The organism is Deltaproteobacteria bacterium (genome assembly GCA_016874755.1).
In the GTDB taxonomy this organism is placed as follows: domain Bacteria; phylum Desulfobacterota; class Binatia; order UBA9968; family UBA9968; genus DP-20.
Genome location: VGTH01000014.1, coordinates 57,672 through 114,869, shown reverse-complemented (window position 1 = coordinate 114,869; position 57,198 = coordinate 57,672). Strand labels below are relative to the sequence as shown.

The 57,198-nt window shown below is 57.0% G+C and carries 53 protein-coding genes, 2 tRNA genes and 1 pseudogene (2 of these 56 running past the window's edge); 36 read left to right on the top strand and 20 right to left on the bottom strand.

Features of this window, described 5'->3' with window-relative positions; genetic code table 11:
* Positions 1-670: the 5' portion of a polysaccharide deacetylase gene (locus tag FJ145_10990; GenBank protein MBM4261941.1), read on the bottom strand. Its footprint begins 146 nt before the window's first position; the window shows 670 of its 816 coding nt (coding positions 1-670); the start codon lies at positions 668-670; the stop codon falls past the left edge of the window.
* Between the two features lie 207 nt (positions 671-877).
* Between FJ145_10990 and FJ145_10985 the strand changes: the two are divergent.
* A pseudogene (locus tag FJ145_10985) lies at positions 878-1,111 on the top strand (tetratricopeptide repeat protein).
* A gap of 118 nt (positions 1,112-1,229) precedes the next feature.
* On the opposite strand, the gene FJ145_10980 reads toward FJ145_10985, so the two are convergent.
* A complete protein-coding gene (locus FJ145_10980; GenBank protein MBM4261940.1) occupies positions 1,230-1,574 on the bottom strand; it encodes a tetratricopeptide repeat protein in 345 nt (114 codons plus the stop codon).
* Between FJ145_10980 and FJ145_10975 the strand changes: the two genes are divergently transcribed.
* The 4 genes from FJ145_10975 (at position 1,356) to FJ145_10960 (ending at position 4,524) form a co-directional block, all read left to right on the top strand.
* A complete protein-coding gene (locus tag FJ145_10975) occupies positions 1,356-2,120 on the top strand; it encodes a sigma-70 family RNA polymerase sigma factor (GenBank protein ID MBM4261939.1) in 765 nt (254 codons plus the stop codon). The genes FJ145_10980 and FJ145_10975 overlap by 219 nt on opposite strands.
* A 6-nt stretch (positions 2,121-2,126) precedes the next feature.
* Positions 2,127-2,930 carry a hypothetical protein gene (locus FJ145_10970; GenBank protein ID MBM4261938.1) on the top strand — a complete coding sequence of 268 codons (804 nt, stop codon included), beginning with the start codon at positions 2,127-2,129 and terminating at the stop codon, positions 2,928-2,930.
* Positions 2,931-3,137: 207 nt separating this feature from the next.
* Positions 3,138-3,212 (top strand) — tRNA-Gly (locus FJ145_10965).
* Between the two features lie 142 nt (positions 3,213-3,354).
* Positions 3,355-4,524 (top strand): Rieske 2Fe-2S domain-containing protein, encoded by a 1,170-nt coding sequence (locus tag FJ145_10960; GenBank protein MBM4261937.1) that lies wholly within the window; start codon positions 3,355-3,357, stop codon positions 4,522-4,524.
* 17 nt (positions 4,525-4,541) lie between these two features.
* Here the strand turns inward: FJ145_10960 and FJ145_10955 are convergent, their stop codons facing one another.
* From FJ145_10955 to FJ145_10935, 5 genes are all read right to left on the bottom strand, one after another.
* Positions 4,542-5,516 (bottom strand): D-2-hydroxyacid dehydrogenase family protein, encoded by a 975-nt coding sequence (locus FJ145_10955; protein MBM4261936.1) that lies wholly within the window; start codon positions 5,514-5,516, stop codon positions 4,542-4,544.
* Positions 5,517-5,648: 132 nt separating this feature from the next.
* Positions 5,649-5,734 (bottom strand) — tRNA-Leu (locus FJ145_10950).
* Between the two features lie 84 nt (positions 5,735-5,818).
* A complete protein-coding gene (radA, locus tag FJ145_10945) occupies positions 5,819-7,180 on the bottom strand; it encodes a DNA repair protein RadA (GenBank protein ID MBM4261935.1) in 1,362 nt (453 codons plus the stop codon).
* Between the two features lie 7 nt (positions 7,181-7,187).
* Entirely contained in the window at positions 7,188-8,621 is a 1,434-nt protein-coding gene (locus tag FJ145_10940) for a transcriptional regulator (GenBank protein MBM4261934.1), read from the bottom strand.
* A gap of 35 nt (positions 8,622-8,656) precedes the next feature.
* Positions 8,657-9,235: a hypothetical protein gene (locus FJ145_10935; protein ID MBM4261933.1), complete on the bottom strand. Its 579-nt coding sequence runs from the start codon at positions 9,233-9,235 to the stop codon at positions 8,657-8,659.
* A 332-nt stretch (positions 9,236-9,567) separates the two neighbouring features.
* Here FJ145_10935 and FJ145_10930 point away from each other — a divergent pair, with 332 nt between their 5' ends.
* Positions 9,568-9,687, top strand: a complete 120-nt coding sequence (locus FJ145_10930) for a hypothetical protein (protein MBM4261932.1) — start codon at positions 9,568-9,570, stop codon at positions 9,685-9,687.
* 208 nt (positions 9,688-9,895) lie between these two features.
* Here the strand turns inward: FJ145_10930 and FJ145_10925 are convergent, their stop codons facing one another.
* The gene (locus tag FJ145_10925; GenBank protein ID MBM4261931.1) at positions 9,896-10,099 is read right to left on the bottom strand and encodes a DUF1016 domain-containing protein; all 204 of its coding nucleotides are present in this window, start codon (positions 10,097-10,099) and stop codon (positions 9,896-9,898) included.
* 187 nt (positions 10,100-10,286) lie between these two features.
* On the opposite strand from FJ145_10925, the gene bioF reads away from it, so the two are divergent.
* The 5 genes from bioF (at position 10,287) to FJ145_10900 (ending at position 15,098) form a co-directional block, all read left to right on the top strand.
* On the top strand, positions 10,287-11,441 hold the full coding sequence (bioF, locus tag FJ145_10920) for an 8-amino-7-oxononanoate synthase (protein ID MBM4261930.1): 1,155 nt from the start codon (positions 10,287-10,289) through the stop codon (positions 11,439-11,441).
* Positions 11,442-11,478: 37 nt separating this feature from the next.
* Positions 11,479-12,843, top strand: coding sequence for an adenosylmethionine--8-amino-7-oxononanoate transaminase (gene bioA / locus FJ145_10915; GenBank protein MBM4261929.1), 1,365 nt, complete (start codon positions 11,479-11,481; stop codon positions 12,841-12,843).
* On the top strand, positions 12,843-13,556 hold the full coding sequence (gene bioD, locus FJ145_10910; protein MBM4261928.1) for a dethiobiotin synthase: 714 nt from the start codon (positions 12,843-12,845) through the stop codon (positions 13,554-13,556). Before bioA ends, bioD begins: the two co-directional genes overlap by 1 nt.
* A gap of 4 nt (positions 13,557-13,560) precedes the next feature.
* On the top strand, positions 13,561-14,523 hold the full coding sequence (locus FJ145_10905; protein ID MBM4261927.1) for an ABC transporter substrate-binding protein: 963 nt from the start codon (positions 13,561-13,563) through the stop codon (positions 14,521-14,523).
* 125 nt (positions 14,524-14,648) lie between these two features.
* Positions 14,649-15,098: a cytochrome c gene (locus FJ145_10900; protein ID MBM4261926.1), complete on the top strand. Its 450-nt coding sequence runs from the start codon at positions 14,649-14,651 to the stop codon at positions 15,096-15,098.
* An 83-nt stretch (positions 15,099-15,181) separates the two neighbouring features.
* Here FJ145_10900 and FJ145_10895 read toward each other — a convergent pair whose 3' ends face one another.
* The 4 genes from FJ145_10895 to FJ145_10880 form a co-directional block, all read right to left on the bottom strand.
* The gene (locus tag FJ145_10895) at positions 15,182-16,429 is read right to left on the bottom strand and encodes an MFS transporter (protein ID MBM4261925.1); all 1,248 of its coding nucleotides are present in this window, start codon (positions 16,427-16,429) and stop codon (positions 15,182-15,184) included.
* Positions 16,430-16,433: 4 nt separating this feature from the next.
* Entirely contained in the window at positions 16,434-17,597 is a 1,164-nt protein-coding gene (larC, locus tag FJ145_10890; GenBank protein ID MBM4261924.1) for a nickel pincer cofactor biosynthesis protein LarC, read from the bottom strand.
* 80 nt (positions 17,598-17,677) lie between these two features.
* Positions 17,678-18,889 carry an alpha/beta hydrolase gene (locus FJ145_10885; GenBank protein ID MBM4261923.1) on the bottom strand — a complete coding sequence of 404 codons (1,212 nt, stop codon included), beginning with the start codon at positions 18,887-18,889 and terminating at the stop codon, positions 17,678-17,680.
* 11 nt (positions 18,890-18,900) lie between these two features.
* The gene (locus tag FJ145_10880; protein ID MBM4261922.1) at positions 18,901-19,383 is read right to left on the bottom strand and encodes a hypothetical protein; all 483 of its coding nucleotides are present in this window, start codon (positions 19,381-19,383) and stop codon (positions 18,901-18,903) included.
* A 175-nt stretch (positions 19,384-19,558) separates the two neighbouring features.
* Here FJ145_10880 and FJ145_10875 point away from each other — a divergent pair, with 175 nt between their 5' ends.
* The 13 genes from FJ145_10875 (at position 19,559) to FJ145_10815 (ending at position 31,843) form a co-directional block, all read left to right on the top strand.
* Positions 19,559-19,945, top strand: coding sequence for an NADH-quinone oxidoreductase subunit A (locus FJ145_10875; GenBank protein ID MBM4261921.1), 387 nt, complete (start codon positions 19,559-19,561; stop codon positions 19,943-19,945).
* Positions 19,946-19,969: 24 nt separating this feature from the next.
* Positions 19,970-20,488, top strand: a complete 519-nt coding sequence (locus FJ145_10870) for an NADH-quinone oxidoreductase subunit B (protein MBM4261920.1) — start codon at positions 19,970-19,972, stop codon at positions 20,486-20,488.
* Positions 20,489-20,491: 3 nt separating this feature from the next.
* Positions 20,492-20,998 carry an NADH-quinone oxidoreductase subunit C gene (locus tag FJ145_10865; GenBank protein MBM4261919.1) on the top strand — a complete coding sequence of 169 codons (507 nt, stop codon included), beginning with the start codon at positions 20,492-20,494 and terminating at the stop codon, positions 20,996-20,998.
* Between the two features lie 7 nt (positions 20,999-21,005).
* Entirely contained in the window at positions 21,006-22,145 is a 1,140-nt protein-coding gene (locus FJ145_10860; protein ID MBM4261918.1) for an NADH-quinone oxidoreductase subunit D, read from the top strand.
* A 14-nt stretch (positions 22,146-22,159) separates the two neighbouring features.
* On the top strand, positions 22,160-23,356 hold the full coding sequence (nuoH, locus tag FJ145_10855) for an NADH-quinone oxidoreductase subunit NuoH (protein ID MBM4261917.1): 1,197 nt from the start codon (positions 22,160-22,162) through the stop codon (positions 23,354-23,356).
* 12 nt (positions 23,357-23,368) lie between these two features.
* Positions 23,369-23,926 carry a 4Fe-4S dicluster domain-containing protein gene (locus FJ145_10850; GenBank protein ID MBM4261916.1) on the top strand — a complete coding sequence of 186 codons (558 nt, stop codon included), beginning with the start codon at positions 23,369-23,371 and terminating at the stop codon, positions 23,924-23,926.
* A gap of 108 nt (positions 23,927-24,034) precedes the next feature.
* Positions 24,035-24,535, top strand: coding sequence for an NADH-quinone oxidoreductase subunit J (locus FJ145_10845; GenBank protein ID MBM4261915.1), 501 nt, complete (start codon positions 24,035-24,037; stop codon positions 24,533-24,535).
* A gap of 2 nt (positions 24,536-24,537) precedes the next feature.
* The gene (gene nuoK / locus FJ145_10840; protein ID MBM4261914.1) at positions 24,538-24,855 is read left to right on the top strand and encodes an NADH-quinone oxidoreductase subunit NuoK; all 318 of its coding nucleotides are present in this window, start codon (positions 24,538-24,540) and stop codon (positions 24,853-24,855) included.
* A 149-nt stretch (positions 24,856-25,004) separates the two neighbouring features.
* Positions 25,005-27,038 (top strand): NADH-quinone oxidoreductase subunit L, encoded by a 2,034-nt coding sequence (gene nuoL / locus FJ145_10835; protein ID MBM4261913.1) that lies wholly within the window; start codon positions 25,005-25,007, stop codon positions 27,036-27,038.
* Between the two features lie 21 nt (positions 27,039-27,059).
* Positions 27,060-28,580, top strand: a complete 1,521-nt coding sequence (locus FJ145_10830) for an NADH-quinone oxidoreductase subunit M (GenBank protein MBM4261912.1) — start codon at positions 27,060-27,062, stop codon at positions 28,578-28,580.
* A gap of 11 nt (positions 28,581-28,591) precedes the next feature.
* Complete coding sequence (locus FJ145_10825) at positions 28,592-30,079, top strand: NADH-quinone oxidoreductase subunit N (GenBank protein MBM4261911.1); 1,488 nt, start codon at positions 28,592-28,594, stop codon at positions 30,077-30,079.
* A gap of 122 nt (positions 30,080-30,201) precedes the next feature.
* Positions 30,202-31,200, top strand: a complete 999-nt coding sequence (locus FJ145_10820; GenBank protein ID MBM4261910.1) for an ABC transporter substrate-binding protein — start codon at positions 30,202-30,204, stop codon at positions 31,198-31,200.
* A 7-nt stretch (positions 31,201-31,207) separates the two neighbouring features.
* On the top strand, positions 31,208-31,843 hold the full coding sequence (locus FJ145_10815) for a cysteine hydrolase (GenBank protein ID MBM4261909.1): 636 nt from the start codon (positions 31,208-31,210) through the stop codon (positions 31,841-31,843).
* Here FJ145_10815 and FJ145_10810 read toward each other — a convergent pair.
* The 3 genes from FJ145_10810 to FJ145_10800 all read right to left on the bottom strand — a co-directional run bounded on the left by FJ145_10810 (position 31,840) and on the right by FJ145_10800 (position 34,457).
* Positions 31,840-32,505, bottom strand: a complete 666-nt coding sequence (locus FJ145_10810) for a class I SAM-dependent methyltransferase (GenBank protein ID MBM4261908.1) — start codon at positions 32,503-32,505, stop codon at positions 31,840-31,842. The two genes, FJ145_10815 and FJ145_10810, sit on opposite strands and share 4 nt — an antisense overlap.
* Positions 32,506-32,558: 53 nt before the next feature.
* Positions 32,559-33,440 (bottom strand): hypothetical protein, encoded by an 882-nt coding sequence (locus FJ145_10805; GenBank protein ID MBM4261907.1) that lies wholly within the window; start codon positions 33,438-33,440, stop codon positions 32,559-32,561.
* Positions 33,441-33,611: 171 nt separating this feature from the next.
* Positions 33,612-34,457, bottom strand: a complete 846-nt coding sequence (locus tag FJ145_10800; GenBank protein ID MBM4261906.1) for an alpha/beta fold hydrolase — start codon at positions 34,455-34,457, stop codon at positions 33,612-33,614.
* A 53-nt stretch (positions 34,458-34,510) separates the two neighbouring features.
* On the opposite strand from FJ145_10800, the gene FJ145_10795 reads away from it, so the two are divergent.
* Complete coding sequence (locus FJ145_10795; protein ID MBM4261905.1) at positions 34,511-36,322, top strand: thiamine pyrophosphate-binding protein; 1,812 nt, start codon at positions 34,511-34,513, stop codon at positions 36,320-36,322.
* 59 nt (positions 36,323-36,381) lie between these two features.
* Here the strand turns inward: FJ145_10795 and FJ145_10790 are convergent, their stop codons facing one another.
* The 3 genes from FJ145_10790 to FJ145_10780 all read right to left on the bottom strand — a co-directional run bounded on the left by FJ145_10790 (position 36,382) and on the right by FJ145_10780 (position 39,921).
* A complete protein-coding gene (locus FJ145_10790) occupies positions 36,382-37,365 on the bottom strand; it encodes a hypothetical protein (GenBank protein ID MBM4261904.1) in 984 nt (327 codons plus the stop codon).
* A gap of 284 nt (positions 37,366-37,649) precedes the next feature.
* Complete coding sequence (locus FJ145_10785; protein MBM4261903.1) at positions 37,650-38,441, bottom strand: SDR family NAD(P)-dependent oxidoreductase; 792 nt, start codon at positions 38,439-38,441, stop codon at positions 37,650-37,652.
* A gap of 205 nt (positions 38,442-38,646) precedes the next feature.
* Complete coding sequence (locus FJ145_10780) at positions 38,647-39,921, bottom strand: Rieske 2Fe-2S domain-containing protein (protein ID MBM4261902.1); 1,275 nt, start codon at positions 39,919-39,921, stop codon at positions 38,647-38,649.
* Positions 39,922-40,043: 122 nt separating this feature from the next.
* Here FJ145_10780 and FJ145_10775 point away from each other — a divergent pair, with 122 nt between their 5' ends.
* The 3 genes from FJ145_10775 (at position 40,044) to FJ145_10765 (ending at position 43,384) form a co-directional block, all read left to right on the top strand.
* Positions 40,044-41,462 carry an MmgE/PrpD family protein gene (locus FJ145_10775; protein MBM4261901.1) on the top strand — a complete coding sequence of 473 codons (1,419 nt, stop codon included), beginning with the start codon at positions 40,044-40,046 and terminating at the stop codon, positions 41,460-41,462.
* A gap of 32 nt (positions 41,463-41,494) precedes the next feature.
* Positions 41,495-42,598, top strand: a complete 1,104-nt coding sequence (locus FJ145_10770; GenBank protein ID MBM4261900.1) for a hypothetical protein — start codon at positions 41,495-41,497, stop codon at positions 42,596-42,598.
* Between the two features lie 381 nt (positions 42,599-42,979).
* The gene (locus FJ145_10765; GenBank protein MBM4261899.1) at positions 42,980-43,384 is read left to right on the top strand and encodes a hypothetical protein; all 405 of its coding nucleotides are present in this window, start codon (positions 42,980-42,982) and stop codon (positions 43,382-43,384) included.
* 151 nt (positions 43,385-43,535) lie between these two features.
* Here FJ145_10765 and FJ145_10760 read toward each other — a convergent pair whose 3' ends face one another.
* Positions 43,536-44,696 (bottom strand): Rieske 2Fe-2S domain-containing protein, encoded by a 1,161-nt coding sequence (locus tag FJ145_10760; GenBank protein ID MBM4261898.1) that lies wholly within the window; start codon positions 44,694-44,696, stop codon positions 43,536-43,538.
* A gap of 106 nt (positions 44,697-44,802) precedes the next feature.
* On the opposite strand from FJ145_10760, the gene FJ145_10755 reads away from it, so the two are divergent.
* From FJ145_10755 to FJ145_10730, 6 genes are all read left to right on the top strand, one after another.
* Entirely contained in the window at positions 44,803-46,926 is a 2,124-nt protein-coding gene (locus FJ145_10755; protein ID MBM4261897.1) for a hydantoinase/oxoprolinase family protein, read from the top strand.
* On the top strand, positions 46,923-48,746 hold the full coding sequence (locus FJ145_10750) for a hydantoinase B/oxoprolinase family protein (GenBank protein MBM4261896.1): 1,824 nt from the start codon (positions 46,923-46,925) through the stop codon (positions 48,744-48,746). The genes FJ145_10755 and FJ145_10750 overlap by 4 nt, the downstream gene beginning before the upstream one ends.
* 328 nt (positions 48,747-49,074) lie before the next feature.
* Positions 49,075-49,392 (top strand): XRE family transcriptional regulator, encoded by a 318-nt coding sequence (locus FJ145_10745; GenBank protein MBM4261895.1) that lies wholly within the window; start codon positions 49,075-49,077, stop codon positions 49,390-49,392.
* 43 nt (positions 49,393-49,435) lie between these two features.
* Complete coding sequence (locus FJ145_10740) at positions 49,436-50,416, top strand: thiamine pyrophosphate-dependent dehydrogenase E1 component subunit alpha (GenBank protein ID MBM4261894.1); 981 nt, start codon at positions 49,436-49,438, stop codon at positions 50,414-50,416.
* A 25-nt stretch (positions 50,417-50,441) separates the two neighbouring features.
* A complete protein-coding gene (locus tag FJ145_10735; GenBank protein MBM4261893.1) occupies positions 50,442-51,422 on the top strand; it encodes an alpha-ketoacid dehydrogenase subunit beta in 981 nt (326 codons plus the stop codon).
* A gap of 742 nt (positions 51,423-52,164) precedes the next feature.
* Positions 52,165-52,539 carry a hypothetical protein gene (locus tag FJ145_10730; protein ID MBM4261892.1) on the top strand — a complete coding sequence of 125 codons (375 nt, stop codon included), beginning with the start codon at positions 52,165-52,167 and terminating at the stop codon, positions 52,537-52,539.
* Between the two features lie 2 nt (positions 52,540-52,541).
* Here the strand turns inward: FJ145_10730 and FJ145_10725 are convergent, their stop codons facing one another.
* Entirely contained in the window at positions 52,542-53,963 is a 1,422-nt protein-coding gene (locus FJ145_10725) for a tetratricopeptide repeat protein (protein ID MBM4261891.1), read from the bottom strand.
* A 209-nt stretch (positions 53,964-54,172) separates the two neighbouring features.
* Between FJ145_10725 and FJ145_10720 the strand changes: the two genes are divergently transcribed.
* The gene (locus FJ145_10720; GenBank protein ID MBM4261890.1) at positions 54,173-56,632 is read left to right on the top strand and encodes a hypothetical protein; all 2,460 of its coding nucleotides are present in this window, start codon (positions 54,173-54,175) and stop codon (positions 56,630-56,632) included.
* 30 nt (positions 56,633-56,662) lie between these two features.
* A protein-coding gene (locus FJ145_10715; protein ID MBM4261889.1) for an SDR family oxidoreductase crosses the window boundary here: on the top strand, positions 56,663-57,198 show its 5' portion. It continues 244 nt past the right edge of the window; only the first 536 of its 780 coding nucleotides appear in the window; it begins with the start codon at positions 56,663-56,665; its stop codon lies beyond the right edge, outside the window.

Here is a 57,198-nt window from a genome sequence, read left to right as displayed (position 1 = left end):
ACGATGGTGTTTCGCTGTGGTAGAGAAAATCGAAGGTGTCTTTGTAAACGTCATGAAAAATCCGCGGGCTTGAGCGCAGGGTGCGGTTGTCGGTGAAGTCGCTATGGGCGAGGGCGACTAATTTTCCCTTCCCAGTTTCGAGGACATAGGGCAAGTCGGTGTCGTTGTAATCGCCGTGCCAGATAAAGCCCTGCTCGGCGAGAAAGCCGGCGGTGTTAACCGTGGGCGCGGCGACGGGGCTGAACCAGCCGACGGGGCGCACGCCGACCGTTTTTTCGATGATTCCCGCGCAGCGCGCGATCACTTCCTTCTCTTCTGCGGGCTCGAGATAAGGCAGAATCAAATCCTGCGTGTACGAGTGGCCAGCGATTTCATGACCGCGCTTGTGCAATGCTTTCACCGCATCCGGATAGAGTTCGGCACCTTTGGCGTTCAGGCAAACCGTTGCTTTAATTTCGGTTTGATCGAGGATGCGCATGAAGCGCCAGATGCCGGTCTTGCCGCCGTACTCGGACCAGGAGATCGCCAGTAGATCCGGCGTGCCGGGTTTCAACGATGTCGTCATCGGCGAATAGGGCGGCGCTTTTCCTTCCGACCAGACTTCGAACATGATGGTGACTAGCACGGCGATCTTTTTGTTGTCGGGCCAAGCGGAAATGGTGGGTTGCATGAAATTGCTCCGTGACGTGGATTGTGACAAATTTCAAAGCATAGCTCGGTCTGTATATGGAACTCCTGCCAATCGCAATTGATCGACCTAGTTTCGCTGTGCTCCGCCGGGCTGACAGGACAATTCTACTTGATTGTTTGGACCCAGCGACCGTCTTGGTAAGCGAAACGTCCCATCGCGCTGCCGTCGGGGCGCAGGCCGAACTGATTGGTGAAAACCGGTTTATTCAAAGACAAGCGCAAAGCATATTCGCACACGAAGCCCGGGGCTCAGGACCAACATGCCAAGGCGGAGCCGCTGTACCGGCGGGCGCTGGCGATTCGCGAGAAAATCCTGGGGCCGGCGAGTTTAAGCGCGCTGAGGATTTACGAGAAGACATTGGGCCCAAACCACATGCAAGTCGCAAAAGGGCTCAACAATCACGCAGAACTCTATCGATCGCTTGCGTTTTATAGAGTCGCGCCAGATTGCCAAGGGTCGTCGCGAAGCTTGGGTGATTTAACCCGTAGGCCTTTTCTTCAATCCCAAGTGATCTGTGATAAAGCCGCGCCGCCTCGCTCTAGCGTTGTTGCTTCTCATAGACATCGGCCAAATCGTTGAGGCTGGTGGCGACGCTGGCATGAAAGGGCCCTAAAGTTTTCTCGAAGATAACTAGCGCTTCGCGATACAACGGCTCGGCCTTGGCATGGAGATCCTGGGACTGATAGAGCAGCGCCAGATTATTGAGCGCGGCCGCCACGTTGGCATGATTGGCGCTAGATTTTCCGGAAGGGTTACTAACTTTCCCTATGTGAATAGCCCGGGCTTGGGAACTTTCGCCGCCGCCCAACCGTTGTGCCAATTGATGGACACGGTCCTTGCCCTTCGCTACTATGACCGGGTGCTTTTCCGGGATCGCAACCAGTCGAAGGAATCAGAGAGTTTTGCCGCTGAGCTGCTCGGCCACCTCGATCACTTGTACCGGGTGGCGTCTCATCTGGCGAAGGACCGCGACCGAGCGAATGAGTGCGTACAAGAGACGGTTTTAAGGGCGCTCAACGCGCGCCAGCAGTTCGAGCCGGGCACCAATATGAAAGCCTGGCTGACCAAGATCCTGCATAATTTTTTCATCGACTCGTACAACCGGGTTAAGAACATAATCCCCATCGAGCCTCATAAGGCCGCGATTGAAAGCGGCGCCGAGTACTGGGATAACCTCGCAACACATGAGCCGGGGCCTGACTCGCATTTTCTCCAAGCTGAGCTGAGGGACGAGATTCGCACAGCCCTGCAAAAGATTCCGGAGGAATTTCGCGCGCCGATTGTGCTCGTCGATATGGGCGATTTTTCCTATGTTGAAGCGGCGGAGATCCTGTCCTGCCCGGTGGGCACGATTCGTTCACGGTTGTCGCGCGGGCGGCGCCTGCTTTACAGGCACCTAAAAAACTATGTGTCGGCTGATGGGAAGTAGACCGCTATGCGATGCGACGAAGCCCAAGAATTGATCACCGCCCTTGCCGACGGCGAGCTAGCGGCTGCCGAAGAGACGGAACTGGCCAATCACCTGCGCGAATGTCGCAACTGCGAGACCGCGCGCGCCATCGAATTCAGATTGAAAGAGCAAACCCGCAGTGCAGCCGAAGGACTCACGGCACCGAGGGATTTGCAGCAACGGCTCTCGGCGCTGGTGCAATACGCGACCACGCAAACAGCGACGCAGCCGCCCGTGCATTGGTGGAACTCAACCCGTTGGCGAGTTGCCTTCGCGACCGCCGCCGTGGTTTTGGGCATTCTGCCGTTTCTCTACTACGGCCCTAAGCAAGAGAACCTAGTTGCACCCACCGTCATGAACACTTATCGCAAAGCACTGGGCAACCAGATCGCGTTCGTACAAGCGCAGGATGGCGATGAGGTCGTCAAGCAACTGGTGCAAGCCGTTGGCGGCAAGTTCAAACCAATGGGTTACGATCTGACGATGCTAAAGTTAAAACCCGCCAGGGGTGCGATCGTCACGATGGCAACCCGTCCCATCCAGGTCGTTGTTTACAGCGGCGAGGGCCCGGAGATTCTATGCTTTACCTTCCTGGGGGACGAACATGACGCGCCGCGCGAGGCCAACCTATTCTTCGATCCGGAAAAGAAAATGAACTTCCACATGTTCTCACAGGACGGGGTTAACGCCGTGTTGCACCGAGAAGGCGGCGTGATTTGCATCTTTGCATCAAAGCGCCCGATGGAAGAATTGCTTAACGTCGCGCGCGCGAAAGCGCGGCATGCCTAGCGGCACGGCCGCTGTTTCGGGTTTCGGGTTCACAGTTTCGGGTTAGGATTCCCCAAACACTTCCTACTTGCTTAACCCGACTTATGGCACCGACGACAACCCGAAACTCGCAACTCGCAACCCGAAACAGCAGCCGCCTATGCGGCTGCAGCGGCTGCAATTGACAACCCACCCGCCATCCCATACATTTCCCACGTCCACCTCTGAGCGGGCGTAATTCAGCGGTAGAATGCCAGCTTCCCAAGCTGGACGTCACGGGTTCGATCCCCGTCGCCCGCTCCAATTTTTCTCATCACTCTAAATTCGACCGTTTCAGCGGGACGATTTTCGAACTTGCTTCGTTCTATGGTTAGGCGATAGAAGAGCTCAGCGGTCATTTGAATCTGCGATCGAACGTGCGCCTAAGTTGTGTGAGGAAGTCATCATGTTAACCAGCGCGGAGAATGATTTGTTAACCAAAGTTGGACCGGGAGAGCCGGCGGGCGAGTTGTTGCGCCGCTATTGGCTGCCGGTTGGCGTGGCTAGCGAGCTGACGGCGGAGAAACCGACACAGATTGTGCGCATCTTGGGCGAAACCTTGGTGTTGTTTCGCACGCGCAACGGCGCAGTCGGTTTGATCGAGGACCGTTGCGCGCATCGCGGCGCGTCGCTCTGTTATGGGCGGGTGGAAGAGCGCGGCATCGCCTGCGCCTATCACGGCTGGCTGTATAATCTAAAAGGCAACTGTCTGGAAACGCCCGCGGAGCCGGCCGAGAGCAAGTTTCATCTCACGGTCAAGCAGAAAGCCTATCCCGTGCAAAAAGTCTGCGGCTTGTATTGGGCCTATCTCGGCCCGGCGCCGGCGCCGCTGCTACCCAACTTTGACATTTGGTTTCGCCAAGACGGGCGACGAAAAATATTCATTCAGCCGCAGCTCGACTGCAACTGGGTTCAGGCGATGGAAAATTCCATGGACCCGGCGCACCTGATGATTCTCCATCAAGAAACCGCCGAGCCGGACCGCCACCCGGAAAACAGCACCCGCGGGTTTACCGACGAGGTCGATCGTTTCGATTTCTTTGAAATACCCTATGGCTTAATGAAGCGGCGCACTTACAAAAACGGCATGATCGACGAGCATCCGGTGATTTTTCCGAACATCTTGCGCCAGGGCAACGCCGGTCAGATACGCGTGCCGATCGACGATACTCACACGAAGATCTTTTTCGTGCGGTTTTTCCCCTCGCCAGATGGCACGATCGTTGAAGGTGACGAGCCGCCGGTGATTTACATTCCGCCCTACAAAAACCCACCGGACCAGCTGCATCCATTCACGCGCTTTCGCATGGACGCTGTGCAGTCGCAGGATCATATGGCCTGGGAGACCCAGGGACCGATCGCCGACCGCACCCATGAGCGGCTCACCTCATCGGACCGCGGTGTCGTCATGCTGCGCGAAGTGATGCTGCGCGAGATACAACGCATGCAAGCGGGGCATGATCCGAAGGGTGTCATACGGGACGCGCAGCAGAATGCGGCGATGGTTGATACCCATCTCACCAAGACCATCGAACAATTCGGTCAGGTTGGCGCCGACGCAGCGGTCAATGCCTAGGCCGTGAGCACGCAATTTTATGACCTTGTGAGAACTTCGGGGTTGACGACATGGATTGGGCTGCCCGCGAGATAGGTGAGAATCTGTTGAACTACAAGTTCATAGTGCACTTCGTAGGTTGCCGCCGTGACGAAGCCCAAATGCGGCGTACAAATGGCGTTGGGCAGCCGCACTAACGGATGGTTTGCGTCGAGTAGCGGTTCGTCATCGTAGACGTCGACCGCCGCCATGCCCGGCCGCCCGGCGCGCAACGCTGAGACCAAAGCACCATCTTCGATCAGCTTTGAGCGGCTGGTGTTGACGAGTAGCGCGCTTGGCTTCATGCGCCCGAGATCGGCGGCGGTGATGATGCCGCGGGTTTCACGCACCACCGGCAGATGCAGACTGACGATGTCCGACTCGGGAAAAAACATAGCGCGGCCGGGCGCGACTTCATAACCCGCAGCCCGCGCGCGCTCAAGCGACGCGCCGCGGCCCCAACACAGAATGCGCGCGCCAAAGGCCTGGCCAATATTCGCGACGATCGAGCCGATACCGCCGAGGGCATAAATGCCCAGGGTCTTGCCATAGACATCGGCGCCCAGGGTCGACTGCCAACGCCCGGCGCGGACGTTGTTCACCTCCTCCGGAATGTGGCGCAACGCCGCCAAGATCAAGGCCCAAGCAAGCTCGGCCGTCGAGTGCGGCCGCCCCTTGCCGCCAGCGCAGACAAGAATGCCGCGCTCGGTACAAGCCTTGAGATCGATATGCGCCGTGACCCGGCCGGTCTGACTGATGAGCCGTAAACGTGGCAAGCAATCAAGCAGATCGCGCTTGATCCACGAACGCTGCTGCGTCAGCACCAAACATTCGGCGTCGCCGATGCGTGCCGCAAGCCGCACCGGATCTTTCTCGGTGTCGGTAAACACGATGACTGCATGGCCGGCCAACTTGTCGTAACAAGACATGCGCCGCAAGGCGTCCTGATAGTCATCGATAACAACGATTTTCATCCGGCAATGATAACGGAATGCGCCGCGTCGGCAAACTGAGGTTGCCAACGCCGGATCAAGTCAACGCCAACGCTGCGGCAAACAAGAGTTGGTTATCGACAAAGAGGGAGTAACGTAGTTTGAGTGATTTGTTGGTGCCGGAGGCGGGACTTGAACCCGCACAGGGTTGCCCCTACCGGATTTTGAGTCCGGCGCGTCTGCCATTCCACCACTCCGGCACTTGCGGGCGGAGACGAAAAATTAACTTGTTTTCTTGTTTTGCGCAAGCAAGGAAAAGGGTTTCGACTGAGTCTCGGCAAAGACTAGAAAAGAATTTTCCAGCATTCCTGTAAAGAGCTGACCGCCAGCAACTGCGGGTGTTTGATTTGCTTGAGCTGGGCGGCATTGCTCGCCGGTAATACGCAGCGCTCGAAGCCGAGCTTGCCGGCTTCTTTGACGCGGGCTTCAGCCTGGGAGATGGCGCGAATCTCGCCTGCGAGACCGACTTCACCAAAGAAAACTGTCCGCCCATCGAGCACTTCCTCCTTCGCGCTCGATGCGATGGCCGCGATGATACCTAGATCGACAGCGGGCTCTTCGACGTGCACGCCACCGGCGACGTTGACGAAAATATCTTGATCGAAGAGTTTTGCACCCATTTTCTTTTCCAACACCGCGACCAGCAGTGCCACGCGATTGTGGTCGACGCCAATGGTCGTGCGCCGCGGCACGGCGAGAAACGATCTCGTGACCAGCGCTTGCAATTCGATCAAGATCGGCCGCGTGCCTTCCATGCTGCAGACGACGGCGGAGCCGGGCACTTGCAGCGGCCGCTCCATGAGAAAGATTTCGGATGGGTTGTTGACCTCGGCCAGGCCGGTTTCTTTCATTTCAAAAACACCGATTTCGTTAGTTGATCCGAAGCGGTTTTTGACGGCGCGAAGAATTCTGAAGCTATGGCCGCGGTCGCCTTCGAAGTAGAGTACGGTATCGACCATGTGTTCGAGCAATCGCGGGCCGGCAATGGCGCCGTCTTTGGTCACATGGCCGATCAGAAACGTCGTCAAGCCGGTTTTTTTTGCGAGCACGATGATCGAACCGGAAGTTTCGCGCACCTGGGCGATACTCCCGGGGGCGGACGGTATCGTTGTCGAGAAAATCGTCTGCACGGAATCGATAACGAGCAGACCTGGCTTGATCTTCTTGATGTGTTCGAGGATGCGCTCCAGTGAGGTCTCGCTGACGACGAGGAGATTGGGCGCGTCGATGCCGAGCCGCTCGGCGCGCATCTTGATTTGCCGCTGCGACTCTTCGCCGGAGACGTAGAGACAGGTAATACTTTTGCGGCTGACGGCGGCGAAAGCTTGCAGCAGAAGAGTCGACTTGCCGATGCCAGGATCACCGCCAATCAAAATTACCGAGCCCGGCACCAACCCGCCGCCGAGCACACGATCGAACTCGCCGATGCCCGAGAGCACGCGGCCTTCTTCGGATGTATCGATATCACCGATCGCCGCCGGCGCTTCTTTGGTGCCGAGACTTAGCTCAGCACGAGGCGTGGCGGCTTTTTCGAAATGCTCCTCGGCAAACGTGTTCCACTGATTGCAGTCGGGACATTTGCCGAGCCACTTGGGCGACTGAAACCCGCAGCTTTGGCAGGCGAAGATGGTTTTGGCTTTGGCCATTTTGCGATTATTCTGAGGGCCGCCCCATCCTGCGGCGGGGCGACTTTTTCAACAACGCTATACCTTTAGTCGTTATGCGATAACGTTGATTAATACTACGTGGTTTGTTTGGACTGGTCATTTCTACAAAACCCAAGGCAATCAGGTGTGCGAGAGCTTTTTTGAAGTTGCCGGTTCGTGTCGAGTATCCTAAGCGTCGTAGGAGCTCCGGCGGCCGTTGAGGCTCGCCCGCGCAAGCAGCGAGCATTTTTGCTTCCAATCTTGTTAGGGGAACATGGGCCTCAACATGGGCCTCAACATGGGCCTTAGGGTATTGACCTACGGATTTCGGAAAAAAAGTGACGGTGAAGAAACCTGTTGTCTTGAATTGCGGGTCCGGAGAACCATGTTTTTTGGCCTCGTCGCGCATGCGCTTGATGCCTGTACCGGCCTTCTCGATAAATTCGATTCTATGCAACAAGTCGGCAAGCAGCGGATTGCGCCGCACGCTGCGGTGGCCCAAGTCGGAGGCCAACATCCCATTAGGAAGACCGCCAGGGTTCGACACCTCAATGCGGTCGCTATAAATTTCCACGAAAACGTTGGCACCCTCGTTGAACCAGTCGCGATGCATCACCGCATTAGTAACAGCTTCGCGCAGCGCAGCCATCGGATATTCGGGTATCTCTTCGCGGCGCAACCGTTCTATGCGATAGGCGACCCGCGTATTGCGTTCGACAAAACGCAGAGCGTCTTCAATATCGGCAACGATACCTCCATCAAAGTCCTTGCGGTCAAGAATATCTACTTTGTCTGAACCCCGCGCGAGTAAACAAGTGATGTAGGCTTGAGAGAAAAACCGCCGCACATTCTTGGCAAACATAAGAACACCGGCGTTGCGAAATAGAAGCTTGCCAGCCGAGCGCTCTGCCGCTTCGATGTTTACCAAAACGTCTTCTGTGCGCGGTCGGCCGCTGATGCCGCTCATCTTTAGCCACGTATTGTACTTCTGGCGGTCGAAGTCCGCTGGATAGCGAAACCGCGTGCAGGGCGAAAGGTCAAATCGGACCGAGCCTTGGACGCGAAAAAAATCCCGAATCTCGTCGCGTGCAAGCTTCTGCGTAACCGCGCCCTGTCGCCAGAAGAAGCCTTCACTACACTGAACGGGCTTGGCCTCTCTTTCTCGTAAGCGGATCACGATCACCTTGCCAACGGGCTCCACGGTCACTTGCAGAGGCGGGTCGCAATTGCGCGCGAGGTCGTGAACCCGCGCTCGCAGTCCATTGGAGTCTTTCATCCCGACGATGCTACCGTCGTCGCGCACGCCAAGCAGAACCTTGCCTCCAACGGTGTTGGCGAAGGCCACCAGCTCGCGAGTCAAGGATGGTGAAAGGCTCTCCTTGAACTCTAACGTGGTGCCTTCGCCTTCTTGGACGAGAATGTTGAGATCGGCGGTTTTCATCGAAAGATTGAGCGGGTGTCATCCTCCGGGCTAATTTAGCTCCTTCCTTGATTTTGTTCGACAGGCCCCGTTTCGGCTGACGGTATACCCCAGCCACGCGCCATTTCGGCAATCCGTTCTACGCTGCCACCGGGCTTGGCGTGAATGATGAGGATTTCGTCCGATAGCGCGGCGACAAACTCGTTGCGCTTGCGCGCCGTTTCTCTGTCAGGACGGCGCGGCTTTTCGAAACAAGACACGAGCAAAAGCCGGCCAGAGTCTAGTGCCGTCTGCCAATCGGCTGGAATGCGCGTGGTCTGAGTCAGCGCCCGCAACAGACACACGACAATCGGTTGCGTTCCACCCAGCAGAATTCGCAAACATTCCTTCTCGACCGGGGAGTGAAAGCCGCTGATGACGGTTACACTGTCGTCCACGAGCTTTTGCGCCAGAAGGCGCGCTCGCGACAAAGTTTCGTCCGGGCAGCTCGTTGAACAGAACAAAGCGGTCTTGGGCCGCGCGAGCAGCGCCGCGTCGCCCATCAGTGAGAGCATGTTGGGAGCGCGCTCACCCAGACGTTGGCGCAGAATTGGCGGATAAGAACTATCAGGGGACTTGATAATCACTGAATTCATTTACGTAACCGCGCGTCCATGGATTTACAGCGAAAAGTGCAATGGCCCTGTGCTGCTGTCGTCGCGCGCCCCGCGAGCGTTTCAATCCGTCTCATTCTATCTTCCTAAAACACCCAAACTTTGCCGCTTTTACAAGGACAACGCATAGGGGTCAACACTTTTGGCCTATTGCCGAGACATAGAGCTCGGCATGGCGAGTAAACTGACGAACGGCGCCATGTCATGAGCTGGGCTGAATCCTTTTCGCTTCTACTCAACGATGTGACAATTGCGTAGTTGCGCAATTGCGCAACAATGTCGGAGCACATCGACGTGGTTGAGGGCAATCGGTCATTGCCTGTAAGCCGTGGCTCGATGCCGAACTGGCGGCGTTAAAGTCGAAGATTGTCGTTTGTATGGGCTCTACCGCGACGAGCTGGAGCGGGAGTATCTGCGATTTGCCAAGGAGATGAAGCTTGTTAGTAGGAAGCTGCGGAGCTTATGAGCTCAGCGCGGCCACCGTCTATCTAAAGTGGCTCCACGCCAATTGTCTCGACAGCGTCGAGACAATGGTTTTTCAGGAACGGCGAATCGCAACATGTGACGGAGCGACTTCTCGGAAAAACCACGCCCAAATTCGGGTGCTAATTGTCTCGACAGTGCCGAGACAATCTCGCTGCCTTACTCGGCGCGCTTCTCTTTGAGAATCTCACGTTTAATACGATTGCCTACCTCCCAATAAAGCAGGGTTAATCCTACGTTGACGGCCTGAGCTGTTCGCTCACGCCTTCTGGCAATCAACTGGCGCAATTCTGCAACTAACTCTTTCGAATCGCCTGTTGCGACTCGCAGAGATCGCGCACGAGAAACTTCGCGCTTGCTCAAACTCTATTCCTCTTTCTATCCAGACGCTTATCACCTGGTTTGGATCAATTGCACCTATTTTGATTGATAACCACCGTGTTAATTTTCGCCGATTCTATGGACATGACGCCGAGAGAGCAAGGTGCCGAAGGGATTTTCATGACCCTTCGACAAGCTCGCCGCGAACGGTTAGATTGTACACGCTCCAATGGAAACGGGTTTTCTTCAGACCGAGCTGCAAAAGCTGCGTGACGCGGGCCTCTACCGTTCGCTGCGTCGCGTCGACGGCGATCAGGGGCCGACCCTTGTCCTCGACGGGCGCGAGGTCATCAACTTTTCTTCGAATAACTATCTTGGCATTGCCAATCATCCGACGCTTTGTGCTGCGGCGAAGGAAGCGATCGATCGCTATGGCTGCGGCTCGGGTGCTTCGCGTTTGATCTCCGGCAACATGACTTTGCACGAGGAGCTGGAGGCGAAGCTCGCGGCTTTCAAAGGCACGGAAGCAGCCCTGGTGTTTAACTCCGGCTTTCAAGCCAACACCGGGATGCTTTCGACTCTTGCGGGTGATGGCGACGTGATTTTCAGCGACTCGCTCAATCACGCTAGCATCATCGATGGTTGCCGGCTTTCGCGGGCCAAGACCACAGTCTATGGTCATTGCGATCTGGACCAACTGGAGTCCGGGCTCAAACAAGCAAATGGCGCAAGACGCAAACTGATCATCACGGAATCGATCTTCAGTATGGATGGCGATGAAGCTCCGCTTGTCGGTATCGTCGAACTAGCGGAGAAGCACGGGGCGGCGGTGATGGTCGATGAGGCCCATGGCACCGGTGTTTTCGGCAGCAACGGCGCAGGGGTTGTGGCGAAACTAGGATTGGGCTCTCGCGTTCTCGTGCAGATGGGCACGCTCGGTAAAGCGTTGGGTGGTTTCGGTGCTTATGTGGCGGGTTCAAAGGCGCTGCGCGAATTATTAATCAATCGTTGCCGTAGTTTCATATTCACGACTTCGCTGCCGCCGGCGGTGATGGCGATGGCGCTCGCTGCGCTCGACGTCGTGCAGCGGGAGCCGGAGCGGCGCGCAGTGCTCCTGCGCAACTGCCAAAAGTTGAAACAGGGCTTGGCTCAACTGGGCTTTCAATTGGGAGAGAGTGAGAGTTCCATCTTGCCATTGATCGTCGGGGATGCCTCGCGCTGCATGGACTTCTCAGCGGCGCTGCTCGCGCAGGGCGTATTCGCGCAGGGGATTCGGCCGCCGACGGTGCCGGCGGGAACTTCACGTTTGCGCATTACTTGTATGGCGACCCATACGGACGAGCAGGTCGATCGCGCGCTTAGCGCATTCAAAAACGCAAAATAAACGACGCTTGTTACGGATCAAAGGATTTGACCAACGGATGGCGACGGCTACTTATCGCGACAAGTTAAAACAACTGGATCACCAGTATCTTTGGCATCCTTTCACCCAGATGCAGGAGTGGATGGGCGAGGAGCCGGTTATCGTCAGTCAGGGCGAAGGCCATTTTTTGTTCGACGTCGAAGGACGGAAGTATCTCGATGGCGTGTCGTCCCTCTGGTGCAACGTTCACGGGCACAAGAAAAAAGAAATCGATGACGCGATCAGAGCGCAGCTCGACCGCATCGCCCATTCGACGTTTCTCGGTTTGAGCCACGTGCCGGGCATCCAGCTGGCGCAGAAGTTGGTCGAGCTGGCGCCAAAAGGATTGCAGCGGGTGTTTTACTCCGACAGCGGCGCCACCGCCGTCGAGATTGGGCTCAAGATGGCGGTGCAGTATTGGCAGTTGAAAGGCCAACCGCAGCGCACGCAGATTGCCACGCTCGCAGAGTCGTATCATGGCGACACCGTCGGCTCGATGAGTCTCGGCTACTCGGAGACGTTTCATCGGCATCACAAAAGTTTGCTTTTCCCTGTGACACGCTTAACGCCGCCCCATGTGTTTCGCTACTACGAAGGCATGGATGAAGCTACGGCCCTCGAAGCGGCGATCGCGGACGCCAAGGACAAACTCTACGCGCAAGCACAAAACTTCGCGGCGCTGATCATGGAGCCGCTGATGCAAGGCGCCGCCGGCATGTGGGCGCAGCCGGTGGGCTACGTCCGAGCGATGGCTGATTTGTCTCGGGAGCACGGCTTTCTCTTGATTCTCGACGAAGTCGCGACCGGCTTTGGCCGCACTGGGGAAATGTTTGCTTGCGAGCACGCGGGCGTCACGCCGGATATTCTCTGCATGGCCAAGGGCATTACCGGGGGCTACTTGCCGCTGGCTGCGACGCTGAGCAGCGAAGAAATCTTTTCGGCTTTTCTCGGCGAGTACAAAGATTTCAAAACATTTTCCCATGGCCATACTTACACGGGCAATCCGCTCGGCTGCGCGGCGGCGCTGGCGAATTTGGAATTGTTCGAGCGCGATTCCGTGTTGGACCAGATGCGGCCGCGTATTTCCATGATCGGCCAACGGTTAGAAACTGAGTTTGCAAAGATGGCGCATGTCAGCGACGTGCGGCAGTGGGGCTACATGGCCGGCATCGAGCTGGTTGAAGACAAAGCATACCGCAAAACTTACCTGCCGGAAAAAAGAATCGGCCACAAAGTCATCCTCGAAGCGCGCAAACGCGGCGTGATCGTGCGGCCGCTCGGTGATATCATTATTCTCATGCCGCCGTTGTCGATGGCCGACAACGAATTAACCATGCTGCTCGACGCGGTGCACGACTCGATCGGCGCGGTAACTGGAAGCTAATGGGCGGCGCACTTTTTATCACGGGCACCGACACCGGGGTCGGGAAAACGTTTTTTACTTGCGCCCTGGCGGCGTATCTCAAAGCGAGCGGTTACAAAGTCGGCGTGATGAAGCCGGCGGAGACCGGCTGCATCGATCAAGGCGGCCAGTTGTACGCCGAAGATGCTGAATTCCTCCAGCAGGCTTCAGGCAGCGAGCAACCGATCGAGCAAGTTTGCCCGTACCGTTTGCCGGAGCCATTGGCGCCGAGCATTGCCGCCGAGCGCGCCGGCGTGGAGATTAGCATCGACCATTTGCTCAACTGTCTTGATGACATCAAATCGGCGCATGACATTACCTTGGTCGAGGGTGCGGGTGGGCTGCTGGTGCCGCTGCTGCCGAGCTACACGTTTGCCGACTTCGCGGGCGTTGCGAAGCTACCGTTGATCGTAGTCGCGGCGAACAAGTTGGGTGCGATCAATCATTTGCTGCTGACGCTCGAACAGGCGAGCTACAAAGGGTTGTTGACGGTTGGCTATGTGTTGAATCAGCTTGAAAGCGAGCCGTCGCTGGCAGCGCAGACCAATCGCGAGGTGTTGGCGGGCTTGACCGGCGTGCGCTGTTTGGGGGAGGTGCCTTTTGTTTCGCCGGTTGGTTCCGATGAAGCGCAAATCCTCGAGCTTTTTGAAAGGGAGCTCGATCTCCGGGCCATCGATTCGGTGCTGAAAAAGTAACGCTATGGAGAAGATGTTTCGAGCTATCATTGCAGCGGTTTTTTTTGTCCTGTCGGCAAATGTGCTCCTCGCCGCTGACAAAGTGATTATTTCCTACAGTAGCCGGAGCTACGCGTTTTTACCGGCCCAAGTCGCTATTGCTAAGGGCTACTTCAAAGATGAGAACCTCGATCCGTTGCTCATTCAGATGCGCAGCCAGGTCACCGTGCCAGCGTTGTTGAGTGGCGAGGTCCATTACACGTTGAGTTTCGGCAACATCATCGGCAGTGCTATGGCTGGGCTGCCGTTCAAGATACTCGCGGTGCTGACGGACAAACCCTTGCATAGTATTGTCGCGCGGCCGGAGATCAAGACGCTGGCCGACTTGCGCGGCAAACGCATCGGCTCACAGCGCATCGGCGGCTCGGATCAATTGGCGGCGGAAGCGATTCTGCAAGCGAAAGGCTTCGATCTGAAGGATGTGCAGTTCGTGACGCTGGGCGGAGATGAGCCGGTGCGCGTCGAAATGTTGCGCAAGGGGCTGGTCGATGCCATTTGCACAGTGCCGCCGGGGCCGGTACGGTTGACGCGCGAAGGCTACAACCTACTGGGTGGGCCGAAGGATTTAAAAGTGGGCAGCCCGATCTCTGCTGTGGCGCTGACCGACACGCGGCTCAAGAATCACCGCGATGAGACGCGCAAGGTGCTGCGCGCAGTGTTGCGCGGTCTGCGGGCCATGCACGAGCGGCGCGACGACACGATTGCGATCATGGCGAGCTGGTTGAGCCAGAGCGCCGATGTTGCGCGCGATTCCTACGACTCGATCATGCCCTCTTTCAGTCTCGATGGCACCACGGTCGACAAGACCTACGAGTTTGCCATCGAGTCGCGCAAGGCATCGCTCAAAATCGACAAGCCGGTGCCGCTGTCCGCGGTGCGTGACTTGTCTTTGCTGCGCGAAGTGCAGAAGGACCTGCGGGTCAAATAGCGCAATCGGGTGATCCACAAAATCCCCCGGTCGAGTCTGTCCATTGATTGCAAAACCAATTGGCTATGCTACCTTGAGCCGCAGTTTGGTTCGGCAAGTAACAGAGGCTTTTAAAAGGAGACGATATGGTTAAGGCACTTACCGCGGTACTATTTTTCGGGTTGGTTTGGGCGAGCGGTTCGGCTGCATTCGCTCAAGATGATTACTTGGCGCGGCGCCAAAACTTCATGAAAAATTTCAGCGCCGAGAGCAAAGCCGTCAAGGCCGCGGTGGAGAAGAAGGATTATGCGACGATCGGCGTGAAAGCCAAAGACATCGCCGGCGGCTTGGAATTGGCGAGCTTCGCTAAACATTGGCCGCATGGCACCGCCGACGTCGGCTCCAAAGCCAAGCCAGAAATTTGGACCAACTGGAATGATTTCATGGCATCGGCTTTGGATGGCCAGAAGAAAGCATTGGCTCTGGCGAGCGCGGCCAATTCCAAGAATGAAGTCCAAGTCGATGACGCCTATAAGGCTTTCGGGCAGATCTGCGGCAACTGCCATAAACCCTATCGCGCGGAAAAAGCCCGGTAGTCTCGGTTCGAAACTATTTGCGTAATAAGCGGGAGGTCTGCTCGTCGAGTGGACCTCCCGCTGTCGTTTGAGATCCTAGAAGTTTAGCCGGTGCCGAACTTGCGCAGCCCCGGCATGCCCGCCCAACATCCTAAGGTAACCAGTCCGCCCACAGCAGAGCCGACTAGCAACGCTCCCGGCGCACCGAGCAGTGCGGCCATAAAACCGACTTCGGTGGCGCCAACGCCATTGGCGCCCTGCGAGAACATATTGAAAACGGAAAAAGCCCGGCCGCGCACCGGCTCGGGGGTGAGCAAGTGGAAAGAAGTCTGACGCATCACGGCCTGCAGGGAATTGGACAGACCCATCGAGCCGAGCAGCAACATCGAGAGGATGAAATTGGTTGAGACTGCGAAAATGCCCAGCGCGACGGCGTAGGAAAGAAACGACCAGAGCGCAAGCAATCCCTTGCTCTTAACGTCGCCGACGATGAGCAGAACCACGGTGCCAAGAATGCCGCCGATGGCCGGAGCCGACGACAAAACGCCGAAGCCCGCCGGGCCGACGTGAAGAATGTCTTTGGCGAACACTGGCAGCAGCGGCCGATAGTAGCCGACCCCGACGATGATGAAGTCGAGCATCACCATGGCAAGCACGATGGGCTCGGAGAACAAGAACTTCACACCGCCAAGGATGCTGGCCAAAGAAAAACGCTCGCGCGATTGACCATCCACCGCCGGCACGCGCAGCCGCAGGATCGCCAGCGCCGCTGGAAGATAAAACAGCGCGTTGAAAAGATAAGCGTTACCAGTGCTCATCCAAGCGATGCTCAAGCCGCCCAGCATGGGGCCGATGAAATGGGAGCCCTGGGAAATCGCCGAATTCAACGACACGGCATTGGTTAGATGGGAGCGCGGCACGAGATAGGAGATCAGCGCCATGCGCGTTGGGTTGAGCACGATGTTGAGCGCCGAGGTCAGCGCGGTGCCGACCTGGATATGCCAGACTTGGATCAGGCCAGTGAGAGTAAGCACACCCAAAACAACAGCGATCAAAAGATTGCCGAACGTGGTTACCAACAGGAGCTTCTTGCGATCGAGAAAATCTGCCAGTGTTCCGCCGAATAACCCCAGGGCGAAAATTGGCAGGCCTTGCGCTAGGCCCGTCATGCCCAATTGAAACGCCGAACCGGAAAGCTCGTAGACCTGATAAAAGTTCTGGGTCTGGCGCATCTGCTGCGCCGTGACGGCAAACAGCGCTAACTGAAAGAGTAAATTGTAGTCGCGAAAGCGCAGCGATGCCCACGGTGTGAGCCGAGCTGGCTTCTCATGGTTATTTTGAGCATCCGTCATGCGGCTAATTCTTGAAGCTCCGCATGACTTCGTTGGCGATGGTTTGAATCGGGATTTTTTTTGCGGTGGCCAGTTTCTTCAGATCGTCGTATTCCGGCGCAACTCTTTCGCTACCATTGGGTTGAGTGACGGCTTTTACGCGGACACTGCCGTAACGAGTGCTGACCGTCTTTGATTGTCTTTTCAGGATTAAACGTCTTACGGGATAGTAGCGAATGCCGATGGTTGTGGTTTCCTGCAGAAGCAGTTGCGATAGCTTGTCGAGTTCGTTTGGCGCGCAAATCACGCTCAGGAGCGTCGCCGGGCGATTTTTTTTCATCTGGATCGGCGCGAGAAAAACATCGCGCGCACCGGCGGCAAAGAGGCGATCCATGACGTGATCGTAGAGCTGCGGGTTCATGTCGTCGATATTGGTTTCGATGACGAGCATCTCTTCATGCTCGACGGTTTCGTTCTGTTGGCCAATCTGTAAACGAAAAAGATTCGGCCGCGCGGTGAATTCTTTAGTGCCGGTGCCGTAGCCAATCTTCTCAATCGTCATGGCCGGCTGCGGGCCGAAGATTTTACCGAGCGTTTTGATGATCGCCGCGCCTGTGGGTGTGACCGTCTCGGCTTCGACGTCGACGCCGAAGGTTGGCAGGCCTTGCAAGAGTTTCAGTGTCGCGGGCCCCGGCACCGGCAGTGGTCCGTGCATGGATCGCGTCACGCCGCGTCCCAGCGGGATTGGGGAAAAGCAGAGACTGTCAATCTTCAGTTCACGTATGCCAATGGCCGCCGCCATGATGTCGACGACGGAATCGGTGGCGCCGACTTCGTGAAAATGCACGTCGTCGATTGCAACGCCGTGAATTTTCGCTTCGGCCCGGGCGAGGTTGGCGAAGATTTCCAGTCCGGTTTCTTTGGCTCGGCTATCGAGCTTGCTGCGGCGGACCAGCTCGCGGATTTGTTTCCACGAGCGCGGCTTTTCGTCTTGCGCGCAGAGAACCTTGAAATGAGTGGCGCGGATCGAATGCACAAGCTTGCGTGTGGCGCGCAGCTCAAAGCGGAGGGTCGGGATTTTTTTGAGTTCCGTCTTTAGTCGCGCCAGAGGCAGGCCGAGATCGAGCAGAGCGGCGACGAACATGTCGCCGCTGATGCCGCCGATGAGGTCTCCGTAGGCTATTCCCATGGTTCGTGTTCTTGGCTCGTGGCTCGTGCTTATGTTCTAGTGGTGGCGGCGAGCACGATCACGAGCCACGAACAACGATTTTACCATTCTCGATGCGTTTCCTTGCCGCCGGTCTCGATGCGAATGATCTCTGCCTTAAATGGTTTGCCGGAGAGCGTGTCGATTAGCCAATTCACTGCGAGTGGGCGGGTGCGTGGGTTGCGGATCGAGTGGCGCTCGCCCTCGAAGACGTAGAGCAGTTTCGGCGCCGGTATCTCGCCCATTAACTTATAGACAAATTTCATATCGCAGTGCTCGTCGTCTTCGCCGGCGAGGACCATATAGGGACAGGTGATTTTTGCGGTGACGCCTTCGAGGCTGAGAGTTTTGGCGAATTCGTCAAAGGCCGCTTCGTCGTCGTAGCCGGACATGTACATGTAATTTAGCTTGAAGGTCGGCGAGGACATGTTGAAAATGGCGTATTGCCCGGGCTCCATGCAGACCCCCTGCACGGCGCAGGCTCTGAAGCGTTTTTCTTCGGCGACCACACGGGGCGCCCAATAGGATCCCATGCTCGATGCCATCACGCCAAGTCGGTTCGCGTCGATCTCGGGCCGGTTGACGAGATAATCAGCGGCGAGTTTGCCGGCGTCGGCGTAGTTCGACGCCGTGCAGCAGATGCCGCCTTCGCGGGTTTCGCCTTGACCTGGGCCGTCCATGGCAAATACGGCAAAGCCGCGCTCAAGAAACGGATCGCCGGTCGCCGGGTTGTCTTCTTTGACGCCGTCCATGCCGGGGATGTACATGATGCAGGGCACTTTTTCGTTGGCTTTGCGCTCAGGCGGCAGATGTAAAATTGCCTGGATTTTCTTGCCTTGGTAGGGCAGCTCGACGCGTTCAATTGGCCTGCCGGCATATTTGATAAACTTATCGTAGCAGTGGCGCTTTTTTTCTTGCCACGAGATGCGCTGCGGGTTGCCGTCTTCGTAGATCGCCCACATGGCGTTGGTGTAGAAGCACGAGGCGATATAATAGTGCTCGCGCGCTTCGGTGTAGTGGCCGAGTTCTTCGGCGGCGCGGGCTTGCTCTTCTTTGCGCGCCGCGGCGCGGGAAAATTCGCGTGAGATATCGAAGAATTTTTGAATGCGCCGGCAAACCTCCTGCAGATCGCTCTGCACCGCGGGGCCGCAGTTGCGCAGGATTTTTCCAGTGCGCCCCTGATCCCAATCGATGCCGCGGGTCTGAATGACTTGATCTAAAATCCAGCGCTGTTCGCGCCAGCGTTTTACTTTACGTTCGGTTTCGATGCGCATAAAACCTCCGTTCAAGGTTCAACGTTCAAGGTCGATTCTGCTGAAAAACCCATCCGGAGTCCTTCGACAAGCTCAGGACGAACGGATTCGGAGTTAAATTCGTTCATGAAAAAACCGTTCATGGTGAGCTTGTCGAAGCATTCTTTTGGTTCTTCAGCAGAATCAAAGTTCAAGGTCGGGTTCCTGAGCATCGGTGCCGGTGACAGGTGGGCAAACTGAATCTCCCCGGCCAAGAGCGCTTGCACCGCGGTGGTGCCGCCGCGGATGTAGATCAAGTTCGAATCCAAACCATGTTTCTTGAATAGGCTATCCTCTTGGGTCAACCAAAGCGTGCCGATGCCGGCGGAAAGCGCGCTATAAGCGGTGCGGACCGTAAGATTTTTGCTTTGCCCGGCGGCGGCCGAAGCGAACATGAGAATGGCCCCTACCAGCAAGACAAGTCTCAGCGTCGTTTTGCGGCCCAAAGTCGGACCCAAATAAAAGGGGTTTGTCATTAGAAAATCGTATCGCAAGCGCGGAGTTGACAGGGAACGTCGCTGACTCTAGTCAAAAACTCCTGTCAGCGCAAATCCGCAGGCGCGCTAACGCGGCAATGCAGTTGATTCCGTGGTGCTTTTGTGTGTATATGTGCCCTTGGCCGCGCTTCGAGTCTAACTACGGAAATTTTATATGTTATTCGATTTCGCGAATGTGCTCGTGTTCACCGCACTGGGCCTGGGGTTTGTCGGTGTCAACCTGTTGATAGGCAAGCTATTGCGGCCGGCCAATCCGCAAACGCGCAAGCTTTCGACCTATGAATGCGGTGAGCCGTCCACCGGCAGCGCCTGGGTTAATTTCAACATCCGGTTCTATCTCGTGGCGCTTATTTTCATTATCTTTGAGGTCGAAATTGCGTTTATCGTCCCCGTGGCGGTGGTTTTCAAGGATGCGATCGCGGCCGGCGAAGGCGTCACGGCGTTGATCAAGGTGTTGATCTTTGTGGGAGTGCTGTTCCTCGGTTTGGTCTACTCCTGGGTCAAGGGAGATCTCGACTGGATCAAGAAGGTCAGAGTCTAACACCTCGGTAGTTGGAGTATCCGGATGAAACCTCTCATTAATTCATTGCCAGAAACGGTATTTACGACGAAGGTGGACGACCTGCTCAACTGGGGGCGAGCCTCCTCTCAGTGGTACATGCTGTTCGGCCTGGCCTGCTGCGCCATTGAACTGATGCAGACCGGCGGCCCGCGCGCGGACTTGGATCGTTTCGGCGCTGTGCCGCGCGCCACGCCGAGGCAATCGGATCTAATGATCGTCGCCGGTACCTTGACTTACAAGATGGCCAAGCGCACCAAGCTGCTTTACGATCAGATGCCCGATCCGAAATATGTCATCTCGATGGGCAGCTGCTCCAATTGCGGCGGTCTTTTCCAACTGGCCTATTCCGTCTGTAAAGGCGTCGACAAGATTGTTCCCGTCGATGTTTATGTGCCCGGCTGTCCGCCGCGTCCAGAAGCGCTCACCGAAGGCTTGCTGCGCATTCAGGACAAGATGATGCGCGAGCGCTGGTTGGTTAAGACTTCCCGTCCGGCTGCGGACGAGGCTGAGGCTCAAGCCTAAGCGATGGAAGCCCAGGATATCTTCGCGCAGCTGGAGCTTCGCTTCGGCAACCAGGTCCACGACTTCAAAGGCGACGTTCAAGAGCCCTATTTGAAGGTCGACAAATCCGTCATCGTCGACGTCTGCCGTTTCTTGCGCGACACCGTGATGCATAAGTTCGAAGTGCTGTCGGACCTGACGGCGCTCGACTGGCCCAAGGAAGAAATCGTTCAAGTCGTCTACCATTTATTCTCTTACTCGCAGAATCAGCAGATCGTGCTCAAGGTCGACCTGCCGCGCGACAACCCGAAAGTCGCCACGGTCGAGAGCGTGTGGAAAGTCGCCAACTGGTTTGAGCGCGAGGTGTACGACCTCTTTGGCGTGATTTTCGAAGGCCACAGCGATTTGCGCCGCATCATGCTGCCGGACGATTGGGTCGGTTATCCGCTGCGCAAAGACTATGTCGAGCAGGAAGAATACGACGGCATCAGCACCCAGCGCGCGCCGCTGGTAGAAAAACTTTTGCGATAGGTTGGCGATGAGTCAAGCCGCTCAAGCAGAAACCGGTTTTTACACCGAAGACATGACGATCAGCGTCGGGCCGCAGCACCCGAGCACCCACGGCGTGTTGCGCTTCGTCGTCAAGACCGACGGTGAAGTGATCAGCGAGGCGATTCCCGACGTTGGCTACTTGCATCGTTCCATCGAGAAAATCGGCGAGAAAGTCACCTACCACGGCTACGTGCCCTACACCGATCGCGCCGATTATCTGGCGGCCATGTTTGCCAATCAGGCGTTTTGCATGGCGGCGGAGAAGCTTGCCGGCACGGAAGTGACCCGGCGCGGCGAGTTTTGCCGCGTCATCGCCTGCGAGTTAAACCGCATCGCCAGCCACCTGATTTCGGTTGGTACCTTCGGTCAGGACATCGGCGCGATGACGCCGTTCGTGCACGCGCTGCGCGAGCGCGAAACCATCAACAATTTGATGGAAGAAATTTGTGGTGCGCGGCTGACCTACAATTACATTCGCATTGGCGGCGTCGGCTACGACATCTTGCCCGAGACCTGCACCCGCATCTTAGAATTTCTCGATCACTTCGAGCCCATCGTCGAAGAGTTCAACCGGCTGCTCTCGGGCAACAAGATTTTTCACGAGCGTTTGGCCGGTGTCGCAGTCATCAGCAAGGAGGACGCCTTTTCCTATAATTTAGTCGGGCCCAATCTGCGCGGCTCCGGCGTCAAGTGGGACATTCGGCGCGACATGCCCTACTCCGTCTATCCCGAGTTGGATTTCGAAGTGCCCATCGGTATGGCGGAGATCGGTCAGCTGGGCGATAGCTACGATCGCTTCTGGGTGCGCATTCGAGAGATGCGGGAAAGCGTCAAGATTCTCAGGCAGTGTTTGAGGATGATGCCAAAGGGGCCGGCGATCGCCAAAGTGCCGCGCAAGTTTCGTCCGCCGGCGGGCGAGTGCTACGCGCGCGTCGAAGCGCCGCGCGGCGACATGGGCTTTTACGTAGTCAGCGACGGTAGCGAGTATCCTTATCGCGTGCGCATTCGCACGGGGTCTTACACCGCCATGGCGATCATCGACAAGCTCAGTAAAGGTATAATGGTAGCGGATTTGATTGCCTTGATCGGCAGCCTCGACGTTGACGCGCCGGAAATCGATCGGTAATTATTGAGCAATTCATGCAAGCCTACATCGATCAACTGATGCAGCAGGGCGCCTTTCAGGGTATGCCCAAAGAAGTTGTCTATGCGATTGCGATGGTCGTGGTCGCACTGGTCGTACTCTCGGCTTTTGTCGCGCCGCTGGCGGGCGTGACGAGCTGGCTCGAGCGGCGGGTTTGGGCGCGCATGCAATCGCGCATCGGTCCCAACCGTGTCGGGCCGCAAGGAATTTTGCAGTGGCTTGCCGACGGCATCAAAAACCTCCTCAAAGAAGATTTGATCCCGGCGGCCGCTGACGGCAAGCTGTTCTCGCTGGCACCGTATGTCGTGTTCATGGGTTTTCTCTGCACCTTCGTGGTCATTCCGTTTGGCGAGCATTTGATCGTCGCCGATCTCAATATTGGAATTCTTTACATTCTCGCCGTGACCTCGTTGGTGGTCGTCGGCATCCTCATGGCAGGCTGGGCGTCCAACAACAAATGGTCGCTGCTTGGCGGCATGCGTTCGGCGGCGCAGATCGTGAGCTATGAGATTCCCGCCGGCCTGGCGATTCTCTGCGTGGTTTTTCTCGCCGGCACACTGAGCATGCAAGGCATCATCAAAGCCCAAGGCTGGGGTCCTTGGGACTGGTTTATGTTTCATAATCCATTTACGTTTTGCGCATTTTTTCTCTATTTCACTGCGGCTCTTGCCGAAGGCAACCGCACACCATTCGATATACCCGAAGCCGAGTCTGAGCTCGTTGCCGGCTATGTAACCGAATATAGCGGCATGCGCTTCCTGTTTTTCTTCTTCGCTGAGTGGGGCAATTTGTACGTTATCGGCGCCGTCGCCACGACGCTGTTCATGGGCGGCTGGCGGGTGCCGCCGCTGCCTATCTTCGAGAGTTTTCCAGTGCTCAAAGGAATCGCTCAATTCGTGGTATTTTTCCTGAAAGCTTATTTCTGGGTGTTCGTCGCCATGTGGATTCGTGCCACGCTGCCGCGCGTGCGCGTCGACCAGCTGATGGCGCTCTGCTGGAAGTATATGGTGCCGCTGTCCTTTGTCTGCTTGCTAGGCACGGTTGGTTTCATGTTCATGGATGCCCAGATGCAGCGCGTTTTTGGCGCCATCACGCTGGGCTTTGCAATTGCCACGATCATCAATTTTTTCCGCCGTGTGGCCTTCCAGATCCGCGAGGCGAAACCGGAAATGTATCTGAAGCCGCAGATTTAGGCGGTTAAATCTATGGGTATTGCGAGCTACATAAACGACATCAAACACACGGTGGCGTCGACGTTCGAAGGGATGTCGATCACGTTTTCGCACCTGGTGCGAAAACCGATGACGATTCAATATCCCGACAAGATTCCGGTGCCGATTCAGGAGACCTTGCCGCATCGCTACCGCGGCATTCTCGAGGTCGATCTCGATATTTGCACGGGTTGCTTGGCATGCGAGAGGATCTGTCCGATTACCTGCATTACCATCGGTATCGAGATGGACAAAGAGACCAAGCAGCGGCAGTTTACCGCTTTTGATATCGATGTCTGCAAATGCATGTACTGCGGGCTGTGCTCGGAGGTGTGTCCGACCGGTGCGATCCGCCATTCGCAAGAGTTTGAGGGTGCGAGCTACAATCCAGCCGGTTTGGTGCGCCACTTTGCGCCGCAGCCGCAGAACCTTTACAAGCCCAAAAAGGGCGGCGAGACCGAACCTAAGTTGATCGCGAAGGTTGAAATCGGGGGAAAGTATCTGGCTGAGTTCGCAACGCCGGATGGAGGGGTTGAGGCAGAGAAAGAGTAAGAGCGAGCGGCCACGGTTTCAACCTGTCGCCCCTTGATCCAGGACGGATCTTCCGATAAGTGAGCCAGAAAGTCTCCTGGTTCCTAGAGATCCCTAACAAAAAAGCGCATGAATGTATCGACGGCAGTCTTTTATCTAATTGCAACGATCACCATCGTCTCGGCGGTGATGGTTGCGTTCTCGCGCAATATCATCTATTCCGCGTTTTCGCTGCTCGGCACGTTCATGGGCGTGGCTGGGCTGTACGTTTTTCTCGGCGCCGACTTCGTCGCTGCCACTCAGGTGCTGATTTACGTCGGCGGCATTCTCGTATTGATTCTCTTCGCGGTCATGTTAACGCACCGGATTACCGACGTGGCGATCACCAATCGCGCCGCGGGGCGCCTGCCGGCTTTGGCTGTGATCCTTGTCTTGGGTTATTTCTTGGTAGAAACCGTCAAAGGGACCGGTTGGGTCAAAGCCAAAGAAGTGGTGTATGTGGCGACCACAGCGAAAATCGGCGATGCGTTCCTCTATGATTACCTGCTGCCGTTCATCTTGGCTTCGGTGATCCTATTGGCGGCAATGATCGGGGCGGTGGCTATTTCTCGCAAGGAGATCAAAGAGTAGCCATGCCCTTCGCTCCGGACCAGCTGTCTTCCTATCTCATTATCGGCGCGATCCTGTTTTGTTTGGGGCTCTTTACCGTGCTCACCCGGCGAAACGCGATCAGCGTGCTGATGGGCGTGGAGCTGATTCTCAACAGCGCCAACATCAATTACGTCGCTTTTTCCCACTTTGGCAGCGGCAACAGCGACGGGCAGCTTTACGCGATTTTCGTGATCATGCTGGCTGCAGCAGAAGCAGCGGTGGGTTTAGCGATCGTCTTGGCGATCTTCCAACTCTTTCACACAATCGATGTGGAAGCCGCGGAAACCATGCGAGACTAGAATTTTGGATTTTCGATTTTGGGTTTTGGATTGTCGAAGGCAGAACGGTGGTTTTTCTGCTAAGGCAATGCAACGTATCGGGTCGGAGATCAAATCGTTACTAACGGAACCGAGACTTTGTAGCACCGGAACTAAATCCAAAATCTAAAATGGACAGCCCGATTCAAACAGACTTCATCCGCTGGATCGTGTTTCTGCCGCTGCTGGGGGCGATCGTCAACGGCTTGCTGGGCGCAAAGATTCAGAAGAGCCTGGGTAAGGGCGCTATCAGCGTGCTGGCTTGCGCGCCGGTCATTATCGCTTTTGGCCTCGCTGTCAACGCCTTTCTAACTCTCAAGGGGCTGCCGCCGGAAAAGCGCTTTCTGATCGACAATCTTTACACCTGGATCAACCTCGGCTCGCTCAAGGTCGATATGGCGTTTCTGGTCGATCCGCTATCGGCGGTGATGATTCTCGTGGTCACCGGCATCGGCGGATTGATTCACATCTACGCCACCGGCTACATGCACGACGACAAAGCGTTCTGGCGCTTTTTCGCGTATCTCAATCTTTTTATGGCGTCGATGTTGACGCTGGTGTTGGGCGACAGCTTGCTCTTGCTGTTCGTTGGCTGGGAAGGCGTGGGCCTTTGCTCCTACGCGTTGATCGGCTTCTGGTACAGCGATCACAACAACGCGCGTGCCGGCAATAAAGCATTCATCGTCAACCGGGTCGGCGATTTCGGCTTCGTGCTTGGCATGTTTCTTTTGTTCTGGTCCCTCGACGCTCAAGGGCATGGCTCGCTGACGTTTCGCGAGATGATCAAATGGGCGCCGTCGATCAAAGACATGACGCTGTGGGGCTGGCCGGTGGTGACGTTGGCGACGTTCTTTCTATTCGTTGGCGCCACCGGCAAATCGGCGCAAATTCCGCTGTTTGTCTGGCTGCCGGACGCCATGGCCGGGCCGACACCGGTGAGCGCGCTGATCCATGCCGCGACCATGGTCACCGCCGGTGTTTACATGACCGCGCGCATGAATGTGTTCTTTTCGATGGCACCGGAGACGCTGCAACTGATCGCGGTAGTGGGCGTCTGCACGGCGTTGGTGGCGGCGACTATCGCGCTGACACAATATGACATCAAAAAAGTTCTCGCCTATTCCACGGTCAGCCAATTGGGCTACATGTTCATCGGCATCGGTGTCGGCGCCTACTCGGCCGCGGTGTTTCACCTGATGACCCATGCGTTTTTCAAAGCCTGCTTGTTCCTGGGCTCGGGCAGTGTGATTCACGCCATGCACCACGAGCAGGATATGCGCAAGATGGGCGGCCTCAAGCAGTGGATGCCGATTACCTACGCGACCTTTTTTATTTCAGTGCTGGCGATCGCTGGCTTCCCGCCATTGGCAGGGTTCTTTTCCAAGGACGAGATTCTCTGGTTGGCGTTTTCCGGGCACCATGAAGTGATCTGGTTCTTGGCACTGTGCGGCGCCGGGATGACCTCCTTCTATATGTTCCGGCAACTCTTCATGACTTTCTACGGCAAGTGCCGCGCCGATCATCACACTCAGGAACACCTGCATGAGTCGCCGAGCGTCATGACCATGCCGCTAGTGATTCTCGCCATCGGCGCCGTGTTGGCGGGATTCATCGGATTGCCCGCAGTGCTGGGTGGCAGCCAGTTTGCGCATTGGCTCGAGCCGGTCATCAAACATGGCGAACATCACGGCTCGCACGCCGCCGAATGGACGCTGATGGCCGTATCGGTCTGCGTGGCTTCCTTCGGGGCATTCCTGGCATACCTGATGTACCGCAAAGAGTCGTTGTCGCCCAATGTCTTCGTCAATCTCGGCGGCGGCCGGTTTTACCGATTGTTCGACCGCAAGTGGTATTTGGATGAGATCTACCAAGCGGTTTTCGTCAATGGCTGCTTGCTGCTCGCCCAGTTCTTGTCGGCCTTCGACAAGTACATCGTCGACGGCATCGTCAACGCCAGCGCCACCATCACCCGCTGGGTCTCCATCGTCAACGGCGCCTTCGACAAGTACATCGTCGATGGCCTGGTCAACGCGGTGGCCAACGTGACTTACTGGTTCGGCAACAAGTTTCGCCGCATCCAAACCGGCAACATCAACAGCTATCTCTACGGTATCTTGATCGCCATCGTGGTGGCGATCTACGTCAAGCTCCGCTACTGGAGCTGATTCTCAGGGAGTTTTTAGAAGATGGACAACATCCTCACCTACATGACTTTCATCCCGCTGGCGGGAGCGATCTTGATTCTCATGCTGCCCAGCGCGGCGCACAATCTGATTCGCTGGACCGCCGCCGCCGTCACTGTGCCGCCGCTCTTAATGGCAGTGTGGCTGTTCAATAATTTCGATCGCAGCAAGCCGGGTTTCCAGTTCGTCGAAGACTACTATTGGATCCCTACTTACAACATCAGTTACATTATGGGCGTCGACGGCGTGAGCATCTCGATGGTTTTATTGACCGCGTTGTTAAGCTTTATCTGCATCTTTGCTTCCTTTGGCATCGAAAAGGCCGTCAAGGGCTACTTCGCGCTGTTTCTCATGCTCGACGCCGGCATGATGGGCGTGTTTTGCGCGCTGGATTTCTTTTTGTTCTACATTTTTTGGGAAGTCATGCTGTTGCCGATGTATTTTCTCATCGGCATCTGGGGTGGACCGCGGCGCGAGTATGCGGCGATCAAGTTTTTCCTCTACACGTTGTTTGGCAGCGTTTTGATGCTGCTGGCGATTCTCGCGCTTTATTTCACCGTCGAACCGCACACTTTCGACATGCGCGTGATGATGGCCAACGCAAGTCAGTACGGCACCAAGCCGCTGGGAGTTTGGCCGTTCGATCAATGGGGCTGGGGCTTCCAGCATGTGATCTGGATGGCGCTCTTCATCGGCTTTGCCATCAAGATCCCGGCGTTTCCGTTTCACACTTGGCTGCCCGACGCGCACGTCGAGGCGCCGACGGCGATCTCGGTTATTCTGGCCGGCGTGCTGCTCAAGATGGGAACCTACGGCATCTTGCGCACCAACTTCCCGATGTTGCCGGTGGCCACCGCCGACATGGCCTATTGGTTCCTGGGCGCGCTGGGCGCTTGGAACATTATCTACGGCGCCTTCTGCGCCATGGCGCAAAAGGATTTGAAGAAACTGGTGGCTTACTCCAGCGTCAGTCACATGGGCTACGTCATGCTCGGCATGGCGAGCATGACCAGCCAGGGCATCAACGGCGCGGTGCTGCAGATGTTCAACCACGGCACCATCACCGGCATGCTGTTCCTGTTGGTCGGTGTGATCTACGACCGCGCGCATCATCGGGACATCGAAGGCTTCGGCGGCGTGGCAGCGATCATGCCAGTGTACACCGGCGCGACGGCGTTGGCATTCTTCGCGTCCATGGGCTTGCCGGGTCTCTCCGGGTTTATCTCGGAGGTGCTCGTCTTGCTGGGCACCTGGCAGAAGTATCCGGGACTGACGATTTTGGGCGCCAGCGGCGTTGTTCTCACGGCGGGCTATCTGCTGTGGACCATTCAGCGCGTCTACCTGGGACCGCCCAACGAAAAATATTTGAAGATGCCGGAAATCAACGGCCGCGAAATTTTCACGCTGGTGCCGCTGGGCATCATCGTTATCGTCGTTGGCATTTATCCGACGGTGGTCCTCGATCTCCTTAAAGCATCGCTGGATAACCTGAACTCACTGATCGTGCCGCACCTGCGCAGCTAGCCCGGCTAATTATGGACTTAAAGAACGTAGCGAGCCTGACATTCTCTTGTCCCGAGATTCTGCTCTCGGCGACGATACTGCTGATCATTATCGCCGACTTGATCGCGCGCAACCGCAAGGGGGCCGCGCTCTTGGCCGTAAGCGGCTGTGTGGCGTCGTTGATCTGCACGTTGGACCTCTACAGCGCTCAATCCGGTTGGCTGTTTCACCGGATGATCGTCCTCGATAACTTTAGTCTATTCTTCAAGGTCTTCGGTCTGGTTGCCGCGCTACTGGCCATTTGGATGTCGCTCGGCAGCAACGAGATCAAGCAGGTGTACCACGCGGAGTATTATGCGCTGCTTTTGACTTGCACCCTCGGGATGTTTTTCATGGCCTCGTCGCATAATTTGCTGATGGCCTACTTATCGTTGGAACTGGTGAGCTTGACGTCCTACGTGTTGACGGGATTTTTGCCGCGCAATCGGCGCTCGAGCGAAGCCGCCTTGAAGTATCTAATTTATGGCGGCGTCGCTTCGGGCACGATGATTTACGGTATGAGCTGGGTTTACGGCATGACCGGCAGCCTCGACTACGCTGCTATCCACGCCGCCCTGGGGCAAGGCGAACCGAGCAAGACGGCTTTGTTCCTGGCTTTGATTTTTATCCTGGCGGGCTTCGGCTACAAGATTGTTTTCGTGCCATTTCATATGTGGTCGCCCGACGTGTACCAAGGAGCACCGACGCCTTTCACCGGCTTTTTGTCGGTGGCCTCGAACGCCGCCGGTATCGCGATCATGATCCGCTTTTTCTTTCCCGGCATTTCGAAGCTAGGCGACGGCGGCGCTTGGAGTTTCGTCGCAGGTGTTGAGTGGCCGCAGGTGCTGTTGATCTTGAGCATGGTGACCATGACCGTCGGCAATCTATGCGCGCTCAACCAGAGGAATCTAAAGCGCATGCTGGCCTACTCCGGCATCGCCCATGCGGGCTACATGATGATGGGCTTGGCGATCCTCAACAACGAAGGGTTGAGCGCGATTCTCTTCTACGCGATGGTCTATTTGATCATGAATCTCGGCGCCTTCCTGGTCGTCGCGACCATTGCCAACGAAACCGGCACCGAAGATCTCGACACCTACCGAGGCCTAGCCTGGCGCGGCGCCATTGTGCCGGCGGTTTGCTTTGCCATATTTCTTTTCTCGCTGACTGGCTTGCCTCCGTTCGCGGGCTTCATTGGCAAGTTCTTCCTGTTCTCGGCGGTGCTCAAGCAAGGCGGCCAGCAGTTTATCGTGCTTGCGGTGGTCGCCGCTCTCAACAGCGTGATCTCGCTCTATTACTATGCGAAGATCGTCAAGGTGATGTTTCTCGACACGCCCAATCCCGAGGACAAGCCCGTTGCGGTAGCACGCAACAGCTTTGCGCTGATGATACCGCTGAGTGTCTTGACGGTGGTTTTCGGCCTCTACTTTGCGCCACTCGTTCAGTATGCCACCACCTCCCTGCGGTTTTTCTTAAAGTAGACGGTTTTAAATTTCGCTTGCTAGTAAGTGCGCCGCGCAGTCGGAGAGATTGCGCGGCGTTTTTACATGTGCCGAGTTGCGTGATTGACACGCCGGTCGCCGGCGGTTAATGATCGGCGATCATGCCGCTCAAACTACTCCTGAGTTTCTTACTCGCGATTTGCTTGAACCCACGGGCCATCGCCCAAGAAGTCAAAAAGCCGATGGTAATCCATCAAGCGATCTCCACGCCCGATTTCGGTTACCTGCCGACGCTCTTCGGCCGCGCCAAGGGGATGTTCGCTCAAGAGAATATCGACCTGAAACTGCTGGTCGTCAGCGTCCGGGTCGCCCTGCCGGCGCTGCTTGCCAAAGAAGTTCATTTCGCGACTGCCGGATCGGCGCTACCGGCTTCTCTGCGCGGTTCGCCGGTGAAGGCGATGTTTTTCTCCTACAAGACTTCGACGTTTCAACTGGTGGTGCGTCCGGAAATCACCGCGGCGCAAAACCTCAAGGGCAAAACGATTTCGATCTCCACACCCGGTTCGAGCAACGATATTGCCTCGCGTTTGATATTGAAAAGACTTGGCTTGGAGCCTGGGCGCGACGTGAACTTACTGCGGAGCGGCGATTCGCAAGCACGCGTTCTCGGCATGGAGCCCGGCACCGTGGCGGGCTCGGCAGTGAATCCCGACGTGGCGGCCTTTCTCACCGGCAAAGGTTACCGCATCTTGATGAACTCCGCCGACGTTTATCCGGTGCCGTTTTCCGGCATGTCGGTGCACGACGAGGTGATCCGCGACAATCCCGATTTGATTAAGCGCTGGCTGCGCGCGCACATCCGCGCCATGTTGCAAATTCGCAAGAATCCCGAAGAAGCGGCGCAGGTGGCCGCCAAGGAATTGAAAATGAATGCCGACATCGCCATCGGGGCGACCAAGTTGCTGCTGCCGGCAATCAGTGGCGAAGACCCGGGCGGCTTCACCGACAAAGGCATGCGCTTGAACATGGAGCTATCGGGCAGCCGCCTGGGCATGGATACCAACAAGATTCCCATCTCACAGGTGGCCGACGTCGCGTTGTTGCGCGAAGTGCAGCGCGAGTTAGGCATTCACTGCAAAGACGGCTATCAGTGCAAGTAATCTCCCAATGGACGTCAACGACTTTGATATCAGCAAAAGCGCCATTCTGTTTTTCGATCTGCTCAATTCCTTCATTCACAGCGGCGACGAGAAGGCGAGGGCGAAGAAGGCGCCGATGGTCGCCAATGCCGTGCGTTTGATGAAAGCCGGCCGGGCCAGCGGGATGCCGATGTTCTTTGCCATGGCGAGTCATCACCCGAGTGGTGCGACGGCATCAAATTTAATCACCGACACCGACACGAGTCTGAAACCTTGGGCGGATGGCAAAGTCGCGTGGCGCAAGCCGCATGCGCTGTCTGGCGACGGGGGCTCGCAGGTGATCGCAGAATTGGAACCGCGCCCGGATGACTACTATATTCCCAAATGCCGCTATAGCGCGTTTCACCAGACCTATCTCGATCTGGCGCTACGCACCCGCGGCATTGACACGCTGATTATCTCAGGAGGGTCTACCGACGTCGGGGTCTGCGCCACGGTATTCGCCGCGCGCGATTACGATTACAACTTGATCATCGCCCGTGACGGCTGCGCCACGAGCCACGACCCACGCGCCCACGATGCATTGATGGATTTGATTTTCCCGCGCATGGCGCGAGTGCGCACCACAGGTGAGATTCTGACGATGATTGGGCCTAGCCGTTAATCGATCCGCCGCATCAAGACATAGCGGTGACCGGAGAAAAAGCGCGACATCCACTCGGAGCGCACCAACTCAAAGCCGCCCGCTCGACTAAGCTCTAACACCTCTCGGGGACCCAGCGTCCATTTCGATCGCTTGCCATTGAAGCGGCGGCGAAACTCATGGGTGCGGTTCTTAACGGAATCGGCGTCGAAGTAGGTGAAGATCAGCCACTTGCTACTGACGCGCATGATCTCGCGCAGGTATTGCAGACGTTCCTGATGCTCGCGGATGTGGTGGCATAGACGCACGGATAACACCAGCCCAAAGGCGCGATCTTTGAACGGCAGGTTGAGAGCCGTGGCGCGCACATAGCCAGCCGGCAAAACCGTGCGGCTTTCGCGGCCATGAAAAAAGCGGGCGGCACTGAGCAAATGAAAACTCCAATCGCCCTCTATCACAGGCATCTTTAGATCGCCCAGCACCGAGAACAACCGGCCATAGCCGCACGGCAAATCCAGCGCCGGCGCAGCGGAATTTTCCAAGGCCACCGGCTCGAGCAAGCGTTTGAGTAGGCGCTGCTCGTTCCAGTTGTTGACCCGCTCGGTCCAATGGCGCTCGAACTTCTTTGTGTAGTCGGCTGCGCCTTCCGCGCTGTTGTAGCGCGATAGAATATCCTGGTCCATGAATCAATCCTGCACGTGAGTCAGCTTAACAGCGAAACCGGGCACATGAAAGGTCAGAACCAGCAGGCCTTACTTTTCCAAGCGCGCTTAAGCGGGTAGAAAACCGCCTTCAACGGCGTGCGATGCTGGGTTGAGCGGGTGACTCGGTCTACCTGGGTGTGCAGCAGCGACTCAGAACCACCCAATGGGTCTGGCAGGTAGCCCTGATAGAACGCGGCGGTTTCGCGTTCGGTTAAAGCGGGGTAGAAATTGCCAAGAAACATCCCGAGATCGCGAGCTTGGGCCCAACGGGCCACCGGGTTCCAACGCACGCTCCTCGAGTATGGGACGTCGATAAAGAACAGTTCCGGCTTTTCTGTGGACGCGTGACGAATCAAAATGTTCTTGGGCTTGGTCGCAAACAAGAAAAATCGCTCCTCATGCAAGCGCCGAAACATGGATCCGATCTGCTCGACGACAAAAGCGCTCTGAGCCCAATTGTGCCCCGGTTGAGAGGTGCATTCCTTGCGCCACTGGGCGAGATTGATCGAGCCTTCGACGAAAATCGTGATGACAAAACAGGATTGCACCAATCCGAGCCAACTTCGCGCTGAGCCAAACGCCACGGGCTCGGCCGCCGAAAGGCCGGCTTGCTTTAGGTATGCTAAACCCAGGTACTCACGTTCGGCTTTGGATTTTTGAAAGCCGGTCCTGATGCTCGGAAAAAACGGGTAGTAGTAACTTTTGATGACAAAGGCGCGCTCGCCGTCGCGCGGCGATCCACTCGGGCGTCTTTGGACCACCACATGGGTTCTGCGCTCCGATTTGACACTCTCACCGCCTGCATTCAAGAACGCATCGTAGCCCCCGAACTCGCCATCGGGGAAATAGTGCTCGTAAGCATGGCTGAAAAACAGCTGTTTCGAACCGTTGTTGCTGGCGTGCGGTCGTGCCATTTGAACTCTGCGTCGGTAGACGAAAAACTTCGGGTCAATGCTCAGATTACTCGTTGCAATGCTACACTAGCTTTGACGACAACCCGAAGCGCTTGATGCGCCGGCCCGCTGATTTTTTTCTGGATCGGCATTTGTAGCCGCGCAGACTGCTTTGGGTGGGCAAATATAACGCTAACTTTTCAAGAACGGCACGCCCAAACGCATCACGTCGTCGAAAGCGTCCCAATGCACCATGTGCTTGCAGCCGTTGACAATATGGAGATTGATCTGTGGCTGCATTGTCTTGAGCAATTCGGCGCGTTCGCCGGCGTGGGCGCGGTCTTCACGGCCAAAGATCATCAATAGCGGCATCTTGAGCTCGGTGAGTCTTTGCCACAAGGGCTTGGCCGCAGCGCCGCCGCCCGCCGGAGCGTCGTGCTCTTGGCGGTCCTGGTGGGCTTTGAAGTTGCGGCCGATCATGCTGCGGTGGCGCAGCGCGACATCCTCGTCCGAGATCAGGCTATGATTGAACGTGTCCGCCTGCAAAAGTTTGCGCGCGTCTTCGACCGTCGGTTCCTTTTGCGCCATCTCGCGGTCGACGCGGGCTTGCACCGCTTCGTACTTGCCGACTTGCTCTTGGGTCTGGGGTGGCAGCAGCGATCCGGTGCCGAGAATGACGACGTGGGAATAGCGGTTGGGGTCATCGAGCGCAAGCTGGATCGCAAACCCGCCCGAGCGTGAATGAGCCATCAACGCGGTCTTACCCAGACCGGCGGCATCGATAAATTTCGGGATGGAGTTTCTTTGCTGCGCCGTGCTTTGCTTGGCCGGCACGTCGGAAAGACCAAAGCCAGGATAGTCAAAGGCCACCGCGCGAAATCCGGCCTTGGCCATCGGCCCGAGATTGCGCCGGAATACGTCCGCCGAACTGCCGAGCGAGGCGCCGTGGAGAAACAACACGGATGGTCCCGAACCTTCTTCTAAGTAGCGCAGTTTTAGGCCGTCGACGGCGACGAATTTATCTTCAAGCTGAGCCATGACTTATCTCACAGTGATTTCGCTGACGCGAGCTATATCGCCGAACCTATGAGGTGTCAATCAGACCCTACTCTGAGTGCCACGGTAACTGCGACGCCATCACCATGGACACCTGTTGGTCTTGGGCGTTTGAGCGTGATAAGGTGCGCGCCACAATAGTCGCTTGGAGAAAGACCATGAAAAACCAATACGATGGCGGCGAAGCCATAGTCGACGCCTGTCGCAGGCTCGGAGTCGAATATATTTTGTCATCGCCGGGCACCGAATGGGCGCCGGTCTGGGAAGCGATGGCGGACCAGATCCACAGGAAAAAGAGCGGCCCCAAGCTGTTGGACGTCTGGCACGAAACCTTGGCCGTCGACATCGCCGCCGGCTACACGATGGCCACCGGCAAAATGCAAGTGGTGTTGTTGCATGCCGGCGCGGGTCTCTTGCAAGGCGCCATGGGCATCCACGGCGCTTTTGTTGCCGGCGTGCCCATGGTCGTCATCTCCGGCGAGTCGATGACCTACGGTGAGCAGCCGGAGTTTGATCCCGGCGCGCAGTGGATCGGCAACTTGAGCATCGTCGGCGGCACGACGCACTTGGTGGACGCGATCGTCAAGTACGGCTCGGTGGCGGGCAGCCCGCACACGCTCCACGAAGCGATCATCCGCGCCGGCGAGTTGGCGCAGCGGCAACCGGCCGGGCCGACCTATTTATCAGTATCGACAGAGACTTTAATGGGCGCCTGGACACCGCCGAAAAATCCCCGCGTGGTTCCGCCGGCACCGCGTGTGCTCACCGCGCCCGAGGATATCGAAAAGCTCGCGGCCCAGCTCTCGAAAGCGAAGCACCCGGTGGTGCTCACCGAGGGCGCCGGCCGAGAAGTCGAAACCTACCAGGCGCTGGTGGCGCTGTGCGAGAAGTTCGCCCTGCCGGTGATTGAAAAACCCGGCGCGCTCTTCGCCAACTTTCCAAAGGATCATGTGTGCTATCAGGGCACTGACATAAAACCGTTCTGGAACGACATGGATCTCGCGATCGTCGTTCGGGTGCGCGTGCCGTGGTATCCGCCGAGCAACCGGCCGCCCAAGGCATTCACCGCGATTGTCGACGAGGCGCCGCACAATGCGGCGATGGCTTACCAAAGCCTGCAAGCCGACATGTACTTGGAAGGCAACATGGCGCAGACGCTGCGCGATCTCGCCGCCGCCGCCACTGTCGACAAAGCGGCCGTGGAAGCGCGGCGCCAGCAGTTAACCGCGGCGCACAACGCGATGGTCGAAAAACGAGATGCCGCCCAGGCGGCGGCGCGCAAGAAGACGCCGATCGATCCGGTGTGGGTGTGCGCGGCGCTCAACGCGGTGATGCCCAAGGACACGATTTACATCGACGAAGTGACCACCCACACGGCAACGCTGCGCCAGCACCTGGTGCAAAACCATCCGCAGACGTTGTTTACGCGCCAGGGCGGTCTCGGACAGGGGTTGGGTCTTTCGCTCGGCCTTAAGCTGGGAAAACCGGAGCGCCAGGTCGTGACGTTAATCGGTGACGGCGCATTTCTCTATAACCCGGCGCTGGGCTGCCTCGGCGCGGCACGCGACTACAACCTACCGACGATGACAGTGATCTTCAACAACAAGAAATACGCCGCCATGCAGGGCATGCATCACAAAATGTATCCCGATGGCATCGCCGCGGAGATCGGCGTTTATCACGGCACCCACATCAACGCGCCGGATTTCGTCAAGATTGCCGAATCCGTCGGCGGCTACGGTGAGCAGGTGGCGGATCCGGAAAAACTTCAGGAGGCGCTCAAGCGCGGCATGGAAGCCAACCAGAGCGGCAAACCGGCGATCATCGACGTGATGGTTGAATCATAAATGAGACGCAGCGGGCGGCTGTTCCTTAGCAGCCGCCCGCCACGCGCTCAAGCAAAATTCTACCTCGGATGAGCATGAAAAAATTCAACCGCGCGCTGCGTGCCTCTGAACCCCGAGCTTTCAACATCAAACCAAACATGGCCGACGCCTTCGACCGCAACTCCGACGGTCGCCGCGCCGCAGTTTCGATAGCTAATCTCGCGCAGCTCGCGTGCTAGACCTTTGTGACCTGAAACTGATTCACGTTTCTCCGTCGGCGGATCGCTGCTACAGCCATTGAGAACGGCCCATGTTCGCAGCGATTCGTGAAATGATAGCGTCTTGCGCGCCGGGATGTTGTCCAACACGCCGCCGTGGAAATCGACAACGCGGTCTGCGGTACCGTGCATCAGCATGACGGGCGCCGGCTTGGTCATCGTATAAACCCACTTTTTTCCATTCTTGTAATAGCCGGGCACCGCGGCCATCGATACAAATGAGGCGTAGCGCCCAGGAGCTTCGGCTGCTATCTTTTGCGCCAGCATGCCGCCGTTGGATAAACCTAGAACGTGGATGCGGCGAGAATCGATACTCATCGCCTTGATCAGAAAATCGGTCATACGAGTGATAAACTCGACATCGTCGATGCCGCTAGTCATCGCCTCATTGCAGCAGAAATCTGCGTTCCAAAACGATCTGCCGGTGCGATGCTCCCGTGAGTTTTGGCCGTTGGGGAATACCAAGACAAAATTGCGCTCACGAGCGAGAGTCCTCAGGTCGTTGCGGCCATCGTCCATGGTGGCCATGCTGCCGTGAGCGGCGTGCAGCGCGATAATCAACCTTTGCGTGCCCTTATGCGAGTAGCCGGGCGGAGTGTGAACAATGAACCAACGATCCAACCCGCCGACGCGAAGGGAGCCTTCGTAAACGCCTGGTCTGATTAGCTCATCCGCTTTCTTGATAACGGTTCGCGCAACATCTAATTTCTCACGTTCGGCGCTGGCGGCCCCTAGAGCCGCTGGCGGAAATGCAAGTATTAGGATCAGCCGCCAGGAAAACAACATGCTCCCCCTCACAGGAGACACTACACTAGCTTCGGCATAGATTCGTTGATTCTAGCTCCAACGCTACAAAGCCAAAACGAAATTCACGTCTTCAGCCCTGACAACGTCCAAATGTGCAGGTGATATGAAGGACCGAAGTGGCGCTGATCAGTCCCCAATACGCCTACACTCGTCTAAACTCGTCAGGCCAGCCCCTTTCGTACTAGCTCGCAATACATAGTCGTCGCGGCTTTTTCCAAGGTTTTGGTCGTCTTAAACAGGCCCGCAAACCACGGGCACAGAGATTACCGGCCGCTAAAAGTCATCACCCCGCGCCCGGCGTCGGTGTGCAGCACGGTGCCGGTCATGGTTTTTGACTGGGACGACGCCAGCAGCACATAGGCAGACGCGTGATCTTCGGGGGCGATGTTGAAGTTGAGGATGTTGTTGGCAACTCCGGCGCTGCGGCCCGCGCCGACAGGGCTGGCTGGGGCTTGATTATTTCCCATCAGTGACGGCGCAGTGCGGAGATTGGTCGCCGTGCCCGAGGGAGCAACGCCGTTGACTCTGATATCCGGCGCCAGTTCGTTGGCGAGCTGGCGCATCAGGCCAAGCGCCGCATGCTTCGACGCGACGTAAAGCACGCCGCCGCCGACGTAGAACGATGACGTAGACAACGTAAAGACCATGCGGCCCTTGGTTTTTTTCAGCTCCGGCAGGGCGGCCTTGGCGCCCAGCAGGTAGCCCCGGATATTGACTCCGAAAACTTCGTCAAAACCGTTCGCTAGCTCTGTGTCCGAGAGGCCGTCGAGTTTGCGGCGGCCGTCATGAATGCCGGCGTTGCCGACGAACACCGAGAGCTTGCCAAACTGCGCGACTGCGGTCGCTACGGCTTTGCGATTGTCGTCGACGCTTCTAACGTCGCCCTGGACGATCGCTACTTCGGCGCACTCTTCTTTAAGGGTCTTCAGGCGCTCCGCCGAGAGATCGAAGGCGACAACCTGTGCGCCTTCTTCGATGAATCGCTTGACCACGGCTTTGCCAATGCCGGATCCGGCACCGGTGACGACGGCGACTTCGTTTTCAAGCCATTGCATTTTAGCACCTCCTGGAGCTGCGAAAAAAGTTTGCGCCCTCTCCGCTAGAGAGACTGTATCGCAATCGCCTCGGAGCCCTTCGACAGGCTCAGGGCGAACGGATAGGTGATTGATTTTGCGGCACGACAATTCCGTTCCTGATGAGCTTGTCGAACCATGAACGGAATCGCGAGACAGTCTCTACAGGGTGAAGGTAATGCGCCGCTTACCATTTCGCCACCAAATCTTCCGCCAGCGCTTCGCGCCATTCTGCGTTTGCGGGGATCACGCTGTCGTGTGGGCGCACCGTTCGGTAGCTATCTGGATCGAGCCCCGGCGGCGGCTCACCGCGCTCGACGGCGTAGGTCGCATCGAGCATCATGCGGCGCATGGCGATAACTGCTTTGTCCGACGGGATCAGAAATTCTTTACTGCGGTCGGGGATCGCGCCCATGCCTTCTTGAATCGCCACGTCTTGGGTTTGCACCCCGGCGATACCGCTATACGTCGACGTTTTTTGCAGTTGTCGGTCGATACGATGATCGTTGGACAGGTTGCTCAGTAGCTTGAAGGTTCCAGGCACGAAGTCGTCGCGGCCGCGGCCGGCTCTTTTTTCATCGCGCTCGGCAAATTCCGGCGTGATCGGCACGCTCTTGTCGTAGCCGTACATCCAGCTCCAGGTCATGGTTTGATAATCGTCGATGGGCACCCAGAAATGGCCGTCGATCTTGGGCACCTTGCTGCGCTCGCCGGCGTCGTCGGTGACGTCGCCGCGCATTTGCTGAAACGGCATGATGTAGTGATAGACGCGAACGTAGCGCTTTTCGTCGTTGACCTTGCGCACCGAGGCGTATTGGTAGCCATACTGGGTCGGGTAAACGTCGATGGTAGGAGCCACGTCGGCGTTGCGCACGGTGAAGCGTTTCATGCCCAGGACGTTGTTATGCAGAAACGAAGTGTGGGCCGTATCCAAACCGCCTTCCAAGGCCTGCAGGTAGTTGCACTCCTGGTAGTTCTTCGCAACGTGGCGGTGCGTCGGCAGCGCGCGCATCCACTCGTAATCCGGCAGTGGCGGCACCTGATCGGCCGGACCCATGTACACCCAGATCACGCCGGCCTTGTCGATGGCCGGATAGGAGTTGATGCGAACTTTGGCTTTGATAGGGCTATCGGCTGGCAGCGAGGGCAGATCGACGCAATTGCCGTCGACGTCAAATTTCCAGCCGTGATAGACGCAGCGGATGCCGCAGTCTTCATTGCGGCCGTAAAACATTGGCGCGCGGCGGTGCGAGCAATAGGCGTCGATCACGCCAATGCGATCTTGGCTATCGCGGAAGGCAATCAAATCTTCGCCGAGGAGGCGAAGCCGGACCGGCGGCCCATCGCGCTCAGGAATCTCGCAAGACAGCAGTGCTGGTTGCCAATATCTCCGCAACAGGGCGCCCATGGGAGTGCCAGGACCAACACGGGTGAGGCGCTCGTTGTCTTCGGCTTTTAACACGTTACGCTCCTCGCTGATTCTGTGGTTCGCTTATCAAGGACGTGGGCCAAAATCTACCAAATTTTTTGCTTGCCTACAGCTAATGAACGATGATCACATATTAATAGAGTCGAGGCACCACTATGTCGAAGTCAGAACCTATCGGAAAACCATTCGCTGCGCTGGCTGAATTTGCGGCGCAACAATCCTTCGACCAACTGCCGGCAGCCGTGGTCGAGACCACCAAACGAGTCATTCTCGATGCTCTGGGTTGCGCACTTGCCGCCACGACACTTGGGGACGGTTGCCGCGAGACGATGGCGGTGATGAGCCGGCTCGGCGGCCCGCCGCAAAGCACCATCCTTGGTTTGGGAACGAAAGTGTCCTCGACCAACGCGGCGTTTGCCAACGGTGCGCTGGTTCACGCGTTGAACTACGACCCGATCGGTGCGGAGATTGGCCACGTCGGCGTGGTTGGCCTGGTCGCGCCATTGGCGATGGCGGAGGCCATTGGCGACGTAACCGGAAAAGAATTGATCGCCGCGTCTGCGGTGGCTTGCGAGGTGACCGCGCGCATAACCTTAGCGGTGGTTCGAGCCGGTCGCCGGCCGAGTGAGAAATTTCTTTCCGGCCAGCTGCTAAACTATTTCGGCGCTGCTGCAGGAGCGGGACGAGTTCTCGGACTGAGTGCAGCGCAGATGCGCAGTGCCTTGGGCCTGGCCTTGATGCAAATGGCCGGCTCGCGCCAGATCGTGCTCTCAGGCGATCCGCCGGCCAAGGCCATCTATGGCGCCTTTCCCAACCAAGCCGGTGTGCTCGCGGCGCTTTTGAGCAAAGAAGGGCTGGGGGCGGATTGTGATGTTGTCGGCGAGCCAGCCGGGCTTTATCCGATGATCTACAACGGCGACTATGACGCGAGCGTTTTGACTGAAGGGTTGGGCACACGGTTTTTTTTCGAGGACGTCGAGTTCAAGCCATGGCCGACCAGCAACAATCTTCACCCGTTCATCGAAGCGGCCGGCGAGATAAGTCGCCGAGGAATTGATTGTGGAAAAATTCGTGCGGTGGAGATCCTGGCGCACAGCCAATTGCGTCCCTGGTGCGAACCGCTCGACATCCGCCGCCGGCCAGACAATCCGGCGGCCGCTGCGAATAGCATTCCGTTTTGCGTCGCCAAGGCATTGGTGCATGGCGATGTAACGTTGGCGGATTTCACACCTCGGGGATTGCGGGATGCGGCTACACTGGAGCTGGCCGCGCGCACAGCCCATCGTCTCGACGACGCGGTGAAGGGCGCGGTCGTCAATGTGAATCTAAGCGATGGACAGCGGCTCGAAGCCCGCGTGGAAACGGCGCTGGGCCATCGCAGCCGGCCGGTCCCTACCGAGCAGCTGCGAGAAAAGTTTCGCGATTGCTGCCGCCATACAATACAACCTCTGTCTCGCGACCGAGTTGACGAACTTATCGCCCTGATCGAAAGCCTGGAGCAACTCGAGGACATGGGGAGACTGTCGATGCTCGCTAGCGGCACGGGTTTGACAGCTCCAGGATCGATCCACTAGTGTCGCCTTATCTAAACGAAGAGGAGGCTCCCATGAACAGCCAAAATAGGAATCTCGTTATCGACGCCGACGCGCATGTCGTGGAGTGTGGGCATACCTGGGACTTTATGGACAAGTCCGAAGAGAAGTATCGCCCGATCGAATTGGAAGCGCGCGAAGAAGCCGGCGTGCGCCAGCAGTTTTGGCTGGTCGACGGTAAAGTGCGCGGCTTTCGTTTCGCGGTGCTCTCAGACGAGCTGATGGCCAAGCGCCAACAACAGTCCGGTCGGAAGTTCGCCGAGCAGGCGGAGTCGCGTGAGCTGGCCAACGTCGATCTGCGCCTCGAGCACATGGACCAAACGGAAGTTGATATTCAAGTCTTGCACAACACCATGTTCATCGAAGCGTGCACCGACCGGCCGGCGGTCGACGTGGCGCTGTGCAAGAGTTGGAATCGCTGGCTTGGCGACATCTGGAAGCAGAGCGAAGGGCGGCTGCGTTGGTCCTGTATGCCGCCGCTGCTGAGCATGCCCGACGCCCTCGATCAGATTCGCTGGTCGAAGGAAAACGGCGCCTGTGCGGTCTGTCTGCGCCCGGTGGAGGGCAATCGTCTACTCGCCGATTCTTACTTTTACCCCATCTACGAAGAAGCGCAGAAGCTCGACTTGGCGATCGCCATCCACATCGCCAACGGCAACGCCTGGTTGAACGATCTCTACGGCAACCATCCGGTGCGCATCGCCACGACCTTTCACCGCTTTAGAATCCCGACGGTGGGGGCGTTTAGCGACATCGTCATGAGCGAGCTCCACGACGTCTTCCCCAAGCTCCGCTTCGGCTTTATCGAAGCGAGCGCCCAATGGGTGCCCTGGATCATGCATGAGTGCAAGATCCGCTTTCGAACCCTCGGCCGGCCGTGGCCGGAGAATCTGCTCAAGGAGTTCGGCTTGTTCGTTACCTGTGAAAATTGCGATGATATCGCCTACATCGTGCGCGAGGCCGGCGAGGACAATCTAGTCATCGGCACCGACTACGGTCACACCGATTCGTCGAGCGACCTCGATGCCATCAACGTTTTTCGCCGCCGCGACGATCTATCGGCCGCTGTCAAGGAGAAAATTTTGAGCGATAACGCGCGCGCGCTGTACGCTTTGTAAAAGCTACGAGAGGCTCGCAAAGTCGGCAATCAACACCCATGGTGGAGCACTACCTGGGCGCACTCGCCCAAAGTGACGGTTTCCAAGCCGGACTATCTGTAGCGCACACTGACTACGTTGGACAAAGATTTGTTCGCTCGGATGATGTTCGACAAGAAACTGATTCAATCGCGAGAGGATCGAGCTGAAGCGTTGATCAGTCAATCCTGGCGCCGGTGATGCTCTCCGTGCAGGTATATTAATATACGAGACCACGGATATTGGATATACGAGCAGAGGTAGCAATTGACAGGTTGTTGATTTGAGGAGTAAGTTTTCGCGACGATGTTTGGATATTCAATATACGAGATCAGTTCACTCAATGGTTAGACCGCGTACACTATGGCTCACAATCGCAAGCTGGTTATCGGGGGTGTTGCCCTCGTGCAAGCGAGGCTGAGAAACACTGGCCCCGCGATGGTTGAAACTTGCGATGAATTGGAGCAAGTGCTCATCAACGCCGGTTGGTTTCCGGCAGCACCTTTTCAGTGGGTTGGCCTCATTATCCGTTACGGTTTAAAAAACGAAGGTCAGCCGCACTTTCAGCGAATCAACAAGAAGTATGGCGACTTACCTATTGCTATCGAGGTCGACACGCATCAACTTCTTGAGATCCACAAAGAACCTCATCGGCTCAAAACATTTTTCAAAGGCGTAACGATTGACTGTTTGTTGAGTGTTGCGCGTCGTTACAATATACCGGCGAAGGAGTTGGAAAATGAGAGAGCGACACTCATCACGGCCTAACAATCGGGTTGAGTCGGATCGTGAGTCTGCTCGCTTGCGCTCGCGAGCTCCGTCCGCTCACCCTGAGCGTTAGCCCTAAAAGAAAATCTGACGAGACCGAGCGCTACACCAAAATGCGTTGGCGCAGCGCGCACGATGATGACTTTCGCGATCAGCCGCTTTGCGTCGCCGAAAACGCTGTGTAGCCCTCGGGGATCAGACGAATCATCTGATCGTGCTTCGGGTCGCGAGTGATGCCAACCGGATCTTCGCCGTTTTGCACCGCGCGGATCTGATCGCGCAGCATTTTACGCAATAAGATGATGCCACGGTCGGACTCGCCCAGGTGCTCGTCGGGACGATTGGCAACCAGCCCTTGTGTCTCCCAGGCCATCTGGTCCTGGCTCGGGAAATTGTCCATGTGAAATTCGCCGGCTTGGTTTTTGGTGCTGACGAACTGTGCCGGCGGGTCTTCAAGATCATGGACAGTGCTGCCGTCTGACGTCGGATTGAAACGCACGTGAAAGATCTCCGTGTTTTCGTCGTCGATCGGCGTGCGAAAATGCATGTTGTGCCCGGTGGTGGCGGGGACCATGAGCATCGTCGGAAAAATCAGCGGGTGCGGTGCTTCAACGTGGCTGGCGTTGTCGGCGAAGACGCGCTGTTTCTGAATGCCCGCCCAGGTGGGATGCACTACCAGCGAAAAATCAAGCTTGCTCACCGGTCGATAATAATACGCGCCCTGGCTGCTGCCGCGCATCTTCATCGAATGAGCATGAAGATAGTAGGTATGCACCGGGTCGACCGAGTTCTCCATCGCCTGAAGCCAGTTGCAGCGCAAGGTCTCATAAACCTCGATCTTTCTCACTCCATCGCGGCGCGCGAGCATGTCCCATCTGGGCAAGAGAGGTTTCTTCTCCGGCGGTCCCAGATACGCAAACAAGAGCCCTGCCAGTTTCTCGACGGGGTACGCCGGTTGCGAGATCTTATCTTTGAAGCCACCGTCCGGATTTTCGAAGGGCTGTTCCAAACACTTGCCGCAGGCGTCGTATTTCCAGCCGTGATAGGCGCAGCGGATGCCGTCCGCCTCGACAAATCCATAGTAAAGCGACGCGCCGCGGTGGGCGCAATGCTCGGCGACCAGGCCGTACTTGCCGGTGCGATCGCGATACAGCACGAGATCTTCGCCTAGGATCCGGACTTTCTTTTTTGGCTTTGCTTCAGTGATCTCGGATGCCGCCGCGACCACGTGCCAGTAGCGCCGCAATAGTTCGCCGGCCGGTGTCCCCGCACCGGTGCGTGTCAGCCATTCATTTTCTTCTCGTGTCAGCATGGCCCCTTACTAGTAAAATACCGCGACCGATTCAAGCCGCGCGGGTGTGGCAAGAAGCGTTGGACTTTTTGTTCCGCTTCGGGTTTTAGTGACAATCGAGATTGGCATGGCAACTAATAATTCCCAATACATCGTCGGCGTCGACATCGGCGGAACGTTTACCGACTGCGTGGTCGTGAGTGATCAAGGCAAGGTCACCATCGGCAAAGCGCTGTCCACGCCGGACGATTTCGCCGAGGGCGCCGTCAACGCGGTGCGGGATGCGGCGCGCAATCTCGGCTTGCCTAACGAAGACGCGGTGCTCGGTGCGACGCGGCTGTTTTTCCATGCCTGCACTGTGGGCGATAACACGCTGATCACTCGGGCCGGAGCAAAAACCGGCTTGATTACGACTAAAGGTTTCGCCGACACGCTGCTGATGATGCGCGGGCGCATCACCGAAGGTTTGACCGAAGCGGAGGCGGATCATCTCGCGGCGCTGAGCAAGCCCGAGCCGTTTGTACCGCGGCGGCTGACTGAAGAGGTTTTCGAGCGCATTGATTACAAAGGCGCGGTGATCATTCCGTTGACCGATGACGACATCACCGGCGCCATTAAGCGATTGGCCGACAAAGGAGTGGAGTCGCTCGCGGTTTGTTTGCTCTGGTCAATTCTCAACGACAGCCACGAGCAGCAGATCGCGGCTGTGCTGCGCAGGACGTTTCCTAATCTGTTTTTTTCTTTGTCGAATGAAGTGGCGCCATTTGTCGGTGAATACGAACGCATGGTGACGACGGTTTTCAACGCCTACATCGGGCCGAAGATCACCGCGTATTTGAATAACCTTAGTCAGACACTGACTCGCAAAGGTCTCAAGCGCGAGCCATTGATCATGCAAGCGTACGGCGGTGTACTCGGTATGCAGGCAACCCAGAAAAATGCCGTCGGCGCCATCGAGTCGGGTCCCGCTTCCGGCGTCGTCGGCAGCCAGTTTCTCGGCCGGCTCGCTGGTGAAGAAAATATTCTCGCCACGGATATGGGCGGCACGACCTTTAAGGTCAGCGTGATTCGCGGCGGGCAGATCGAGCGCGACTACAAACCCGTCTTCATGCGCTACAACATTCTCTCGCCAAAAATCTGGGTGGAGTCGATCGGCGCCGGCGGCGGTAGCATCGCCTGGATCGATCAAGAAATGGGGCTGTTGAAAGTTGGCCCCGAGGGCGCCGGCGCGAAGCCCGGGCCGGTTTGCTACGGGCTGGGCGGCACCGAGCCGACCGTCTCTGATGCCAATCTGGTGCTTGGCTATCTCAACGAAAATTATTTTCTTGGCGGCCGGATGAAGTTGGACAAAAACGGTGCGCTCGGTGCGATTCGCGAGAGAATTGCCAAGCCACTAGGTTTATCCGTGGTCGATGCGGCGAGTGGCATCTTTCGCATCGCGACTGCACACATGAGCGATTTGATTCGCAAAGCGACGGTCGAGCGCGGCTATGATCCACGGCACTTTGTTTTTTTCGGCTACGGCGGCGCGGCGCCGATCCACGCGAGCCGTTATGCGGCGCAGCTCGGTGTGAAAAAAGTGATTGTGCCGATCACCGCGTCGGTGCACGGTGCCGCCGGGTTGATCAGCTCCGACGTGGTTTACGAGTACGGCAAGTCGGATCATCTGGTGGTGCCGGTCGACGTGGCGCGGATTAACCAGAACTTTGCTGGCATGGTAGAGCAGGCGATGAACGACTTGCATGCGGCTGGCTTCAGCGATCGGGATATCAAGATCACGCGCAGCGTGGATATCCGTTACCGCTATCAGGTGCACGAGCTAAACGTGCCGTTCGAGACCGGTACGACGCCAATTTCGGCGGCACAGATGGAGACATTATACGACCGCTTCGATGAGCTCTACGAGCAAGCTTACGGCAAGGGCTCTGCGTATCGCGAGGCTGGCAAAGAAATTATCACTTGCCGCGTGAGCGGGGTGGGATCGTTGCCAAAGCCTGCGCTTGAGCGCGAAACGAAGTCGGAGCAAAACGCCGAAGCTGCGGTCAAAAGCAAACGCGATGTTTATTTCGAAGAGTATGGAAAATTCGTTGCGACGTCGGTCTATGATTTCGATCGATTGTTTGCCGGCGCCGCAATTGCCGGCCCGGCGATTATCGAAACGCCGGTGACTACGATCGTGGTTAATCCTAACGATAGAGCCGCGGCGGACGAGCTGCGTAACATCGTCGTCTATGTTGGAGGTCTGCAATGACCAGGGAACCGTTCAATCGCAACGTCGATCCGATCACTTTTGAAATTCTCTCGCATCGCTTGCACCAGATCGCCAAGGAAACCGGCATCGCCCTCGAACGGGTCGGCGGCACGGTCAATACGACGCAGATGCACGATTACGCCGCAGCGCTCTATCGCGCCAACGGCGAGATTCTTTCCGCGGGTGAGACTACAGGCTGGCATGTCGCCTGCGCGGGCATCGCGGTCAAGCGCATCATTGAGCGTTTCAGCGACGAAGGCGAGATCGAACCCGACGACGTTTTTATTCTCAACGATCCTTACCTTGCGGCGATCCATCAGTCGGACATTTACATGCTCTGCCCGATTCATTTCAAGAATCGCTTGGTCGGTTGGAGCGGGACTTTCGTTCATGTCATGGACATCGGTGCGCTGTCGCCGGGCGGCGATTCGCCGGGGGCGAGCGAGATTTTTCATGAAGGCCTGCGCATTCCCGGATTGAAACTAGTCGAGCGCGGCAAGATTCGCCGTGATGTCTTCGACACGTTGACCAACATGACGCGCCAGCCGGTGATGGTTGGCCTCGATCTAAAATGCCAGATGGCGGCCAACAACGTTGCCAAGGCGCGCATGCAAGAGATGTACGCGCAGTATGGACCCGAGATGATCGACGCCGTGTCCGCCGATATGATTCGGTATTCAGAGACGGTGCTGCGCAAACGGATCACGGAGATTCCCGACGGTAGCTGGAGCGAGAGCAACGAAATTCAAGGCGACGATAATTGGAAAATTGCGGTGATGCTGACCAAGAAAGACGATCGGTTGATTTTCGATTTTACCGGCACCGACGCACAGGCCAAGCGGGGCGTCAATTTGCCGATCCATGCGACCTTTGGCGCCTGCTTCCGCGTAGTGTTGTTTGCGTTGGCTTACGACGTTCCCAAAAACCACGGCGTGCTGCAGCCCATCGAAGTCACCGCGCCGGAAGGAACGATCGTGAATCCCAAGTATCCGGCGCCGGTGTCGCTCAACACGACTTCTTCGGGCTCGATGGTGCGTTACGTCGCCAGCGCGGTGCTCATGCAAGCGCTCGCCGGCAGCGACAGGTGGCGCAAGGAAGTCACCGCGATCAGCGCCGGCCACCGCAACCTGCGCCACGCCGGCGTCAATCAATACGGCCGCTACGCGGTTTCGGCCTTGGGCCACGGCGCGCTGGACGGCACCGGAGCGCGTTCCTATGCCGACGGCGTCAACTCCTGGGGCGGCCACATGAGCGTTGCCAACGCCGAGTGGTTCGAGATGAATTTCCCCGTGCTCTATCTTTTCCGCCGCCACGCGCGCGACGGCGCGGGGGCCGGCAAGTTCCGCGGCGGTGCCGGCGGCGAGACCGCGCACATCGTGCACGACGCACCGGAAGGTAAAGTCAAAGGCATCACCTACGGTGTGTCGAGCTCGCGCAACTCGGGCCAAGGCATCTTCGGCGGCCGGGCGGCGGCGCCGAGCGTGATTGTGCATTTGAACAACACCAAGATCGACGAGATGATCGCCAAGCGCCAGCCGGTTAATAATATTAGCGATGTCGGCGGTGAAGCCGATCAACTCAAGTACAAAGAGTTCGAATTCAAAAAAGGCGACGTCGTCTACATGCGCATGGCCGCCGGCGGCGGCTACGGCAATCCGTTGGAGCGCGATCCGCAGCTAGTCTTGGAAGATGTGCTGGACGGGCTGGTTTCCGAAAAAGCGGCGCGCGAGGTGTATGGAGTTGTGTTGGAGCAAGATAGCAGAGGGGTGGATTTAGTGAAAACTCGCGGCTTGCGGGAGCAGCTTCAGATAAACCGCTAATCGTTGGCCCCGATCTGACGCTGCGGAAAATGCATCAGGGCGCATCGTGAGTATTAGCAGGCGTGAAAACATCGGACCTCGCTGCAAGGGATTTACCAAAACGTGCCCTCACCCTCCGCCCTCTCCCGCTTTGCGGGCGAGGGGGACTCTGAAACAAACGTCTTGCCCGTTTCGGTTTTCGACTCCCTGGCCCATTCCGATGGGAGAGGGTAGGGGTGAGGGCAACCACACGGCAACCGTTTCATTGTCGGCTTAGGGTTAGCTGTTGTCACAAGTGACAACAGCTGTTAAGAGAAACAAAAAACTATCGGCTGAACGAAATCAATTCATGAAGTCTAAAAACGTCGAAACAATCCGAGGTAGCGGTAATGTTTACCGCGATTTGGGGTTTAAGACTGCAGACGTCGATCAGTTTAAAGCTTTACTAGCGGCGGAGATTATCAAAACTCTTGATCGGGAAGAACTGAGTGTTCGAGGCGCTCATGCTCGAACTGGAATAGCAGCGGCGGATTTTTCCCGGATTCGCAACGCCGATCTTGCGCGGTTCACGGTGGATAGGCTGATAGCGATTCTAAACCGGCTTGGAGCACGCGTTGACGTTTCTATAAAAATCCGGCGAGCAAGCTTTACGCGGCGTGCAGCGTAACACACGCACTGATAGCGAAAAGCAAAGGAAGTAGGAGGCATTCATGCTCGACGTTAACAAGCGAAAGACGATGCTGCGCCAGATGATTCTGGTGCGGGCGTTTGAAGAAAAATTGGAAGAGCTATATCAGCGCAAGGCGATGTTTGGCAGCACCCATTCGTATCGCGGCCAGGAGGCGATTGCGGTTGGGGTTTGCTCGGCGCTGCAGAAAACCGATTTGATTGCCAGCTACCACCGCGGCACGGGCCATCTGATCGCCAAGGGCGCCGATCTTTATACGCTCCTGTGCGAATGCATGGGGCGCGAGGAAGGTTACTCCAAAGGGCGCGGCGGCAAGATGCACATGGGCGATATGGGCTTTGGTTTCATCGGTAACACCGGCACGGTCGGCGGTACAGTGCCGACGGCGACCGGTGCGGCGTTGTCGGCGAGAGTCCGCGGGTCGAAGGAAGTAGTCGCTAGTTTCTTCGGCGACGGTGCCGCCAATCAAGGTGTTGTCCACGAGGCGATGAACATGGCGGGGTTATGGAAGCTGCCGGTGATTTACGTCTGCGAGAACAATCAGTACGCGATGACTGTCAGCATGGAGAAAAGCACCGCGGTGAAAGAATATTCCGTGCGCGGCGCCGCCTATGGTTTCGAAGGTAAAACCATCGACGGCAACGACGTCGAGGCGGTTTACGATGCCACCGAACAAGCGGCGGCGCGGGGACGCACGGGCGGCGGCCCGACGTTCTTGGAATGCATGACTTACCGGTGGGATGGTCACTTCGGCGGAGAACCTGGGACTGCATATCGTACGAAAGAAGAAATCGAGTCGTGGAAGCAAAAGTGTCCGATCAAACGGTTGAAAGAAAAACTAATTCAAGAAGGCAATTTGAGTGAAGCCGAATTTCAAAAAATGAGCGACCAAGTCTATGCCGAGCTCGACGCGGTCGCCAAGCGCGCTGAGGCGGCGCCGCTGCCGGCGAAAAAAGTCGAGCTCGATGCGATCTATGCCACTTCGGAGGTGGGCCGTGGCTGAGACATTTCAAGGACCGACCAAAGAGATGCGCATGCAGGAGGCGCTGCGCGACGCGCTGCACACCGAGATGGCGCGCGACGACCGGGTTTTCGTCATGGGCGAGGACGTCGGGCTATTCGGCGGCGCCTACGGCGTCACCAAAGGTTTTATTCAAGATTTCGGTGAGAAGCGCGTGCTCGATACGCCGATTTCGGAGTCCGCCATCGTCGGCTTGGCTGTCGGTGCGGCGATCAACGGCATGCGTCCGGTGGTGGAGATTCAATTCTCTGACTTGCTGCCGCTGGCGATGGACCAGCTCGCGTCACACGCAGCGCGCTATAACTATATGACCGGTGGGCGCGTCAACGTGCCGATGGTGGTGCGCAACAAGTTTGCCACGCGCTCCGGCGGCGGGCCGAGCCATTCGAGCTGCAATCACGGCGCGTTTATTCACTTTCCTGGCTTGAAGATCGCCATGCCGACGACACCGGCGGACGCGAAGGGTTTGTTGCTGTCGGCGATCCGCGATCCCAATCCGGTTTTGTTCTTTGAGAGTCATCATCTCTATGGTGTCAAAGGACCGGTGCCCGAGGGCGATTACACCGTGCCGATCGGCAAGGCTGTTGTTCGGCGTGAGGGCAAGGATTTAACAATTGTTACTTGCGGCGGCATGGTTTTGAAAGCGGATGGCGCTGCAGATGCATTAAAGGCGAAGGGGATAGATGTCGAAATCGTCGATCTGCGCTCTTTGGCGCCGCTTGATAAAGAAACCATTCTCAAATCCGTCGCGAAGACCAAGCGGGCTCTCGTGCTGGATGAAGGACCGGTCACCGGCGGTATTTCCGCCGAGCTTGCGGCGTTGATTCAAGAGAATCTTTTTTCTGATTTGAAGGGACCCGTCGTACGTGTCGCGGCAGCGCCGATCCCGCCGCCGCACAGTCCGCCGTTAGTTGACGCGATGATCCCCGATGTAGATCAAGTCGTCGACGCGGTTATGCGCCTGGCGGAAGGTGGCAAGATCGCCTGAGGGTCTTCGGAAAACCTCTCGCAGAGGCGCAAAGGCGCAAAGTTCGGAAAGTACATAATGACAAAAGCTCGCGTTGATATGAATGTCGACGCGAGCTTTTTTAATTTCAGCCTATGTACGTTTTTGTTTGTTGGACAGTCTTTAATGGCAATGCGCGGGTTTGAATTTCGCTCGTTGTAGATTGAATAGCGCTCGTGGCACGGCATGATGCAAATCGTTTGCTGGGCCCTCTCTTGCTTTGTTCCCGCGCCAACACGCGACGGTTCAGGTCGACGCCAACATTCAGCGGTCAAGTTGTAAAAGACTGACGTCCGATCTCACGTCATGAAACGGGGCGCGCATCGGTTGGGTGCGCGCCCCATCGACCTTGCTCTTGGGCCTGTCACGCGAAACCCTTCGCTATCGCATAGAAAAGCACAACTTGAAGGCGCCGACCTTCCCCTGAGAGAGCCGGTCCTCTGTCTCATAAATCCCGATTTTGGGATGCAAAATCAGCTACTTACGTTTTCGCCCTGACGCCATTTCAGTTTGCCTAATAGCCGCAGTGACAAGGCGGACTCCGCCAAACCCCAGTGCCTCCGTCCCGCGGTGTCCTTTTCTGTCAGGAAAACGCCGTGGAAATTCGCCATTGAAATGACCAGTTTGGGGGATAAGCGCAATATGTAGTAAAGATTTTTATTGCGCGGGACCATACCCTGTGGTATACGACGTGGTTGAAAGAAAAACGAGGGAGTGTCCAAATATGTACGATGATTTTCTCGCTAGGATTCTGGAGCCAGATATTTTTCTGCCCTCGCAGTTTTACGGGTCAGGGGGGTTGTCCCGTAAGCTCGAAGGCGAAAAGCGGCTCATGATCGCGATCTTAAAAGACGCGGTTGAGTGTCTCGATAAGTTTCGCGGGTCGCACAACAGCTCTGGACGCACTCGCTATTTGAGTGCCCTTGAGTGGGTGCAGGACGAAAACACCGAATGGTTGTTCTCGTTCACCAACATCTGCGATTTGTTGGGCTTTGACCCCGATTATTTGCGAGAAATGCTGCTCAAACGTGAGAACAAGTACGTGAAACCGGTTCAGACACGGGCCTTGTCTTTCGAGGCCTTAACCAGCCACCAGTAGTTTCACCTTGGCCGCGCCCGCAGTGTTTTGATTTCATCTCTGATCAACTGGCCGCGCGGGCTGTTTTCTCCGAAATATTTCACCGCCCTTTCGAAATCGGCGATCGCCTTTTCATCTTCGTCCTGGAGCAAAAAAGAACGACCAAGATGGTAGTGGGCGTCGCCGAGGCGGTCTAGCTTTCCATAGACGATACTCAATCGATAGTGCGGCTTGTCCCAAAGCGGCGCCAGATTGTGGGCATTCAAATAGGCGCCTGCCGCGGCGCGCAAATCTCCCTCCTTTTCAGATAATTCACCGCGATAGAGATAGGTGAGGGGTTCCTTAGGGTCGAGCTCGCCAGCTTTTTCCAGCGCCTTGCGGGCGGTGGCCAGGTCGCCGGTTTGGGTGTAGAGCCGACCCAAATCCCGTTGCAGTTCGGGGTCGTCGGCTTTAAGGCGACGAGCGGCTTCGAGGTTTTGCTGAGCTTCCGGCAACTGATTTTTTAGCATTTGCACAAAGCCCAAGAGATGGCGAGCCTCGCCATTTTCGGGATTTTGCCGCATCTGCTTTTCGTAATCAGCTAATACTGCTGCATCTTCCCGCTGATCGATGCGGATGATGGCTTGGATTTTTCTCAAGGGATCGTGCGGCACTGGCTTCACGTCGCTTTTCGGCAATGTGCGGATCACCAATTCAACATTGGCGACCCGTTCCTGGGTAACCGGGTGGGACATTAAATAGGTTGGGATGTTGACCGGGTTGAGCGCGCGCTCCTGCTCCATGGTTTTGAGAAAAGCCAATGAGCCTTTAGGGTCGTAGCCCGCAGCAGCCATGTAGCGCACGCCAAGGGTATCGGCTTCCATCTCCAACTGCCGGCCGTAGGCGATGTGACGCTGTGCCGACACCGCCTGACCAACCATGCCGGCCGCGTGCGCGCCGGCGCCTGTGCGGGCGAGCAAGATGGCGCCGACCATGCTTAACAGTGAGACTGCGTCGAAGCCCGACATCCGTGCCATGTGGCGCGACTTAATGTGCACAATCTCGTGGCCAAGCACGCCGGCAATTTCGGCGCTGCTTTTGGCGCGCTCGATTAGCCCCGTGTAGAAAAACACCGAGCCACCGGGAACGGCAAAGGCGTTCAACTGCGGATCGCGGACAATGAAAAATCGATAGTCAAACGACTGCGGCCCCATGCTGGCAAGAATCTGCCGGCCCATGCGGTCAAGATAGCGTTCGACTTCGGGATCGCCGACAAACTGCAGGTGCTTTTTGGCTTCGCGGCGAAACTCCCGGCTGATGCGAATTTCTTCATCTTCGCTGGGCGGACTGAAGGAAGGCAAAACCGATGAAAGCTGCTTGGCGCAGCCACCCAGCGGAAAGCCAGCGAGCAGGAGCCAAGCCCATGCGACCTGCCAGGCCCGGCGGGAGCGCCCTTGATGAATCATTGATGGAGTATAGGGAGCGGCCCACTGGCGTGCAACTCCTCGCTACGCTCGGAATCTCAGATTTCAAATCTCAAAAGCTAAGCGCTCCGGTATGAAATATGAGATCTGAGATTTGAGATTCCGAGCGCAGCAAAGCGCGCGCTCGGACATGTTGACGACCCGTGCCAGAGTCCATATTCTTGGCGAGACTTGCACCGTGAGGAGAAAAGATGGCGAATAGATTCGAAGTTCCCGTCGAGAAATTAACCTGGAGATGCGACCTGTCGTATCTGCCGTACACTTGCACGGCGGAAATGACGCCGCTGGAAGATTTCATCGGCCAGGACCGCGCCATGCGCGCCATTGAGTTTGGCCTGGGGGTCGACAAGCCGGGCTTTAATATTTTTGTCACCGGCCTGACTGGCACGGGCAAGACCAGCATCATCAAGGCGTTTCTTGCCAAGGTGACCAAACAACGGGCGGCCTTGGACGCCGACGGACCGGCTCCGGAGGACGTCTGTTACGTTTACAATTTTACCGATGCGGACCGACCGCAGGCGATCCAACTGCGGCGCGGCCGGGGTAAGGCGCTCAAGGCCGACATGGAGTTGTTCGTCCAGCATGTGCAGCGCGACGTCAAGAAAATGTTCGAGAGCGACGATTTTGCGCACCAGCGCCAATCGCTCATCGAACAGCTGCAAAAGCGCCAGCAGCAAATGATGGAAGGGTTGATGGAAGAAGCCATGCAGCATGGCTTTACCCTGCGCATGACGCCGCAGGGGATTGCGCTGCTGCCGATGAAGGACGGCAAGCCGATGCAGGAAGCCGAGTATCTCGCGCTGTCCGCGGCGGACAAGAAACGGCTGGAAGAAACTCGCAGTGGAATAGAAAAGAAAGTCGAGGACACCCTGCGCGACGGCAAGAAGCTTGAACGCGAGATCGGTGAGAAGCTGGAAGGCATGGAGTCCGAAGCCGCCGATTATCTCGTGCGTGGCCCGCTCGCCGACCTCAAAGAAAAGTATGGGGAATACGCCAAAATCGTCGCGTACCTCGACGGCGTGCGCGACCACTTCATGAAAAACTTGCAGCGCTTCAGAGCCGCCGAAGCGGGCGCCGCGGGCGCGGCCGCGGCGGCGGGACCGATGCAATTGGGCGAACCGCCGAGCGATCCATTTTTGCCCTACCGGGTCAACGTTTTCGTCGACAACAGTGAGACCCAGGGACCGCCGATTATCGTCGAGACCAATCCGACCTATCACAATCTCTTCGGTGTCATCGAAAAAAAACCGATGGTGGGCGGCTACATCACCGACTTTACGATGATCAAAGCGGGCTCGATCAGCCGCGCCAACGGCGGCTACTTGGTGCTTTACGATCGGGAGGTGCTATCGAACTCCGGTGTCTGGGAGGCGCTGCAGCGGGTGATCAAAAATCGCGAGCTGCGTATCGAAGAGCCCGGCACGTTCTTTGGCTTTGTGCCGCCGCAGGGTTTGCGGCCCGAACCGATTCCTACCGATACGAAGATCATCATGATCGGCGACCCCGGCCTGTACCGCACTTTGGCCACCGCCGATCCCGATTTCCGCGAGACTTTCAAAGTCAAAGCGGATTTCAATTTTGAAATCGACCGGACCCAGGAAAACATCACGGCCTTTGCCTGCTTTATCAGCGACTATTGCAACCGCGAAAAGATGCGCCACTTCGACACCAGCGGCGTCGCGAGAGTTATCGAGCAGTGTGCGCGCCAGGTGGAAGATCAAAACAAGCTATCGACGCGCTTCAGCGATATGGTCGATCTGTTGATCGAGTCGGACTTTTGGGCGGCCAAAGAAAATGCCGAACTGGTCAGCGCCAAACATGTCGAGCGGGCCATTACGGAAAAAACGTTTCGTCTGAACCTGATCGAAAAGCGCTTGCAGGAGTTAATCGCCGAGGGAACGGTCTTGGTCGACGTGGAAGGCGCGGTGGTCGGCCAAATTAACGGCTTGGCCGTCTATCAGATGGGCAATTTCAGCTTCGGCAAACCATCGCGCATCACGGCTAAGACATTTCTTGGCCGCGGCGGCATTGTCAACATCGAGCGCGAATCTAAGCTTAGTGGTAAGACCCACGACAAAGGCGTGCTGATCTTGAGCGGTTATCTTGGCAGCAAGTACGCGCAGAATCGTCCGCTGTCCTTGTCGAGCAGTATCTGCTTTGAGCAATCCTACGACGGCGTCGACGGCGACAGCGCTTCGTCGACGGAACTCTACGCGCTTTTGTCGAGCCTTTCGGAAGTCCCGATCAAGCAAGGCATCGCGGTGACCGGTTCGGTCAATCAACACGGCGAGATCCAAGCCATCGGCGGCGTCAATCACAAAATCGAAGGCCACTTTGACATCTGCCGGCTCAAAGGATTGACGGGCGAGCAGGGTGTGATGATACCGAACTCGAACGTGCGCAACCTGATGCTGCGGCCCGATGTCATCGACGCGGTGAAGCAAGGCAAGTTTCGTATCTATGCCGTTGGTGCGATCGACGAAGGCATCGAAGTGCTCACCGGTGTGGGTGCCGGCGTGCGCAACGGCGACGGTGAGTTTCCCGCGGACTCGATCAACGGTAAAGTAGAGAAGAAATTGACGCACTACGCCGAGCAGCAGAAGCAAGCGAGCGGTGCCAACAACAATAACAACCAAAGACCGCCGGCCTAAGATAACCCGGGGAGTCGCGCTTTCTCCTCCATGAGCGATATCCGCGACAAAGTCGTGCTAGTCACCGGCGGCAGCGGCGGATTGGGCCGCGCGCTGGGACGCGCATTCGTCGACGCAGGATATCGCGTGGTGCTAACCGCGCGCAGTCAAGCAAAGCTGCAGCTGGCAGCGCAAGCCATCGACAGCGCCCAAGAGCGTCTGCTCGCGTTAACTTGTGACGTGACCAATAAAGACCAGGTCGTTGCGTTGGGCGAGCAGATCCACGCCCGGTGGGGCGGCGTGCAGATACTCATCAATAATGCCGGTATCGCCCGCGCTGTCAGTTTTCTCGATATGACCGACGCGCAGTGGGAAGAAATCCTGCGCACCAACATCACCGGCACCTACAATTGCTGCAAAGTGTTTCTGCCTGACATGATCAAACAAAAGTGGGGTCGGGTCATCAACATCGGTTCGACAACGTGCAAAGTCGCCTACACGCATGTTTCGGCCTACACGACTTCCAAGCACGGGCTGTTAGGATTGACGCGGTCGTTGGCGCTCGAGAGCGCGCGGCACGGGGTCAC

Excerpts from the sequence above, each read along its gene's own strand:
- FJ145_10805 (MBM4261907.1), bottom strand. The coding sequence starts at position 33,440 with ATGGCACGACCGCACGCCAGCAACAACGGTTCGAAACAGCTGTTTTTC.
- FJ145_10830 (MBM4261912.1), top strand. The coding sequence starts at position 27,060 with ATGGACAACATCCTCACCTACATGACTTTCATCCCGCTGGCGGGAGCG.
- FJ145_10845 (MBM4261915.1), top strand. The coding sequence starts at position 24,035 with ATGAATGTATCGACGGCAGTCTTTTATCTAATTGCAACGATCACCATC.
- FJ145_10760 (MBM4261898.1), bottom strand. The coding sequence starts at position 44,696 with ATGCTGACACGAGAAGAAAATGAATGGCTGACACGCACCGGTGCGGGG.
- FJ145_10960 (MBM4261937.1), top strand. The coding sequence starts at position 3,355 with ATGTTAACCAGCGCGGAGAATGATTTGTTAACCAAAGTTGGACCGGGA.
- FJ145_10880 (MBM4261922.1), bottom strand. The coding sequence starts at position 19,383 with ATGACAAACCCCTTTTATTTGGGTCCGACTTTGGGCCGCAAAACGACG.
- FJ145_10865 (MBM4261919.1), top strand. The coding sequence starts at position 20,492 with ATGGAAGCCCAGGATATCTTCGCGCAGCTGGAGCTTCGCTTCGGCAAC.
- bioD (MBM4261928.1), top strand. The coding sequence starts at position 12,843 with ATGGGCGGCGCACTTTTTATCACGGGCACCGACACCGGGGTCGGGAAA.
- FJ145_10875 (MBM4261921.1), top strand. The coding sequence starts at position 19,559 with ATGTTATTCGATTTCGCGAATGTGCTCGTGTTCACCGCACTGGGCCTG.
- FJ145_10850 (MBM4261916.1), top strand. The coding sequence starts at position 23,369 with ATGGGTATTGCGAGCTACATAAACGACATCAAACACACGGTGGCGTCG.
- FJ145_10935 (MBM4261933.1), bottom strand. The coding sequence starts at position 9,235 with ATGAATTCAGTGATTATCAAGTCCCCTGATAGTTCTTATCCGCCAATT.
- FJ145_10755 (MBM4261897.1), top strand. The coding sequence starts at position 44,803 with ATGGCAACTAATAATTCCCAATACATCGTCGGCGTCGACATCGGCGGA.
- FJ145_10775 (MBM4261901.1), top strand. The coding sequence starts at position 40,044 with ATGTCGAAGTCAGAACCTATCGGAAAACCATTCGCTGCGCTGGCTGAA.
- FJ145_10800 (MBM4261906.1), bottom strand. The coding sequence starts at position 34,457 with ATGGCTCAGCTTGAAGATAAATTCGTCGCCGTCGACGGCCTAAAACTG.
- FJ145_10905 (MBM4261927.1), top strand. The coding sequence starts at position 13,561 with ATGGAGAAGATGTTTCGAGCTATCATTGCAGCGGTTTTTTTTGTCCTG.
- FJ145_10955 (MBM4261936.1), bottom strand. The coding sequence starts at position 5,516 with ATGAAAATCGTTGTTATCGATGACTATCAGGACGCCTTGCGGCGCATG.
- FJ145_10970 (MBM4261938.1), top strand. The coding sequence starts at position 2,127 with ATGCGATGCGACGAAGCCCAAGAATTGATCACCGCCCTTGCCGACGGC.
- FJ145_10825 (MBM4261911.1), top strand. The coding sequence starts at position 28,592 with ATGGACTTAAAGAACGTAGCGAGCCTGACATTCTCTTGTCCCGAGATT.
- FJ145_10815 (MBM4261909.1), top strand. The coding sequence starts at position 31,208 with ATGGACGTCAACGACTTTGATATCAGCAAAAGCGCCATTCTGTTTTTC.
- bioF (MBM4261930.1), top strand. The coding sequence starts at position 10,287 with ATGGAAACGGGTTTTCTTCAGACCGAGCTGCAAAAGCTGCGTGACGCG.
- FJ145_10720 (MBM4261890.1), top strand. The coding sequence starts at position 54,173 with ATGGCGAATAGATTCGAAGTTCCCGTCGAGAAATTAACCTGGAGATGC.
- FJ145_10745 (MBM4261895.1), top strand. The coding sequence starts at position 49,075 with ATGAAGTCTAAAAACGTCGAAACAATCCGAGGTAGCGGTAATGTTTAC.
- FJ145_10885 (MBM4261923.1), bottom strand. The coding sequence starts at position 18,889 with ATGCGCATCGAAACCGAACGTAAAGTAAAACGCTGGCGCGAACAGCGC.
- FJ145_10810 (MBM4261908.1), bottom strand. The coding sequence starts at position 32,505 with ATGGACCAGGATATTCTATCGCGCTACAACAGCGCGGAAGGCGCAGCC.
- nuoH (MBM4261917.1), top strand. The coding sequence starts at position 22,160 with ATGCAAGCCTACATCGATCAACTGATGCAGCAGGGCGCCTTTCAGGGT.
- FJ145_10730 (MBM4261892.1), top strand. The coding sequence starts at position 52,165 with ATGTACGATGATTTTCTCGCTAGGATTCTGGAGCCAGATATTTTTCTG.
- FJ145_10735 (MBM4261893.1), top strand. The coding sequence starts at position 50,442 with ATGCGCATGCAGGAGGCGCTGCGCGACGCGCTGCACACCGAGATGGCG.
- FJ145_10940 (MBM4261934.1), bottom strand. The coding sequence starts at position 8,621 with ATGAAAACCGCCGATCTCAACATTCTCGTCCAAGAAGGCGAAGGCACC.
- FJ145_10750 (MBM4261896.1), top strand. The coding sequence starts at position 46,923 with ATGACCAGGGAACCGTTCAATCGCAACGTCGATCCGATCACTTTTGAA.
- nuoL (MBM4261913.1), top strand. The coding sequence starts at position 25,005 with ATGGACAGCCCGATTCAAACAGACTTCATCCGCTGGATCGTGTTTCTG.
- FJ145_10785 (MBM4261903.1), bottom strand. The coding sequence starts at position 38,441 with ATGCAATGGCTTGAAAACGAAGTCGCCGTCGTCACCGGTGCCGGATCC.
- FJ145_10770 (MBM4261900.1), top strand. The coding sequence starts at position 41,495 with ATGAACAGCCAAAATAGGAATCTCGTTATCGACGCCGACGCGCATGTC.
- FJ145_10820 (MBM4261910.1), top strand. The coding sequence starts at position 30,202 with ATGCCGCTCAAACTACTCCTGAGTTTCTTACTCGCGATTTGCTTGAAC.
- FJ145_10725 (MBM4261891.1), bottom strand. The coding sequence starts at position 53,963 with ATGATTCATCAAGGGCGCTCCCGCCGGGCCTGGCAGGTCGCATGGGCT.
- nuoK (MBM4261914.1), top strand. The coding sequence starts at position 24,538 with ATGCCCTTCGCTCCGGACCAGCTGTCTTCCTATCTCATTATCGGCGCG.
- larC (MBM4261924.1), bottom strand. The coding sequence starts at position 17,597 with ATGGGAATAGCCTACGGAGACCTCATCGGCGGCATCAGCGGCGACATG.
- radA (MBM4261935.1), bottom strand. The coding sequence starts at position 7,180 with ATGGCCAAAGCCAAAACCATCTTCGCCTGCCAAAGCTGCGGGTTTCAG.
- FJ145_10790 (MBM4261904.1), bottom strand. The coding sequence starts at position 37,365 with ATGTTGTTTTCCTGGCGGCTGATCCTAATACTTGCATTTCCGCCAGCG.
- FJ145_10870 (MBM4261920.1), top strand. The coding sequence starts at position 19,970 with ATGAAACCTCTCATTAATTCATTGCCAGAAACGGTATTTACGACGAAG.
- FJ145_10895 (MBM4261925.1), bottom strand. The coding sequence starts at position 16,429 with ATGACGGATGCTCAAAATAACCATGAGAAGCCAGCTCGGCTCACACCG.
- FJ145_10975 (MBM4261939.1), top strand. The coding sequence starts at position 1,356 with ATGGAGATCCTGGGACTGATAGAGCAGCGCCAGATTATTGAGCGCGGC.
- FJ145_10740 (MBM4261894.1), top strand. The coding sequence starts at position 49,436 with ATGCTCGACGTTAACAAGCGAAAGACGATGCTGCGCCAGATGATTCTG.
- FJ145_10765 (MBM4261899.1), top strand. The coding sequence starts at position 42,980 with ATGGCTCACAATCGCAAGCTGGTTATCGGGGGTGTTGCCCTCGTGCAA.
- bioA (MBM4261929.1), top strand. The coding sequence starts at position 11,479 with ATGGCGACGGCTACTTATCGCGACAAGTTAAAACAACTGGATCACCAG.
- FJ145_10860 (MBM4261918.1), top strand. The coding sequence starts at position 21,006 with ATGAGTCAAGCCGCTCAAGCAGAAACCGGTTTTTACACCGAAGACATG.
- FJ145_10900 (MBM4261926.1), top strand. The coding sequence starts at position 14,649 with ATGGTTAAGGCACTTACCGCGGTACTATTTTTCGGGTTGGTTTGGGCG.